General features: G+C 70.2%; 51 protein-coding genes and 1 pseudogene. 24 read left to right on the plus strand and 28 right to left on the minus strand.

Going from position 1 to position 57,267, the window contains the following annotated elements:
* Positions 1 to 185 precede the first annotated feature (185 nt).
* The 5 genes from FHU35_RS11685 to FHU35_RS11705 are packed head-to-tail and all read left to right on the plus strand — an operon-like array spanning position 186 to position 7,563.
* The gene (locus FHU35_RS11685; RefSeq protein WP_145738523.1) at positions 186 to 1,652 is read left to right on the plus strand and encodes a pyridoxal phosphate-dependent decarboxylase family protein; all 1,467 of its coding nucleotides are present in this window, start codon (positions 186 to 188) and stop codon (positions 1,650 to 1,652) included.
* Positions 1,649 to 3,352, plus strand: a complete 1,704-nt coding sequence (locus FHU35_RS11690; protein WP_145738524.1) for an IucA/IucC family protein — start codon at positions 1,649 to 1,651, stop codon at positions 3,350 to 3,352. The genes FHU35_RS11685 and FHU35_RS11690 overlap by 4 nt, the downstream gene beginning before the upstream one ends.
* Positions 3,349 to 4,644, plus strand: coding sequence for a lysine N(6)-hydroxylase/L-ornithine N(5)-oxygenase family protein (locus tag FHU35_RS11695; RefSeq protein WP_145738525.1), 1,296 nt, complete (start codon positions 3,349 to 3,351; stop codon positions 4,642 to 4,644). Before FHU35_RS11690 ends, FHU35_RS11695 begins: the two co-directional genes overlap by 4 nt.
* The gene (locus tag FHU35_RS11700; RefSeq protein WP_145738526.1) at positions 4,644 to 5,801 is read left to right on the plus strand and encodes a hypothetical protein; all 1,158 of its coding nucleotides are present in this window, start codon (positions 4,644 to 4,646) and stop codon (positions 5,799 to 5,801) included. The genes FHU35_RS11695 and FHU35_RS11700 overlap by 1 nt, the downstream gene beginning before the upstream one ends.
* Positions 5,779 to 7,563: an IucA/IucC family protein gene (locus FHU35_RS11705; RefSeq protein ID WP_145738527.1), complete on the plus strand. Its 1,785-nt coding sequence runs from the start codon at positions 5,779 to 5,781 to the stop codon at positions 7,561 to 7,563. Before FHU35_RS11700 ends, FHU35_RS11705 begins: the two co-directional genes overlap by 23 nt.
* 46 nt (positions 7,564 to 7,609) lie before the next feature.
* Here FHU35_RS11705 and FHU35_RS11710 read toward each other — a convergent pair whose 3' ends face one another.
* From FHU35_RS11710 to FHU35_RS11725, 4 genes are all read right to left on the minus strand, one after another.
* Positions 7,610 to 8,287 carry a 4'-phosphopantetheinyl transferase family protein gene (locus FHU35_RS11710; RefSeq protein WP_145738528.1) on the minus strand — a complete coding sequence of 226 codons (678 nt, stop codon included), beginning with the start codon at positions 8,285 to 8,287 and terminating at the stop codon, positions 7,610 to 7,612.
* The gene (locus tag FHU35_RS11715) at positions 8,284 to 9,120 is read right to left on the minus strand and encodes a metallophosphoesterase family protein (protein WP_145738529.1); all 837 of its coding nucleotides are present in this window, start codon (positions 9,118 to 9,120) and stop codon (positions 8,284 to 8,286) included. Before FHU35_RS11715 ends, FHU35_RS11710 begins: the two co-directional genes overlap by 4 nt.
* A gap of 125 nt (positions 9,121 to 9,245) precedes the next feature.
* A complete protein-coding gene (ilvD, locus tag FHU35_RS11720) occupies positions 9,246 to 10,919 on the minus strand; it encodes a dihydroxy-acid dehydratase (RefSeq protein WP_145738530.1) in 1,674 nt (557 codons plus the stop codon).
* Between the two features lie 186 nt (positions 10,920 to 11,105).
* Entirely contained in the window at positions 11,106 to 11,966 is an 861-nt protein-coding gene (locus FHU35_RS11725; RefSeq protein ID WP_222429347.1) for a TetR/AcrR family transcriptional regulator, read from the minus strand.
* Between the two features lie 258 nt (positions 11,967 to 12,224).
* On the opposite strand from FHU35_RS11725, the gene FHU35_RS11730 reads away from it, so the two are divergent.
* Positions 12,225 to 13,892 (plus strand): BCCT family transporter, encoded by a 1,668-nt coding sequence (locus FHU35_RS11730; protein WP_281290233.1) that lies wholly within the window; start codon positions 12,225 to 12,227, stop codon positions 13,890 to 13,892.
* Between the two features lie 85 nt (positions 13,893 to 13,977).
* On the opposite strand, the gene FHU35_RS11735 is transcribed toward FHU35_RS11730, so the two are convergent.
* On the minus strand, positions 13,978 to 14,316 hold the full coding sequence (locus tag FHU35_RS11735; RefSeq protein WP_145738531.1) for a plasmid stabilization protein: 339 nt from the start codon (positions 14,314 to 14,316) through the stop codon (positions 13,978 to 13,980).
* Between the two features lie 124 nt (positions 14,317 to 14,440).
* Entirely contained in the window at positions 14,441 to 15,043 is a 603-nt protein-coding gene (locus FHU35_RS11740) for a TetR/AcrR family transcriptional regulator (protein ID WP_186459388.1), read from the minus strand.
* A gap of 52 nt (positions 15,044 to 15,095) precedes the next feature.
* Here FHU35_RS11740 and FHU35_RS11745 point away from each other — a divergent pair, with 52 nt between their 5' ends.
* On the plus strand, positions 15,096 to 16,340 hold the full coding sequence (locus FHU35_RS11745) for a cytochrome P450 (protein WP_145738533.1): 1,245 nt from the start codon (positions 15,096 to 15,098) through the stop codon (positions 16,338 to 16,340).
* Positions 16,341 to 16,522: 182 nt separating this feature from the next.
* Here FHU35_RS11745 and FHU35_RS11750 read toward each other — a convergent pair whose 3' ends face one another.
* On the minus strand, positions 16,523 to 17,449 hold the full coding sequence (locus FHU35_RS11750; RefSeq protein WP_145738534.1) for an NmrA family NAD(P)-binding protein: 927 nt from the start codon (positions 17,447 to 17,449) through the stop codon (positions 16,523 to 16,525).
* Between the two features lie 100 nt (positions 17,450 to 17,549).
* Between FHU35_RS11750 and FHU35_RS11755 the strand changes: the two genes are divergently transcribed.
* From FHU35_RS11755 to FHU35_RS11765, 3 genes are all read left to right on the plus strand, one after another.
* On the plus strand, positions 17,550 to 18,113 hold the full coding sequence (locus FHU35_RS11755; protein ID WP_145738535.1) for a TetR/AcrR family transcriptional regulator: 564 nt from the start codon (positions 17,550 to 17,552) through the stop codon (positions 18,111 to 18,113).
* Positions 18,114 to 18,227: 114 nt separating this feature from the next.
* On the plus strand, positions 18,228 to 18,407 hold the full coding sequence (locus tag FHU35_RS11760; RefSeq protein WP_145738536.1) for a hypothetical protein: 180 nt from the start codon (positions 18,228 to 18,230) through the stop codon (positions 18,405 to 18,407).
* A gap of 206 nt (positions 18,408 to 18,613) precedes the next feature.
* Positions 18,614 to 20,584, plus strand: a complete 1,971-nt coding sequence (locus tag FHU35_RS11765) for an ATP-binding cassette domain-containing protein (RefSeq protein WP_145738537.1) — start codon at positions 18,614 to 18,616, stop codon at positions 20,582 to 20,584.
* Positions 20,585 to 20,606: 22 nt separating this feature from the next.
* Here FHU35_RS11765 and FHU35_RS11770 read toward each other — a convergent pair whose 3' ends face one another.
* From FHU35_RS11770 to FHU35_RS11785, 4 genes are all read right to left on the minus strand, one after another.
* Positions 20,607 to 20,852, minus strand: coding sequence for a DUF4175 domain-containing protein (locus tag FHU35_RS11770; RefSeq protein WP_145738538.1), 246 nt, complete (start codon positions 20,850 to 20,852; stop codon positions 20,607 to 20,609).
* Positions 20,853 to 20,909: 57 nt separating this feature from the next.
* Positions 20,910 to 22,361, minus strand: a complete 1,452-nt coding sequence (gene proP / locus FHU35_RS11775) for a glycine betaine/L-proline transporter ProP (RefSeq protein ID WP_145738539.1) — start codon at positions 22,359 to 22,361, stop codon at positions 20,910 to 20,912.
* Between the two features lie 108 nt (positions 22,362 to 22,469).
* The gene (locus FHU35_RS11780; RefSeq protein WP_145738540.1) at positions 22,470 to 22,703 is read right to left on the minus strand and encodes a hypothetical protein; all 234 of its coding nucleotides are present in this window, start codon (positions 22,701 to 22,703) and stop codon (positions 22,470 to 22,472) included.
* 7 nt (positions 22,704 to 22,710) lie between these two features.
* Positions 22,711 to 24,177, minus strand: a complete 1,467-nt coding sequence (locus FHU35_RS11785) for an amidase (protein WP_145738541.1) — start codon at positions 24,175 to 24,177, stop codon at positions 22,711 to 22,713.
* 94 nt (positions 24,178 to 24,271) lie between these two features.
* On the opposite strand from FHU35_RS11785, the gene FHU35_RS11790 reads away from it, so the two are divergent.
* The 3 genes from FHU35_RS11790 to FHU35_RS11800 are packed head-to-tail and all read left to right on the plus strand — an operon-like array spanning position 24,272 to position 27,720.
* Positions 24,272 to 25,945, plus strand: coding sequence for an ATP-binding cassette domain-containing protein (locus tag FHU35_RS11790; protein ID WP_145738542.1), 1,674 nt, complete (start codon positions 24,272 to 24,274; stop codon positions 25,943 to 25,945).
* A 3-nt stretch (positions 25,946 to 25,948) separates the two neighbouring features.
* Entirely contained in the window at positions 25,949 to 26,614 is a 666-nt protein-coding gene (locus FHU35_RS11795) for a TetR/AcrR family transcriptional regulator (protein WP_145738543.1), read from the plus strand.
* Positions 26,551 to 27,720: an MFS transporter gene (locus FHU35_RS11800; RefSeq protein WP_145738544.1), complete on the plus strand. Its 1,170-nt coding sequence runs from the start codon at positions 26,551 to 26,553 to the stop codon at positions 27,718 to 27,720. Before FHU35_RS11795 ends, FHU35_RS11800 begins: the two co-directional genes overlap by 64 nt.
* 91 nt (positions 27,721 to 27,811) lie before the next feature.
* On the opposite strand, the gene FHU35_RS11805 is transcribed toward FHU35_RS11800, so the two are convergent.
* The 6 genes from FHU35_RS11805 to FHU35_RS11830 form a co-directional block, all read right to left on the minus strand.
* Positions 27,812 to 28,597, minus strand: coding sequence for an IclR family transcriptional regulator (locus tag FHU35_RS11805; protein ID WP_186459389.1), 786 nt, complete (start codon positions 28,595 to 28,597; stop codon positions 27,812 to 27,814).
* 226 nt (positions 28,598 to 28,823) lie between these two features.
* On the minus strand, positions 28,824 to 30,098 hold the full coding sequence (locus tag FHU35_RS11810; RefSeq protein WP_145738546.1) for a benzoate/H(+) symporter BenE family transporter: 1,275 nt from the start codon (positions 30,096 to 30,098) through the stop codon (positions 28,824 to 28,826).
* Positions 30,099 to 30,184: 86 nt separating this feature from the next.
* Positions 30,185 to 30,466 carry a muconolactone Delta-isomerase gene (gene catC / locus FHU35_RS11815; protein WP_145738547.1) on the minus strand — a complete coding sequence of 94 codons (282 nt, stop codon included), beginning with the start codon at positions 30,464 to 30,466 and terminating at the stop codon, positions 30,185 to 30,187.
* Between the two features lie 32 nt (positions 30,467 to 30,498).
* Positions 30,499 to 31,350 carry a catechol 1,2-dioxygenase gene (gene catA / locus FHU35_RS11820; RefSeq protein ID WP_145738548.1) on the minus strand — a complete coding sequence of 284 codons (852 nt, stop codon included), beginning with the start codon at positions 31,348 to 31,350 and terminating at the stop codon, positions 30,499 to 30,501.
* Positions 31,351 to 31,382: 32 nt separating this feature from the next.
* Positions 31,383 to 32,486 (minus strand): mandelate racemase/muconate lactonizing enzyme family protein, encoded by a 1,104-nt coding sequence (locus FHU35_RS11825; protein ID WP_145738549.1) that lies wholly within the window; start codon positions 32,484 to 32,486, stop codon positions 31,383 to 31,385.
* Positions 32,483 to 33,391 (minus strand): LysR substrate-binding domain-containing protein, encoded by a 909-nt coding sequence (locus FHU35_RS11830; RefSeq protein WP_145738550.1) that lies wholly within the window; start codon positions 33,389 to 33,391, stop codon positions 32,483 to 32,485. The genes FHU35_RS11825 and FHU35_RS11830 overlap by 4 nt, the downstream gene beginning before the upstream one ends.
* Before the next feature lie 241 nt (positions 33,392 to 33,632).
* Between FHU35_RS11830 and benA the strand changes: the two genes are divergently transcribed.
* The 5 genes from benA (at position 33,633) to FHU35_RS11855 (ending at position 41,647) form a co-directional block, all read left to right on the plus strand.
* On the plus strand, positions 33,633 to 35,027 hold the full coding sequence (benA, locus tag FHU35_RS11835; protein WP_145738551.1) for a benzoate 1,2-dioxygenase large subunit: 1,395 nt from the start codon (positions 33,633 to 33,635) through the stop codon (positions 35,025 to 35,027).
* An 11-nt stretch (positions 35,028 to 35,038) separates the two neighbouring features.
* A complete protein-coding gene (gene benB / locus FHU35_RS11840) occupies positions 35,039 to 35,581 on the plus strand; it encodes a benzoate 1,2-dioxygenase small subunit (RefSeq protein WP_145738552.1) in 543 nt (180 codons plus the stop codon).
* 11 nt (positions 35,582 to 35,592) lie between these two features.
* Positions 35,593 to 38,268 (plus strand): benzoate 1,2-dioxygenase electron transfer component BenC, encoded by a 2,676-nt coding sequence (gene benC / locus FHU35_RS11845; RefSeq protein ID WP_145738553.1) that lies wholly within the window; start codon positions 35,593 to 35,595, stop codon positions 38,266 to 38,268.
* 116 nt (positions 38,269 to 38,384) lie between these two features.
* On the plus strand, positions 38,385 to 41,120 hold the full coding sequence (locus FHU35_RS11850) for a helix-turn-helix transcriptional regulator (RefSeq protein ID WP_145738554.1): 2,736 nt from the start codon (positions 38,385 to 38,387) through the stop codon (positions 41,118 to 41,120).
* Positions 41,121 to 41,311: 191 nt separating this feature from the next.
* A complete protein-coding gene (locus FHU35_RS11855) occupies positions 41,312 to 41,647 on the plus strand; it encodes a hypothetical protein (RefSeq protein ID WP_145738555.1) in 336 nt (111 codons plus the stop codon).
* Between the two features lie 77 nt (positions 41,648 to 41,724).
* Here the strand turns inward: FHU35_RS11855 and FHU35_RS11860 are convergent, their stop codons facing one another.
* The 7 genes from FHU35_RS11860 to FHU35_RS11890 form a co-directional block, all read right to left on the minus strand.
* A complete protein-coding gene (locus tag FHU35_RS11860) occupies positions 41,725 to 42,153 on the minus strand; it encodes an OsmC family protein (RefSeq protein WP_145738556.1) in 429 nt (142 codons plus the stop codon).
* A gap of 280 nt (positions 42,154 to 42,433) precedes the next feature.
* On the minus strand, positions 42,434 to 42,949 hold the full coding sequence (locus FHU35_RS11865) for an isochorismatase family protein (RefSeq protein ID WP_145738557.1): 516 nt from the start codon (positions 42,947 to 42,949) through the stop codon (positions 42,434 to 42,436).
* Between the two features lie 54 nt (positions 42,950 to 43,003).
* A complete protein-coding gene (locus FHU35_RS11870) occupies positions 43,004 to 43,849 on the minus strand; it encodes a cytochrome c biogenesis CcdA family protein (RefSeq protein ID WP_145738559.1) in 846 nt (281 codons plus the stop codon).
* A complete protein-coding gene (locus FHU35_RS11875; RefSeq protein ID WP_246110252.1) occupies positions 43,846 to 44,547 on the minus strand; it encodes a DsbA family protein in 702 nt (233 codons plus the stop codon). Before FHU35_RS11875 ends, FHU35_RS11870 begins: the two co-directional genes overlap by 4 nt.
* A 104-nt stretch (positions 44,548 to 44,651) precedes the next feature.
* Complete coding sequence (locus FHU35_RS11880; protein WP_145738561.1) at positions 44,652 to 45,605, minus strand: M56 family metallopeptidase; 954 nt, start codon at positions 45,603 to 45,605, stop codon at positions 44,652 to 44,654.
* Positions 45,602 to 45,964, minus strand: coding sequence for a BlaI/MecI/CopY family transcriptional regulator (locus FHU35_RS11885; protein WP_145739936.1), 363 nt, complete (start codon positions 45,962 to 45,964; stop codon positions 45,602 to 45,604). The genes FHU35_RS11880 and FHU35_RS11885 overlap by 4 nt, the downstream gene beginning before the upstream one ends.
* A 268-nt stretch (positions 45,965 to 46,232) precedes the next feature.
* Complete coding sequence (locus FHU35_RS11890; RefSeq protein ID WP_246110253.1) at positions 46,233 to 47,426, minus strand: DUF418 domain-containing protein; 1,194 nt, start codon at positions 47,424 to 47,426, stop codon at positions 46,233 to 46,235.
* A 259-nt stretch (positions 47,427 to 47,685) separates the two neighbouring features.
* Between FHU35_RS11890 and FHU35_RS11895 the strand changes: the two genes are divergently transcribed.
* Entirely contained in the window at positions 47,686 to 48,513 is an 828-nt protein-coding gene (locus FHU35_RS11895) for an MOSC domain-containing protein (protein WP_145738564.1), read from the plus strand.
* Between the two features lie 31 nt (positions 48,514 to 48,544).
* On the opposite strand, the gene FHU35_RS11900 is transcribed toward FHU35_RS11895, so the two are convergent.
* Positions 48,545 to 48,754, minus strand: coding sequence for a hypothetical protein (locus FHU35_RS11900; RefSeq protein WP_145738566.1), 210 nt, complete (start codon positions 48,752 to 48,754; stop codon positions 48,545 to 48,547).
* Between the two features lie 389 nt (positions 48,755 to 49,143).
* A complete protein-coding gene (locus FHU35_RS30170) occupies positions 49,144 to 49,272 on the minus strand; it encodes a hypothetical protein (RefSeq protein ID WP_281290234.1) in 129 nt (42 codons plus the stop codon).
* A gap of 263 nt (positions 49,273 to 49,535) precedes the next feature.
* On the opposite strand from FHU35_RS30170, the gene FHU35_RS11905 reads away from it, so the two are divergent.
* The 4 genes and pseudogenes from FHU35_RS11905 to FHU35_RS11920 all read left to right on the plus strand — a co-directional run bounded on the left by FHU35_RS11905 (position 49,536) and on the right by FHU35_RS11920 (position 54,559).
* A complete protein-coding gene (locus FHU35_RS11905; RefSeq protein ID WP_145738569.1) occupies positions 49,536 to 50,192 on the plus strand; it encodes a LysE family translocator in 657 nt (218 codons plus the stop codon).
* Positions 50,193 to 50,369: 177 nt separating this feature from the next.
* Positions 50,370 to 50,507 (plus strand): annotated as a pseudogene (locus FHU35_RS29610) (OsmC family protein); the annotation flags it as partial.
* A 741-nt stretch (positions 50,508 to 51,248) separates the two neighbouring features.
* Entirely contained in the window at positions 51,249 to 52,490 is a 1,242-nt protein-coding gene (locus tag FHU35_RS11915; protein ID WP_145738572.1) for an ATP-grasp domain-containing protein, read from the plus strand.
* A 41-nt stretch (positions 52,491 to 52,531) separates the two neighbouring features.
* The gene (locus tag FHU35_RS11920; RefSeq protein ID WP_145738574.1) at positions 52,532 to 54,559 is read left to right on the plus strand and encodes a hypothetical protein; all 2,028 of its coding nucleotides are present in this window, start codon (positions 52,532 to 52,534) and stop codon (positions 54,557 to 54,559) included.
* A gap of 12 nt (positions 54,560 to 54,571) precedes the next feature.
* On the opposite strand, the gene FHU35_RS11925 is transcribed toward FHU35_RS11920, so the two are convergent.
* Both FHU35_RS11925 and FHU35_RS11930 read right to left on the minus strand, forming a co-directional pair.
* Complete coding sequence (locus FHU35_RS11925) at positions 54,572 to 54,991, minus strand: STAS domain-containing protein (RefSeq protein WP_145738577.1); 420 nt, start codon at positions 54,989 to 54,991, stop codon at positions 54,572 to 54,574.
* Between the two features lie 244 nt (positions 54,992 to 55,235).
* Positions 55,236 to 56,438 (minus strand): PP2C family protein-serine/threonine phosphatase, encoded by a 1,203-nt coding sequence (locus FHU35_RS11930; RefSeq protein ID WP_145738579.1) that lies wholly within the window; start codon positions 56,436 to 56,438, stop codon positions 55,236 to 55,238.
* A 126-nt stretch (positions 56,439 to 56,564) separates the two neighbouring features.
* Between FHU35_RS11930 and FHU35_RS11935 the strand changes: the two genes are divergently transcribed.
* On the plus strand, positions 56,565 to 57,032 hold the full coding sequence (locus FHU35_RS11935; protein WP_246110313.1) for a MarR family transcriptional regulator: 468 nt from the start codon (positions 56,565 to 56,567) through the stop codon (positions 57,030 to 57,032).
* Positions 57,033 to 57,267: the final 235 nt, after the last annotated feature.

Consider the following 57,267-nt stretch of genomic DNA (forward strand, 5'->3'; position numbering starts at 1 on the left):
AGAAAGGCTAGGCAAACCTAACCAACTGCCCGGGTGGCTTCGCGGCTCAGCCCCCGTCCGGGCGTATCCGTGCGGTCGTCGACAGGCGGAACGGCACGCGGTGTACGGCATCCGCGTGGGTTGCTGCCGTGTTGATCGCTGCCGTCTTCCTGTTCGGCGCGGCTCGACAACGAGGTGAAGAGGACTTGACAACCAGTATCCAGCTCGCGGGTGGGATCGGCGGACCGGAGAACCTCCGTCCGCTCCTCGCTGCGGCGCTCGACGCCCTGGGGAAGGGGACGGTCGACCGAGGCGGCCCGCTACCGACTGGTGGAGCCGACGCGGTGGGGGCCCTGTTCGCCGATGACGTGCTCCCGGTGGAGGGGCGGGGTGCGGAGTCGGCGTTGGACGGCTTGACCAAGGCCTTCACCGCAGGTGCGGCCGACCCGGCCCATCCGGCGTGCGTCGCGCACCTGCACACGCCGCCGCTCGCGCTCGCGGTGGCCGCGGACCTCGTCGCCGGGGTGCTGAACTCGTCGTTGGACTCCTGGGACCAGGCTCCGTCCGGCACGCACGTGGAATCCCAGGTCGTCCGAGCGCTCGCGGGTCTCGTCGGCTACGACCCCGAGGTCGCTTCGGGAGCGGTGACCTCAGGTGGCACGGAGTCCAACCTGACGGCCCTGCTGCTGGCGCGCGACCACGCGCTGTCCCGCGCGGTCGGTGCGCACGCGGTGGCCTCGGGGATTCCTGCGGAGGTGTCCGGGCGTCTGCGGATCCTGTGCTCGGAGACGACGCACTTCTCGGTCGCGCGAAGCGCGGGAGTGCTGGGACTGGGGGAGGAGTCGGTGATCCAGGTACCGCTGGATCGCGACCACCGGATGGATCCCGGTGCGCTCCGGTCGATCCTGGCCGATCTGCGCGCAGGCGGGGACATCCCGATCGCTGTGGTGGCCACGGCCGGCACGACCGACCTCGGGGTGATCGACCCGCTGCCGGAGGTCGCGGAGGTGGCCGCCGAGCACGACACCTGGCTGCACGTCGACGCGGCCTACGGTGGCGGGGCGCTGTTCTCCGACCGGCTGGCCTCGTTGCTCACCGGTGTTGACAGCGCCGATTCGGTGGCCCTCGACCTGCACAAGCTGGGGTGGCAGCCGGTCGCCGCCGGGGTGCTGCTGGCGCGTCAGGCCGCCGCGTTCGATCCGATCGAGCGGCGGGTGGCCTACCTCAACACCGCCGACGACGAGGACGCCGGTTTCCAGAGCCTGCTCGGGCGTTCGCTGCGCACGACGCGCCGCCCGGACGCGTTCAAGATCGCCGTGACCTTCCAGGCACTCGGCCGCCGCGGTCTGGGCGAGCTGGTCGACAGGTGCCACGAGCAGGCCCGAAGCGCCGCAGCGACGGTCCAGGAGCATCCCCGGCTCGAGCTGTACCGGGAACCGGTGCTGACCACGGTCATCTTCCGCTACCGGCCGGAACGCGGTGATCCGGACGCGATCAACGCCGAGCTGCGACGCGCCTTGCTCCGCACGGGCCGGGCCGTGGTGGGCCGCACCGAGCTGGACGGCGCGGTGTGGCTGAAGCTCACGCTGCTCAACCCCAACACGACTGAAACCGACATCAATGCTCTGCTGGCGGAAGTGCTCGCCGCTGCCACGGACGAGGAGGCCCGATGACCGCCGCTACCGGTAGCGACGTCGCGTTCAACGCCGATCGGATCGCCGAGTCCGCCGCGAGGAACGCGTTGCTGCGGTGCTGGGTCCGCGAAACCGGAGCCCACGTCCCGGAAACGGGCAAGCTCGACCTGCCGCTGAACGTGGCGAACACCGCGATCTTCGCCGATGTCCAGTACCGCTCTCCGACCGGTCACCACCGCTTCGGCGAGGTGCGCTTCGACGGCGGCGGCCCGGTCAACGCCGTCGCGCTGGCAGCGCTGATGGCAGCCGAGGCCGCCGCCGGGCACGCGCCCGATCCCGCCGCGGTCATCGACCTGGTCGGACGGGTCGCCGACTCGCAGCACCGCACCGCGACGCACCTGCGCGAACGACGTGCGGCGAGCGCGGATCCGGTCGGCACGTCCCCGTTCCTCGCCGCCGAACAAGCGCTGGTCCTCGGTCATCCGCTGCATCCGACGCCGAAGAGCCGCATCGGCTGGACCGACCGCGAAGCCGCCGCGTACTCCCCGGAGCTGCGCGGGAGCTTCCAGCTGCACTGGTTCGCGGCGGACCGCTCGGTGATCGCCGGAGAGGGCGGTGCGGAGGCGCTGCTCGCCGACTTCGCCCCGGAGGTCCCGGACGGGACGGTGGCCGTGCCGGTGCACCCGTGGCAGGCGCGCGAGGTGCGTGAGCGACCCGGAGTGCGGGACCTGTTCGCCGCGGGCCTGGTGCAGGACCTCGGCACCTCGGGTGCGCCCTGGTACCCCACCGCGTCGATCCGGACCCTGTACCGCCCCGACGCGCCGGTGATGCTCAAGTTCTCGCTGGCGCTGCCGATCACCAACTCCAAGCGGGAGAACCTGCGCAAGGAGCTCCTCCGCGGCGCGGAGATCGACCGTCTGCTCGACGCCGGTCTCGCGGGTGAGATCTCGGCCGCGCACCCGAACTTCTCGGTCGTGCGCGATCCCGCCTGGCTCACCGTGGAGCTGCCCGACGATCCCCAACGGGAGAACGGGCTGGAGCTGGTGCTGCGGGACAACCCGTTCGACCCCGAGCAGCGCGTCGCGTGCGTTGCCGGCCTGCTCGCCGAACGCCCCGACGCAGGTCGATCGGCCCTGGAAGCGGTCATCGAGGAGCTGTCTGAGCGCAGCGGCGAGCCCGTGGAGAAGGTCGCCGAGCAGTGGTGCGCACGCTACTTCGACGAGCTGATCGCGCCGGTGCTGTGGTTGTACCGGGAGCACGGACTCGGTCTGGAGGCGCACCAGCAGAACACCCTGGTGAGCCTGGACGCCGAGGGATGGCCGTGCGGCGGCTGGTACCGGGACAACCAGGGCTACTACCTCTCCGAGTCCCGCATCGCCGGTCTGGAGCAGTTCCTGCCGGGAGTGGGGGTGGCCGGCGACAACCGCGTCGACGACGCCGTCATCGACGAACGGCTGGGCTACTACATCGGCATCAACAACCTGCTCGGTCTGGTCGGTGCCTTCGGATCGCAGGGACTCGCCGACGAGCGGCGGTTGCTCGGTCTGCTGGCCGACCGCCTGCGCCGGTTCTCCGATCTCCCGCTGGCCAGGACGCTGGTCGAGGAGAAGACCTTGCGCTGCAAGGCGAACCTGCTCACCCGGCTCGACGGGCTCGACGAGCTGGTCGGTCCGCTGGAGACCCAATCCGTCTACGTCGACCTCGACAACCCGTTCGTGGAAGGGGATTCCACCGCATGAGCCACGTGCACGACCTGGTCGGCGTGGGAATCGGCCCGTTCAACCTCTCGCTGGCAGCGCTCGCCGAACCGGTGGACGACCTCTCGGTCGCGTTCCTGGAGTCCAAGCCCGAGTTCTCCTGGCACCACGGCCTGCTCATCGAGGGAACCACCCTGCAGGTGCCGTTCCTCGCCGACCTGGTCACGCTGATCGACCCCACGAGCCGGTGGTCGTTCCTGTCGTACCTGGCCGCGCAGGAACGACTCTTCCCGTTCTACTTCGCCGAGAACTTCCACATCTCACGCCGCGAGTACGACCACTACTGCCGGTGGGTTGCCGACTCGTTGCCCTCCTGCCGCTTCGGGCGCCGCGTGACCGCGGTGCGCTGGGACGCCGGGGACGAGCTGTTCCACGTCGAATCCGAGGACGTCCGCACGGCGGAACGAGAAACGCTCATCGCCCGCAACGTGGTGCTCGGCGTGGGCACCGAACCGACCGTGCCGGAACCGATGCGCGGGTTGCTGGGCGAGGACGTCTTCCACGCCTCGGAGTACCTGGACCGGCAGGAGTCGCTGCGCGGTGCCGAGGACGTCACGGTGATCGGTTCCGGGCAATCCGGTGCCGAGGTGGCGCTGGACCTGATGCGGGCCCAGGAGAGTGCGGGCTGGCGGGTTCGCTGGCTCACCCGGTCTCAGGCCTTCGCGCCCATGGAGTACTCCAAGCTCGGCCTGGAGCACTTCACACCGGACTACACCCGGTACTTCCGGAGCCTGCCGCAGGAGACCCGGGACCGGGTCGTGCCCGCGCAGTGGCAGCTCTACAAGGCGAGCAGCGCGGCGACCCTCGCGGCGATCCACGAGGTGCTCTACGAACGCAGCGTCGGGCAGCAAGAAGTGGCCGTCGATCTCATGCCGAACGTGGCCGTGACCGGGGCCCAGCGGGCCGGTGACGGTGTCGAGCTGGCGTGCCGTCACACCGAGCAGGAACGCGACTTCACCGTCCGGACCGATCGGGTGGTGCTGGCCACCGGGTACTCGGCGAACCAGCCGCCTTGCCTGGAACCGCTGTCGGACGTGGTCGACTGGGATGCGCGCGGCCGGTACCAGGTCGGTGATGACTACGGCGTGGCGCTGGACCCGTCGGTCACCGGCGGCCTGTACGTGCAGAACGCGGAGATGCACAGTCACGGCGTGGGCGCGCCGGACCTGGGGCTGGGCGCTCACCGCGCGGCGGTGATCGTCAACGCGGTGTCCGGGCGGGACCAGTACTCGCTGCCGAAGCGCAGTGCCTTCACCACCTTCGGCGTGGCCTGATGCGCGCACGTCCGGTCCTGCTCATGGCAGCGGGCCTGCACATGGTCACCGAGACCGCGCTCGCTCCGTTCTACCCCGCGCTGTTCCGGGCGGCGTTCGGCGTCCACGACCTCGCCGCCACCGGGTACTTCATCACGTTCAGCCGGATCGCTGCGATCGCCGCCGTTCCGCTGTGGGGGATGGCGACCCGCCGCTGGCGCATCGAGCAGCTGGTCCTCGTCGGGCAGTCCGTCGCCGTGGTGCTGACGGCGTGCTTGGCGCTGGCGCCCAGCTACGCGGTCTTCACCGCCACGGGTGTCGCGCTGGTCGCGGTCAAGGCGGTCGTGCTGCTGGCCTACCCGAAAACAGCCGGGACCCACCCGGGCGGACTGCTGCCTGGGGTGCGGCAGTACGTCGCCGTCCTGCAGGTCTCGGTGGTCGCCGCGTCCGGGCTCGGGACGCTGATCGTCAGCTCGCCCGACCCGAGGCAGGCGTTGCCGCTGCTCGCGGTCGTCGAGGCCGGGTTGCTGGTGGTCTGCGTGATGGCCTTGCGCACCTCCGAGGCCGGGCCGGTGGATTCGCCGGTGTCCACGGCTCCCTCGATGCCGCGCAGCGCGCTGGCACCGCTCGCGGTGCTGGTGCTCGGGTTCGCCCTCGCGGGCGCCGTGGTCCGTCCGTACTTCACCGAGTACACCACCGGAGCCGGGTACTCCGAGCTGGTCGGCGCGCTGCTGTTCGTGGCCGCGCACGTGGCCGCGCTGGCGTCGGTGCTCAGGCTGCGCGCGGTGCCTCCCGGACCGGTGGTCCCGTTCGCCCTCGCCGCTGCCGGTCTGGCCGCGCAGGCGGCCTTCACCGATCCGGTGCTGCTCGCGCTGGGGCGGGTGGTGTTCGGCGTCGGCCTGGGGCTCGGGCAGGTCGCCTTGGACTTCCGGGTCCTCACCGCCGCCCAGGGCTCGGGTGCCGCGTACGGGCTGGTGGCCGCCGCCCAGCACGCCGGCCTGCTGTCGGCACCGCTGATCGCGATGGCAGGCGCCACGAGCGATCTGGCCCTACCGCTGGTCATCGGCGCGGGGCTGTTCGCCGTGCTCGCGCTCGTCACGGCCCCGGTGCTCAACACCGCAAGTACTCCACGTCCTCGCTCTACGGAGGTTACCGATGTCTCTGTCCGTGCCACCTGAACTCACCGCCGAGAACTGGCAGCGCGTCGACCGCGAAGTGCTCGCCAAATCGCTGGCCGAGCTGTCCTACGAGCTGATGCTGGAACCGGTCGAAGTCGGCCAGGGCCTGTACCGCCTCCAGCTCCCGAACGAGGTCTCCTACACCTTCGCCGCCCGGCGCGGAGCGTTCGGGCACTGGACGGTGGACGCGAACTCGATCGTGCGCGGTGAAGCGGGCGAGGAGCGGCCCGCGCACGACACCCTGCAGTTCCTGCTGGACGCGCACTCGACGCTCGGGATCAGCGGCGACACCGCCGGTCACCTCGCCCGCGAGCTGACCGCGACGCTCGCCGCGGACGCCAAGCTGCTGGGCTCGGACGCGGCCACCGCAGGCGAACTCGCCGAGCTGTCCTACATCGAACTCGAAGGACACCAGACCGGGCACCCGTGGATCGTGCCGAACAAGGGCCGGATCGGGTTCTCGGCGGCCGACGCCGCCCGCTACGCCCCGGAAGCCCGGCAAGACCTGCGCCTGCCCTGGATCGCCGTGCACGCCAACCTCGCCCAGTACCGCGGCGTCGAGGCGCTGCCCAACGAGAGGCTGATCGAGCACGAGCTCGACGAGCCGACTCGGCAGCGCTTCACCCAGGAGTTGGCGCAACGTGGGCTCGATCCGGACGCCTACGTGTGGATGCCCGTGCACCCGTGGCAGTGGGACGAAGTCGTGCTGCCGGTCTTCACCCCGGACATCGCCGCCGAGCGCATCGTGCCGCTCGGCGACGGGCCGGACCTCTACCGGGCGCAGCAGTCGATCCGCACCTTCGCCAACCTCGAATCCTCGCAGCGGCACCACGTCAAGCTCCCGCTGTCGATCCTCAACACGCTGGTCTGGCGGGGTCTGCCCACGGAGCGGACGGTCGCCGCTCCGGCGCTGACCTCGTGGGTGCTCGACCTGGCGGCCAACGACTCCTACCTGACCGACGAGGCGCGCGTGGTGCTGCTCGGCGAAGTCGCCTCGGTCACGGTCAAGCACCCCGTCCTGGAGGAGATCTCCGAGGTCCCGTACCAGTACCGGGAACTGCTGGGCGCGATCTGGCGGGAGCCGATCAGCAACAAGCTCGACGAGGGCGAGCGCGCCCGAACCCTGGCCTCGTTGCTGCACGTGGATCGCGAGGGACGCGCGTTCATCAGCGAACTGGTGAAGCGGTCCGGTGTGGACGCGGAGAGCTGGCTGCGCGAGCTCTTCGGCGCCTTGCTCCCGCCGCTGCTGCACTTCCTGTACCAGTACGGGCTCGTGTTCTCCCCGCACGGTGAGAACGCGATCGTGGTGTTCGACGGGAACGACGTGCCGACACGACTGGCGGTGAAGGACTTCGTCGACGACGTCAACGTCGCCTCGGCTCCGCTCCCGGAGCTGGAGAACATGCCGCAGGAGGTTTCCGACATCCTGCTGCGCGAAGAACCCCAGTTCCTGTGCCAGTTCATCCAGAGCGGCCTGTTCGTCGGGCACTTCCGCTACCTCGCCCCGCTGGTCGAGGAGCACCTGTCGATCCCGGAGAGCCGCTTCTGGACGCTGGTTCGGGAGCAGGTCCTGGACTACCAGAAGGCCAACCCGGAGCTGGAGGAGCGCTTCACGCTGTTCGACCTGCTGACGCCGGAGATCGAGCGGCTGTGCCTGAACCGGAACAGGCTGCTGCTCGACGCCTACCGGGATCGTCCGGAGCGACCGCACGCCGCCGTGCACGGAACGATCCCGAACCCCCTGCACGACCCGGAATCCTGATCCGGAGCCGTGGGTGTCCTCGGCGAGGACACCCACGGCTCGACGCTCAGCGCGTCCTGGTGGACCGCGGATCGGCACCGCGGACGATGGCGGTGATGACGAGTCCGCCGTCGGCCAGCCATCTCCCGGTGAACGAGGTCAGCGGTGCGCCGTCGATCTCCGGTCCTCGCTGGAGCAGTCGTGCGCGGAACGTGCCGTCCGGCGAGAGGGTGAGCTCGGCATCCTCGAAGTCGAGCCACCTCCGGGTCAGCGGGAACCACGCCTTGTAGACGGATTCCTTGGCGCTGAACAGAACGCGGTCCCAGTGCACCGCCGGGTCCGCGGTGGACAGGGTGGTGAGCATGGCTCGTTCAGCGGGAAGCGAGATCGCGTCGAGGACGCCGTCAGGCAGCTGGTCGTGCGGTTCGGCGTCGATGCCCGCGGTGCGCACCGAGTCGTCCCGTCCGACCACGGCGGCTCGGTAGCCCGCGCAGTGGGTCATGCTGCCGACCACGCCCGGTGGCCACCCGGGGGCACCGCGCTCGCCGGGCAGCAGCGGGACCGCGGGCACCCCGATCCCGGCCAGCGCGTTGCGGGCGCAGTGCCGCACGGTCGTGAACTCGCGGCGGCGCTTGTCGACGGACCGGGCGATCTCCCGTTCCTCCTCCTCGAACAGCCACGCCTGCGGTGGGTCGGTGAACGCCTCGTCCCACGCCACTCCGCCCGGCAGCACGCGCTCGATCACGCCGTCTCCGGGAACACCGGTCGCAGCAGCTCGGAGGGCAGGCCCCGGCGCTTCCACTCCCGCGGGTAGCCGATGGAGACCTCCTCGAACCGGACGCCGTCGTACCAGGTGGTGCGGGGGATGTGCAGGTGGCCGTAGATGACGGTCCGGGCGCGGTACCGCTGGTGCCAGTCGGCCGTGCGCACCGTTCCGCACCACTGCGCGAACTGCGGGTACCAGAGCACGTCGGTCGGTTCGCGGACCAGCGGGTAGTGGTTGACCAGCACCGTCGGCAGGTCGGGATCGCACGCGGCGAGGCGTTTCTCGCTGTAGTCCAGCCGAGCCCGGCACCACTCGTCGCGGGTCGGGTAGGGGTCGGGGTGGAGCAGGAACTCGTCTGTGCACACGACACCGGATTCGTGCGCGACCGCGAGCGCTTCGTCCTTGGTCGACGTGCCTGCCGGGCGGAACGTGTAGTCGTAGAGCACGAACAGCGGCGCGATGGTGACCGGGCCACCACGGCCGGTCCACACGGGGAACTCGTCCTCGGGCGTGACCACGCCGATCTCACGGCACCGGCGCACCAGTTCGAGGTAGCGCTCCTGGCCTCGGAGCTGCAGCGGATCCTGCTTCGGCGTCCACAGCTCGTGGTTGCCCGGCACCCAGATGACCTTCTCGAACCGCCCGGCCAGCATCGTCAGCGCCCAGCTGATGTCCTCGGACATCTCACCGACGTCCCCCGCGACCACCAGCCAGTCGTGCGGCGAGCGCGGGTGCAGGTTCCGGACGATGTCCTGGTTCTCCTCAGCAGCGACGTGGAGGTCGCTGATGGCGAGCAGTTCACCTGAGCTCATGATCAAGCGATGGTAGTCCCGCAACTCCGGTGGACCACGGATTTGCCGGCACAACTGGGGCAATGACTAGGGCGTGGAGCACACCCGTGCGCACAGCTGCGGGGAAGTCCTCCGTGGACGAAGGATCAGGAGCAGACGGCTCCGCTCCTCGCGGAGCCGACCAGCTTCGAGTACTTCGCCAGAACGCCCGTGCGGCGCTCCGGGGTGGGCGGGGTCCACGCGTCGCGGCGGGAGTCCAGCTCCTCCTGCGGGACGTCGAGGTCGAGGGTCTTGGTGGTCATGTTGAGCACGATCGGATCGCCGTCCTGCACGAGCGCGATGGTGCCGCCCTCGGTCGCTTCCGGAGCGACGTGCCCGATGCACAAGCCGGTCGTCGCCCCCGAGAACCGCCCGTCGGTGACCAGCAGGACCTCCTTGCCGAGCCCGGCTCCCTTGATCATCCCGGTCACGGCCAGCATCTCCCGCATCCCGGGGCCACCGCGCGGGCCTTCGTAGCGGATCACCACGACGTCACCGGCCACGACGGTCCCGTTGGAGACGGCGTCGAGAGCGCCTTGCTCGCCGTCGAAGACCCGTGCGCGCCCGCGGAATTCGGCCGCGTCGAACCCCGCGGACTTGACCACGGCTCCGTCCGGGGCCAGCGAGCCGCGCAGGACGGTGATGCCGCCCGTCGGGTGGATGGGATCGCTCAGCGCGTGGATCACGGTCCCGTCGAGGTCCGGCGGGTCGATCTCGGCGAGGTTCTCCGCGACGGTGCTCCCGGTGCAGGTGAGGGCGTCGCCGTGCAGGAGTCCGGCGTCGAGCAGCGCCTTCATCACCACGGGCACGCCGCCGACCTGGTCGACGGTGCTCATCACGTGCGCTCCGAAGGGCTTGACGTCGGCCAGGTGCGGGACGCGTTCGCCGATGCGGTTGAAGTCGTCGAGCTCCAGCGGAACGCCCGCCTCGGTGGCGATCGCGAGCAGGTGCAGCACGGCGTTGGTCGACCCGCCGAAGGCCAGGACGACGGCGATCGCGTTCTCGAACGCCTCCCGAGTCAGGATCTGCCGGGCGGTGATGCCCTTCTCCAGCAGCCCGAGGACGGCTTCGCCGGAGGCGCGGGCGATGCCGTCGCGCCGGCGGTCGACGGCGGGCGGGCTCGCCGAGCCCGGCAGAGCCATGCCCAGCGCTTCGGCCGCGCTGGCCATCGTGTTCGCCGTGTACATGCCTGCGCACGCGCCCTCACCCGGGCAGATGGCGCGCTCGATCTCGGTGAGCTCCTCGCGGCTGATCAGGCCGCGCGCGCAGGCCCCGACGGCCTCGAACGCGTCGGCGATGTTGACCTCCCGGCCCTCGACGTGGCCGGGCAGGATCGTCCCCGCGTAGACGAAGGTCGCGGCGAGGTCGAGTCGGGCGGCGGCCATCAGCATGCCGGGCAGGGACTTGTCGCAGCCGGCGAGCAGGACGGTGCCGTCGAGCCGCTCGGCCTCGACGACGGTCTCCACCGAATCGGCGATGACCTCGCGGCTGACCAGCGAGTAGTGCATGCCGACGTGGCCCATGGAGATGCCGTCGGAGACCGAGATCGTGCCGAACTCCATGGGGAAACCGCCCGCGTGGTGGACGCCCTCCTTCGCCGCCTGCGCCAGGCGCTGCAACGACAGGTTGCAGGGGGTGATCTCGTTCCAGCTCGATGCGATTCCGATCTGCGGCTTGACCAGGTCGTCGTCGCGCATCCCGACGGCGCGGAGCATGCCGCGCGCGGCCGTGCGTTCGATGCCGTCGGTGACCTGGCGGGAGCGAAGCTCGCGATCGGACATGATGACTCCTCGGCGCGGTGGGGAACGGGACGGCACCCACGATCGCACCCGCCGCTCGCGCCGGCACGCCCCCTCGCCGAGGGCGGCCTGCTTCGGTCCGTGGCCCGCATCAGGAGCGGTGCGCGGAGACCGCGGAGGCGCTCAGCTGCCCGCTACCCGCCACGCACAGCACTTGCTCAGCGGTTCTCAGCGGCGGACGATCTCTCGTTCGACGTAGTCGTGGAGCACCTGCTGCATGCGCTCCACGGAACGGCCGGGCCGCTCGGTGAGGACCTGGATGCCGAGTCCGTCGATCAGCGCGGTCAGCGGCACGGTGAGGTCCTCGGGGTCGGCGTCGGTGACGAACACGCCCTGCTGCTGACCTTCCCGGATGGTGCGGGCGATCGTGTCGTGCCAGCGGGTGTAGGAATCCGAGTGCAGCACGCCCATTTTCGGGTTGCGCGCGCTCTCGTTCCACACCTGCAACCAGATCGACCACTCCAGGCGGAGCAGACCCGGCTTGGGCAGCTGCAGATCGACGAGCCGCAGCAGTCGTTCGTGGGCGTCTTCGATGCTGTGCAGCTCCGCGACCTGCCGGTCGAAGGCCTGTCGCACCGAGTGCCGCAGGGCCTCGGTGAGGAGGTCGTCCCGGCCGGGGAAGTGGTAGTGGATGGTCGCCGCGCTGATCCCGCACGCCTTCGCGACGTCGGCGATCCGAACCGCGTGGTACCCGTGCTCGGCGATGAGGTGCCAGGCGGCGTCGAGGATCTGCTGATGACGCCCGGCCTCCCGCGCATCGGTGGTGCGCGCCAGCACAGCTGAGCGCTGCGGAGCCGCGGCAACGGTCTCGACCTCATCGCTGCCGTTGATCAGCCAGTTCACCGTGACGTTGCCGACCTCGGCCACGCGGGTGAGCTCGGCCGGGGTGAAGCGTCTGGTGCCGGCCAGCGACTTGGACAGCTTGGTGGCGTCCAGTCCCATCTGCTCGGCGAACGCACGCTGGCTGCCCGGGTGCTCCCGCAGTACGAGCCGCACGCGGTCGCGCAGTGCCGAGTCCGCTTCCTCCACGAATCGGAAGGGTAGCAGTCGTTGCGACAATCGCAACGACTGGGTGTATCGCAACGCTGGATGCGGACTGGCCGGGCGCTGAGTGCGCAAAAATATGATGTCTGCGCTGCGGTGATGAAATTGAGGTCTTGACGGATCCCCGGGAAGTGCTCAGTGTGTACGACATTGCGAAACTGATGCATCAGTCGAATCGCAACGCATTCGCTCGCCGAGCGCCCGCTGCCCGACGTCGACCGCGCACCGGTCTCGCGGCTCCTGGTGCGGGCCCCGCGCGGCAAGACACGGCCGGCAGATGCCGGCCACGACATTGGTGGAGGTGCTTCCGTCATCCTCGCGACAGACGGAAAAGTCCGGATCGACAGACGGATCTTCTGGTTCTCGGCGCTGCTGGTGGCCGCCATCTGCGTACCGGTGATGATCGCGCCGGAACGCGGTCAGCAGGCCCTGGACAGCGTGCTCGGCCTGCTCACCGGCAAGTTCGGGTGGCTCTACCTCTGGTTCGCCGCCGGGGTCGCCGGCTTCCTGGCGTGGCTGGCGTTCAGCCGCTACGGCCGGGTGAAGTTCGGCGACCGCGATGACGAACCGGAGTTCTCCACGCGCAGCTGGCTCGCGATGATCTTCACCTCGGGCATCGGTGGCGGGATCATCTACTGGGGCGTCATCGAGTGGTCCTACTACTACGTGGAACCCCCGATGGGCCTGCAGCCCCGCAGCACCGAGGCGGCCGACTGGGCCGCCACGTACCCGCTGTTCCACTGGGGATTCACCGCGTGGGGCCTGTTCTGCCTGCCGGCGCTGGCGCTGGCCTACGTCTACCACGTGCGCAAGCAGCGCACGCTGCGGCTCAGCGACGCCTGTCGCGGTGTGATCGGAGACCGGGCCGACGGCTGGCTCGGCCGGCTCATCGACGTGCTGTTCATCTTCGGCCTGATCGGTGCCGCGGGAACCTCGCTGGGGCTCGAGGTCCCGCTGGTGTCCGAGGGCATCGCCGCGATGACCCCGCTGGAAAAGGGCACGCCGCTGGACATCGGCATCGTGGTGATCTGGACCGGGCTGTTCGGCGTGAGCGTGTTCCTGGGGATGCAGAAGGGGCTCAAGCGGCTGGCCGACATCAACGTGTGGCTGGCGCTCGGACTCGGGCTGTTCATCCTCGTGCTGGGTCCGACGGTGTTCCTGATCGACACGTTCACCCAGAGCACCGGGATCCTGCTGCAGAACTTCGTGGAGATGAGCTTCTACACCGATCCGGTGGGCGGCTCGCGCTTCGAGGAGACCTGGACCATCTTCTACTGGGGCTGGTGGATCGCCTACGCGCCGTTCGTCGGGCTGTTCACGGCCAAGATCTCCAAGGGGCGCACGGTGCGCGGCATGATCGGCGCGATGTGCCTGGCCGGCAGCGCCGGTTGCTGGCTGGCGTTCATGCTGCTGGGCAACACATCGCTGTACTTCGAGATCAACGACGTCGTGCCGGTGGCCGACATCGTGCAGGAGCAGGGTGACACCGCCGGCATCATCGCCACCTTGGCGCACCTCCCGCTGGGATCGTTCGCGGTGGTGGCCTTCCTGCTGCTGATGGTGGTCTTCCTGGCCACGACGCTCGACTCCTCGGCCTACACGATGGCCGCGGTGGCGTCCAAGGATCTGCCGCAGGACGTGGAACCCGCGCGGTGGCACCGGGTCTTCTGGGCGATCGTGCTGGCGGTCGTGTCGGTCGTGCTGATGTACACCGGCGGTCTTGAAGCCCTGCAGACGTTGTCCATCATCACCGCGTTCCCGCTGATCTTCGTGCTGGTGATCGTCGCGATCTCGCTGACCAGATGGCTGCGTGAGGACTTCGGCGACGCCGGTGCGAAGCGGCCGCTGGTGGCCGCGACAGCCGACTCGGGCGACGAACCCGAGAAGGAGCGCGTCGGCGCATCGGACTGACGGCCGGTGCTCCACGCGGATCGGGGCCGGCAGGCGCAACGGCCCCGATCCGCGACGCTCGCGGACCCGAACCGGCTGATCGCTCCTAGCGCTTCCTGCGCAGCGCGTCCTCGAGCTCGCTCTTGGACATCGTGGAGCGTCCGGGGACGTGCGCTCGGCGGGCGTCGTCGTAGAGCTGCTGCTTGGTGCGTCCGCCAGGGCCTTCGCGGTTCCCGGAGCGGAGACCACCGCGGCGTTCGGGCGAGATGTCCTGCACCGAGGTCTTGCTGCGCTGCCGGGCCTGCCCTCGCTGAGCTCGGTCCTTGTTCACCGTGCGCGCCGCGATCTCCTCGGCCCGGCTCTCGCTGGAGCCGCGCTGCCGGGTCTGCTCCTTGATGTGCTCGTACTGCCGTTCCTGCTTCTGGTTCCACGCTCGTTGCGGCACTGCGCTCCGCTCCTTCCCCGCCTCGTGCGGGACTCGACGAGTTGTCCTCGTCCCCGGGGCCTACCCGGTTCCCGGCGCGAGAACACCTCCACCTCTGACAGGAGCGGTCGCCTGCGGAGCGCTGCTAGCGCAGTGCCGGGGCGAGCCAGCGTTGCAGGTAGGAGCGCAGCGCGGTGCCGGAGCGCGCCGGCTCGCCCGGGTCCAGGACCAGCGACTGCAGCGTCCGCAGCAGGTGCTCGACGAGTTCCCGCTGCCTCGCCTCGTCCCAGCCCAAGGCCTGCCAGTCGATCCCGAACCCCGTGATCAGGTTCCGGCCGATGTCGATCGAGGACGTCGAGGTCAGGTTGGCGACGGTGCCGCTCATCCGGCCGGGCGCGAGCAGCCGGTTCAACGCCGGATCGTCGCGCAGGTGCTCGAAGACGTAGGCGACGACCTCGACCGCCGCATCCCCGGCGTCCCCGCCGGTCGCGGCCAGGTGCGTCCGGACGTGCTCGACGAGATCCGCGGTGAGGTCGGCGATGGCCTGGTTCGCGGCGGCGTTGAGCAGTCCTTCGGTGGTGGGGAAGTAGCGGTACACGGTCTGCCGGGTGATGCCGACGCGCTCGGCGATCTCGGCCGTGCTGGTGCTGCCGGCGTCGGTCAGGCGCTCCCGGGTCGCCGCCAGGATCCTGGCGCGCGCCTCCGAGGCATCCGCTGGGGGACTGCCTGCCCATCCGTGCGCTCGCATGGTTTCAGTATCCCATTCCATACACTTTTCATGATGTGTATGGTCCCGGGTCATGGTCACTCCGTTGCCCGCAGGCTTCGACTTCACCGACCCCGACCTCAACCTCGACGGCGTTCCGCACGAGCAGTTCGCCGCCCTGCGCAGTGCCGCTCCGATCTGCTGGGTCGAGCAGGTTCCCGAGGCCCGCGCGGGCATGTCCCAGGAATCCGGGAACGGGTACTGGGCCCTGACCAAGCACGCCGACGTCGCGGCTGTTTCCAGGAACACCAAGCTGTTCAGCAGCCACGAGAACGGGGTGATCATCCGCAACCCGGAAACGGCCACCCGCGAATCGGTCGAGCCGAGCAAGGTCGTGATCATCAACCAGGACCCGCCCGAGCACACCCAGCTCCGGAAGATCATCAGTCGCGGTTTCACCCCGCGCGCCATCGGCGCGCTGGAAGAGGCGTTGGGGGAACGCGCCCGGCGCATCGTCGGCGAGGCCGTCGAGACCGGTGGTGGCAACTTCGTCGACCAGATCGCCTCGCAGTTCCCGCTCGAGGTGATCGGCGACATGCTCGGCATCCCGGCCGAGGACCGCCGGAAGATCTTCGACTGGACCAACCAGATGACCGGTTCCGATGACCCGGACCTGGCGCGGGCCGACCACGATCCCGAAGCCGCCGCCGCCGAAGTCCTGATGTACTCGATGGTCCTGGCCGCCGACCGCCGCGAGAACCCGCGCGAGGACATCGTCACCAAGCTCGTCAAGGCCGACGTCGACGGCCGCGGTCTCACCGACGACGAATTCGGCTTCTTCGTCATCGCTCTGGCGGTGGCGGGCAACGAGACCACGCGCAACGCCACGTCCCACGGGATGAACGCCTTCTTCGACAACCCCGAGCAGTGGCGGCTGTGGAAGGACGAGCGGCCGGGCACGATGATGGACGAGGTCGTCCGCTGGGCCACGCCGGTCACCTCGTTCCAGCGCACGGCCCTCGAGGACACCGAGCTGAGCGGGGTCGAGATCAAGAAGGGGCAGCGCGTTGGGTTGTTCTACGCCAGCGCGAACTACGACGACGACGTGTTCACCGATCCGCTCACCTTCGACATCAGCCGAGACCCCAACCCGCACCTCGGCTTCGGCGGGCACGGCGCCCACTACTGCATCGGTGCGAACCTCGCTCGCATGGAGATCCGCCAGATCTTCGACGCCGTCGCCGACCTGGCCCCCGACATCAGCCGCGCGGGAGAGGTCGCCCGACTTCGGTCCGGGTGGCTCAACGGGATCAAGGAACTCCCCGTCAGCTACGCGTAGCCGACTCCCGCCGGATTACCTGCCCGGTCGCCTCCGTTCGGAGTACGCCGCGAGGGCAGAACCATTGGGGCGCTACAGGTTCTGCTCGTAGTCCAGTCGATCCCGGGCGGAGGAGGCGTGCGCCCGCCGCCGCGCGCACGGCGCGCGGCGGTTCCCCGGGTGTCGTTGAGATCGCCTTGACGTCACCGCAGTGCGGGGCTCATGTGCTCGGCCGCCCACGTTGCGAAGCCGGTCACCGGAACTCCGAGAGCGCGGGCGAACTCCGGGCGTCCCGGCTGGCCCGCCACGTTCAGCCACGCGTGCGATGCGCCCATCGGGGGCATTCCGGCGGCGACGGCTTGCGCTTCGGTCATGTCCGGCGCGGACAGCGGCGTGCCCAGGACCCGGGAGAGCGTCTCGGCGATCTCGGTCATCGACAGGTGGTCGCCGGCCAGCTCCAGCTCGACCCGGTCGAACTGCTCGGGCGCCGCGATCGCGGCGGCGGCTGCGGTGCCGATGTCGTCCACCGCTACCAGGGAGAGCCGCGTCCCGGGGTTCAGGACGCTCACCAGGCCGCCTTCGACGCCGCGCGGGAACAGGAATGCCGTGGAGGGGAGGAAGTTCTCCATGAAGGTGCCGGGCTTGAGGAGGGTCCAGCGCCGGAGTCCCGCTGTGCGGACGCGGTCCTGGATCGCGGTCTTGGCCGACAGGGTGGCGTGCATGGCAGACCAGCGGCTCTCGTCCCAGCCGGGGATCTCGGTGTGCTGGCCGGCGCCGGTGACCGACGTGTGCACGAACTGCGGCACGCCGGCGGCTTCGGCGGCCTCGATCAGGTTGACGCCCTGGGTGACCTCGCCGTCGAAGTCGAAGCCCGCTGCGGTCATCTCCGGCATCTGCACCGAGAAGACGGCGCGGACGCCCTCGGCGGCCCGGAGCAGGGAATCGCGGTCGCGAAGATCGCCCGTGACGAGCTCGGCCCCGAGCGCTTCGAGGGTCTCGGCGCGCGGTGTGGCCGGGTCGCGCACGAGAGCGCGGACGGGAACACCGGCAGCGCGCAGGGCGCGGGCGGTCGCGCCGCCTTGCTTGCCGGTGGCGCCGGTGACCAGAACGGGGGCGGTGTCGGTCGGCATGGTGGTCCTCCAGCTCGTCGTCACAAACGGCGGGGACCGCCGTTTGTGCTTCCGGTACGATACGGCGGACCCCGCCACTTAGCAAGCACGGGAGCAGCCCATGCCTGATCAGCGGCGCGCCGACGCTCGGCGCAACTACGCGCGCATCCTCGCGGTGGCGGAGGAGGAGGTCGCTGCTCGCGGGGCCGACGCGTCCCTGGAGCAGATCGCGCGCACCGCGGGAGTGGGCTCGGGGACCGTGCGCCGGCACTTCCCGAGCCGTCGGGCCGTCTTGGAGGCGGTCTCCCGCAAGCGGGTGGAGGCCCTGCGCGTCCGCGCCCACGAGCTCGCGGACGAGGGCGACAGCCGGGAGGCGCTGCTGGGATGGCTCAGCGAGGTCGTCGACTACTGCGTCTCCGCCAGGGGTTTGGCGGTCGCGCTGGCCTACGACGACGGATCCGATCCCACGCAGGACAACGCCTGCTCGGCGGTGCTGGAAGACGCGGCGGGCCCGCTGGTGCACCGCGCCGCCCAGGACCGCGCCGTGGCGCCGGGCACCACCGTCGGGGACCTCATCGCGCTCGCCGTCGGCATCGCGCTCGCCACCGAGCACCGCCCTGACCCCACCTCGGCGGCGCAGCGGCTGTTCCGCCTGGTCGTCGCGGGTCTGAGCCCGCAGGGCTGAGCCGCGCGGCGGTCGCGGTACGTCCACATCGGACTTCCCCGAGGTGGTCGGTTTCCGCGCGCCCCGACGCGGGTAGGGCGAGGGATGAGGCCCTCGTGACGGGAAGGAGCCGACATGATGGAGCGAGGCTCGGACAAGCACGGACCGAAGAAGGACGACGAGCTGGAGAAGGAGATGGAGGCGCACCTCCGGAGCGGTCAGAGCCAGCGCGCCGACGAGGCGCTCGACGCCGAACCGCCGGCGGACGACGACCCGGTGACCAACATCCGTCCGGACCCGTCGGCGGAGCGCTGAGTCGCCCTCCCGGAAGAGGACCGCGGCGCCGAACCCCGTCGGCGTTGCGGCTTCCGGGTGATGCGCGGGGAGGCCGATGGCGTGAAACCGGCTCCTGAAGAACCATTTCCGCGTGATTCCCGGTCCGTGGCCGCTGCCGTGCGGCAGCCTTGAGGTCGTCGGCGGGGAACTGGGGTCCCCGCAGTGGTGGCGACGACGGGGGTCACATGCCGCGGGACACGAGCGCAACGCAGGAGCGCGCCACGGCGCCCGGCCCGCTGATCGGGGTGGAAGACCTGGAACCGCCCGTGTGGGCGGACGTGGACCAGAAGGTCGCGGGCGCGGGGTTGTGGCAGACCGTGCGCGAACTGCCGACTGCGGCCAGGGTGGTGATTGGCCTGGCCTTCGAAGCCGCGCCGGGTCGCACCTCGCTGGCGGGCGTCGTCCAGCTGGCTTCGGGCTGCGCATCGGCGTTCGGCCTGTTCGCCACGGCCGGAGTCCTGACGCAGCTGCTCACGACCGGCCCCACACCCGAGCGCGTGGTGGCCTCGCTGCCGGCGATCGCCGTGGTGGTAGCGGCCTTCGCGCTGCGCGGCCTGCTGCAGACCGCGGTCTCGGCGGTCGAGGGCGTGCTGATGCCGCTCGTGCGCCGGGCCGCTCAGGACCGGCTCAACGCGGCCGTCGCCGAGGTGGAACTGCTGGCGTGGGAAGACCCCGACTTCCAGGAACTGGCCCGCCAGGGCGGGTACCAGGGCGTGCAAGCCGTGGAATCCAGCATCCGCAGCATCACCCAGATCTCGTCGGCTCTCGTGTCGCTCACCGCGGCGCTGGTCACGGCCGCGGTGCTGAACCCGTGGCTGCTCCCCGTTCTCCTGCTGCCGACCGCCGCCGAGGCGTGGGCGTCCATGCGCGCCGCGAAGCAAGGATACCTGAGCTTCCTGAGCCTGGTCGCGCGGCGGCTTCGGTTGCACGTGGCCGAGAACCTGCTCGTCGCCAGGGACGTGAGCACCGAGCGGACAGCGCTGAACCTGCAGGAGCCGTTGCTGGTGGAGCACCGCCGCATCGCCGATCAGGTCACCGCCGAAGCGATCCGCTCCGAGCACCGCCAGACCCGGACGCGGCTGATCGGCCGCACGCTGGCCGGGATCGGCACGGGACTGGCGTACTGCGTGCTCGGTCTGCTGCTCTACACCGCTGCGATGCCGCTGGCCATCGCGGGCGCGGCGGTCATCGCGATGCGCGCCGCCGCGAGTGCGCTGTCGATCACGATGGTGTCGGTCAACCGGCTCTACGAGCACTCGTTCTACTTGCGCTTCTACCAGCAGCTCCTCGCCGAGGCGGGCAGGCGGAGCCGGCCGGCCGCGGGACTGCCGGCCCCGCGCGATCCGGGCACGATCCGGCTGGAGAACGTGTCGTTCCGCTACCCGGGTTCCGACGCACCGTCGCTGCGCGGCATCGACCTGACGTTCCACCGAGGTGAGGTCGTCGCCCTCGTCGGGGAGAACGGGTCCGGCAAGACCACGCTGGGCAAGGTGCTCACCGGCCTGTACCCGCCGACCGAGGGGCGGGTGCTGTGGGACGAGGTGGACCTGGCCGCGGTAGAACCTCGGGGCGTGGCCGAGCAGATCGCGCTGATCGATCAGAGTCCGGCCCGGTGGCCGATGACGGCTGCCACCAACGTCCGCATCGGCGACCTGGGGGCCGAAGAACCGTTCGACGGCAGGTGGGACGCAGCGCTGGGCGAGTCCGGGGCAGGCGACGTCCTCGCCGGGCTTCCCCACGGGCACGACACCGTGCTGTCGCGCCAGTTCCGGAGGGGGCACGAGCTCTCCGGCGGCGGGTGGCAGCGCATCGGCGTCGCTCGCGGCATCTACCGCGGTGGAGCGTCGGTGCTGGTGGCGGACGAGCCGACCGCCGCTCTCGACGCGAAGGCGGAGGCGCGCGTGTTCGCCGGTCTCCAGCACGCGACCCGGGACGCGCGGGGCAGTGGGAAGCACCGGACCACGATCCTGGTCACCCACCGGCTGGCCAACGTCCGCCACGCCCACCGCATCGTGGTCATGAGCGCGGGGGAGGTGGCGGAGTCCGGGACCCACGAGGAGCTGATGGACGCACGCGGCCTGTACCGGGAACTGTTCACCATCCAAGCGAGCGCCTACGCCGAGGACGGTCGGTGCGGCCGATGCGGGAACGAGTGACGGAGCTTTCCGCCGGAAGAGGTCAGCCGGGACCGTCGCGGCGCGCACGTCGCGCGATCCAGCAGAAGTCCGCCGCCGCGATCACCGCGAGGATCACCAGAACCCACGCGACCCACGCCGGCTCCGGCAGCCACAGGAACAGCAGCACGGCCACGACCGCGCAGAAGACCGCGCCGATCCCGGCCAGCCACAACCACAGGGTCAGCGCGCTCGGCACCTGACCGCCCGGCAGCGCTCGTTCGTCATCGGTGCCTTCGCGTTCTCCCATGCCTCCCGGTCACCTCCTGGGACCGCCTCACCTCACCGGCGGGCCGATGTCGCATCGTCAGCCGTCCGGGTCGTCGGCGGTGTCGTGGCGCTGTTCGCGGGCGGTCTTGCGCGCTTCCGCGGGGCTGGCGGCCGTCGGGGCGGAGCCCGGGAGCGCCCGGCGAGCGGACTCGCGGGTGAACAGCACCGCGACGAGCCCGACGGCGCCGGCGAACACCAGCAGGAACGCCGGGGCGATCGTGTTGCCGGTGGTGCCGATCAGCGCCTCGGAGATCAGCGGGGTGGTGCCGCCGAACAGGGCCACGGCGATGTTGAATCCGATCGACACCCCACCGTATCGGACGGGTGTGCGGAACAGAGCCGGGATCGTCGAGGGCAGGGTCCCGCTGAAGCAGACCAGGATCAGACCCAGCAGGAGGACGCCCACGAACACCGACCACCAGTGCCCGAGGCTCATGAGCAGGAAGATCGGCACCGCGAGCACGATGAGCGCGGCGCTTCCCGCCGTGACGATCGGCAGGCGCCCCCACTGGTCCGAACGCCATCCCAGCCGCACGACCAGGCCGATCACCATCACGAGCACGGCCAGCACCAGCACGAGCGACTGCGGGTGGCTGAAGCCGAGAACGACGGTCAGGTAGGTCGGCATGTAGGCGGTGAGCATGTAGTTGGTGACGTTGAAGACCAGCACCAGGCCGATGCAGACCAGCAGCGGCCGCCAGCTGTCCACGAAGATCTCGCGGAAGGTGTTGCGCGGGTTCTCCTCGGAGTCGTCGACGTCATCGGACTGGCCCGTCTGCTGGAAGGCCGGCGTCTCCTCCAGCCGGAACCGGAGGTAGAGCCCGATCAGCCCGAGCGGTCCGCCGAGCAGGAACGGGATCCGCCAACCCCAGCTCAGCAGGGCGTCCTCGGGGAGCGTGATCGTCAAGATGGTCACGACCGCCGCGCCCAGCGAATACCCGACGAGTGTGCCGAATTCCAGCCAGCTGCCCATGAAACCCCGCCTGCGGTCGGGGGAGAACTCGGCCACGAACGTCGTGGCACCGCCGTACTCCCCACCGGTCGAGAAGCCCTGCACTAGCCGGGCGACGAGCAGCAGGATGGGCGCACCGATGCCGATGCTGGCGTAGCTGGGGATCAGACCGATCGCGAACGTTCCGGCGGCCATGGTCACCATCGTGATGGCGAGGACCTTGCGGCGTCCGATGCGGTCGCCGAGCGGTCCGAAGAAGAAGCCGCCCAGCGGCCGCACCAGGAACGCCACCGCGAAGGTGGCGAAGGTGGAAAGCAGCTGAGCGGTCGGGCTGCTCGACGGGAAGAAGACCTGGCTGATCACGACGGTGATGTAGCTGAAGACGCCGAAGTCGAACCATTCCATCGTGTTCCCGATGGCCGCGGCCGCGACCGCTCTGCGGACCTTCGGCTCCTCGACGATCGTCACGTCTTCGGGTGTGGGTCGGTTCCGCCTGCGCCGGTGAGGCCATCGTCCCCGGTTCGTCGCGGCAGCCATGCCCACCCCTCAGCCGTCGGTGTTCACGCCCGGGTTTCGCACCCGCGCGATCGCCCGGGTGCGAAACCCGGGCGCCTGCAGCACTTCCTTCACGAACTCGTCACGACGTCAGGTGTTCGGCAACGACTGGTGGAGCACCGCGACGAGGTCGTAGCTCTTGTCGTGGACCCTGGACGGTTCGGCTGCCGGCCTCCTGTTCCGGTGGTCGTCGGTCCGCCCCTTCGGGTCGGCACCTGCGCGGTCGTCCAAACCTCGTCGCGACAGGATCAGCCGTTCGACGGATCCGGTTCGCGCGCCACCCCAGGAGGTGGGATCCTCGGCGCCCCGCCCCCGTGCGTCCACAAGGGACTCATCTGGTGCGCGATCCGATCGGGACCTGGAATCCGCCGATCCGCTGCTCGATCAGTTCGGCGAGGCGCAGCGGCGTGCGGTCCTCGAACATCGGGCCGATGATCTGCACTCCCACCGGCAGGCCGTCGGAGCTCCGTCCCGCTGGTACGGCCGTGGCGGGCAGACCGGGCATCGTGGCCAGGCCCGCCCAGACCAGCTGGTCGAAGTAGGGGTGCCCGACGCCGTCGATGGCGATCTGGCGTTCCAGCGGCTCGGGGGTGTGGTCGTGCGGGAACGCGGGAGTCGGCGAGGTCGGGCACACCACGGCGTCGAACTCGGCGAAGAGCTCACGCCATCCCCTGCGGTGGAGCTCGCGAGAGGTGTTGGCCTCCAGCCAGTCGCGGTGGCTCAACACCATCCCCCGCAGTCGTGCCGCGTCGAGACTCGTGTCGTCCGCGCCCAGTTCGGCTGCCCGGGTTCGCAGTTCCTCCAGCGATCCGACGGGAAAGCGCACGACGGAGCCCGAGGCCAGCAACGTCGTGTAGAGCGTCGCGGCTTCGGCCAGATCGGGCAGCAGCGGACTGCGCCGCTCGACGCGGGCCCCGCTCTCGACGAGCGCCCCGGCCACCCGTTCCACGCCCTCCTTCACGGCCGCCGCGGTCGGGATGAGCGGATGCTGGTCGAGGACCAGGACCCGGAAGTCGCTGAGCTCCTGGTGACGTGCGGGCGGCAGGGTCAACGAGTGCGCCACGCCGAACGTCAGCGGATCTGGCCCGGCCATGACGTCGAGCAGGAGGGAGAGGTCGCGGGCGGTGCGGGCCATCGGTCCCACGACGGCGAGGTCGAGGTCGACCGGAAGGGCGGGCGTGGTGGGCGCGACCATCCCGCGGTTGGCCGCCAGCCCGAGGGTGGGCTTGTGCGCGTAGACGCCGCAGAAGTGCGCGGGCGTGCGCAGCGAACCACCGATGTCGGAACCGATCGACAAGGTCCCGAACCCGGCTGCCAGGGCCGCCGCCGACCCTCCGGAGGACCCGCCCGGCGTCCTGCTGCGATCCCACGGGTTGTGGGTGGTCCCGTAGATCTCGTTGTAGCTCTGCAGGTCCTGCAGCCCCAAGGGCACGTTGGTCTTGCCGAGCACCACCGCGCCGGCGTCGCGGAGCCGCGAGACCTGCACCGCGTCCTGCTCCGGTACGAAGTCGCGGTGCTCGGGCATGCCCCAGGTGGTGGGCAGCCCGGCGATGTCGTAGGACTCCTTGACCGTCACCGGGATGCCGAGCAGCGGCCGGTCCTCGCCTCGTGCGCGCGCCCGATCGGCTTCGAGGGCGGTAGCCCGCGCGCGGTCGAAGTCCGGTTGGCAGATCGCGTTGATCGTTTCGTCGAGACGCTCGATGTGCGTGATCGCCTCGTCGGTCACCTCCATCGATGTCACGTCACCGCCGCGCAAGGCGGTCCGGAGTTCTTCGGCCGTCGCGTAGTTCCAGTCCATGCTTCGGAACGTAGCGACCCCTGCGAAGAGCCATAAAATTCCTTTGCGCACAACGCCATCGGCCTATTTATCACACCTGTGATAGTTTTCCGGAGTGGCACGGTTGGATGTGGGTTCGGTGGCCTACGCGCTCGCGGACGGTCGTCCGCTGCTGCGTGATGTCTCGTTCAGCGTCGGCGGGGGAGAGCGGGTCGCGCTGATCGGCGCGAACGGCACCGGGAAGACCACGTTGCTGCGGACCGTCATCGGTGAGCTCGTGCCGGAGTCCGGGGCGGTGACCCGCGAAGGCAGCCTGGGAGTGATGCGCCAGTTCATCTCCGGCAGCACGGTGCGGGAGTTGCTGCTGTCGGTCGCGCCTCCCCGGATCCGGAGCGCGGCGGCCGCGCTCGCGCAGGCCGAAGCCGTGATGGAAGACCGCGGGACCGCGGAATCGCAGATGGCCTTCGCCTCGGCGGTCGCCGCGTGGGGCGACGCGGGCGGTTACGACGCCGAGGTCTTGTGGGACACCTGCTCGGTCGCGGCTCTCGGCGTGCCGTTCGACCTGTGCCGGGACCGCCCGCTGTCCGCTCTTTCCGGTGGCGAGCAGAAACGTCTCGCGCTGGAGGCGCTGCTGCGCGGCCCGGACGATCTGCTGCTGCTGGACGAGCCGGACAACTCGCTCGACGTCCCGGGCAAGCGGTGGCTGGAGCAGCAGCTCCGGTCGACCACCAAAGGCGTGCTCTACGTCAGCCACGACCGAGAACTGCTGGCACGCACCGCCACGTCGATCGTCACGCTGGAACTCGGTGCCGCGGGCAACACCTCCTGGGAGCACGCGGGCAGTTTCGAGACCTACCGCGAAGCGCGGGAGCAGCGCTTCGAGCGGCTGGACGAGGCGCGCCGACGGTGGGACGAGGAGCACGCGAAGCTCCGCTCGCTCGTGCTGATGTACAAGCAGAAGGCCGCCTACAACTCCGACATGGCCTCCCGCTACCGGGCCGCGCAGACCCGGCTGGCCCGGTTCGAGGAGGCCGGGCCCCCGGAAGAGCAGCCCCGGGAGCAACAGCTCGACATGCGGTTGCGCGGTGGGCGCACCGGAAAGCGCGTGCTCACCTGCCGGTCGCTGGAACTGACCGGTTTGATGGGCGCTTTCGACTTCGAGGGCTGGTACGGCGACCGGATCGCCGTGCTCGGATCCAACGGGTCGGGTAAGTCGAACCTGCTGCGGCTGCTCGCCGCCGGCGGCAGCGATCCTGCGCCGGAGCAGGAACCGGCTGGGGACGCGGTGATCGAGCCCGTCGCGCACACGGGTGCCGCTCGGTTGGGAGCGCGGGTGCGACCGGGCGCGTTCGTCCAGAACCGGGGTCGCCCGGACCTCGTCGGCCGCACGCTGCTGGAGATCTTGCACCGGGGCGATGAGCGCCGCGCGGGCATGCCGCGTGAAGACGCGTCCCGAGTGCTCGCCCGCTACGAGCTCGCCAGATCGGCCGAGCAGCGCTTCGAATCGCTCTCCGGTGGGCAGCAGGCCAGGTTCCAGATCCTGCTGCTCGAGCTCGGTGGGGCGACGATGCTGCTGCTGGACGAACCCACCGACAACCTCGACCTCGTCTCGGCGGAAGCGCTCCAGCGGGCGCTGCGGGAGTACCGGGGAACGGTGCTGGCGGTCACGCACGATCGGTGGTTCGTCCGGGACTTCGAGCGGTTCCTCGTGTTCGGCGCCGACGGCGACGTGCGTGAGACCAACGAGCCCGTCTGGGACGAGAAGCGCGTCAACAGGCGGAGGAGCTGAGCCGTGCCTGCCCGGATCGATCCGCAGAAGCGCCGGCAGCAGGTGGTCGAGGCGGCGTTCCGGCTCGTCGTGGCCGACGGGTGGCAGAACGTGTCGCTGCGGAAGGTGGCCGACGAATCGGGTCTGAACATCGGTTCGGTGCGTCACTACTTCGACGGGCACGAGGACCTGCTCGCCGCTGCGGCGGAAGAAGCGGGTTCTCGGATGGGTCGTCGTCTCTCCGAGCATCCGGTCGATCAGCTGCGCGGACTGCGGGGCGATGCCGCGGTCAACGCGCTGCAAGCGATGGTCGAGGCTGTCCTGCCCGTTGACGACGCGCGCCGCGAAGAGGCCATCATGGTCGTCGAACTCATCACGGCGTCGCGTACTGTTCCGGTGTTCCGGGCGATGGCCGAGCGCATGGGGGACGACCTGGCTGCGGTCCTGCGGGAGGCGCTGGACGCGCTCGGAGTGCCCGACGCCGATCTCTCGGCAGCGCAGGTCGCCGCGTTGATCGGGGGTCTGACCACCGACGCCGTGACGCCGCACGGGCGTGTCAGCGTCGACCGGATCAGGGCTGTCCTGCGGGCGCAGCTGGAGATGGTGCTGGGACAGGGGAGATCACGTTGCCGGGATGGTTGTTCGGGCTGCTCGCAGCCGCGTTCGTGCTCTACACCGACGACTACGTGATCGCGGGCATCCTCCCCGAACTGGCGGGGGAGCTCGGTGTCACCGAAGGTCAGGCCGGGCAGCTGGTGACCGCGTTCTCCGCGACCGTCGCGGTCGCGGCGCCGCTCGCCGCTGTGGCCCTGGCGCGGGTGCCTCGGCGGCGGTTGTTGGCGGTAGCGCTGCTGACGTTCATCGCGGCGAACGCCGCCGCTGCGATGACCCCGTCGTTCGCGGTCCTGGTGGTGCTGCGAGTGCTCGCCGCGCTCTCGGCGGCCGCCTGCACACCGGTGCTGTTCGCGTTCGCGGCGCGGCACGCCCCGGAGGAGAAGGTCGGCAGCTACCTCGCCGTCGTCTCGCTGGGTGTCACCGGCGCGATCGCCGCAGGGGTGCCCGCGGGCACCTGGATCGGCGGAACCTTCGGCTGGCGAGGGACCTTCGCGGCGATGGCGATCGCCGGAGCGCTCGTGGTCGTGCTCCTGCTCACGACCTTGCCCCGACCCGAGGGCGCCGAGGAAGCGCCTGCGCTGGGCGAGCAGCTGCGCGCTCTGCGACGGCTCCCGATCGTGCTGGGGCTGCTGGCCAACTGCGTGCTCATGACCGGATCCATGATGATGCTGACCTACCTCGCCCCGTACCTCGCGGAGACGACGACGGCCGGGGTGGACGAGCGCGCGGTCGCCTTCGGCCTCGCCGGGATCGCCGGCATGGCGGGGATCTGGCTGGGCGGGGTCGCCACCGACCGCTGGGGTGCCGATCGCGCCCTGCTCTTCGGCGTCACGATGATCGTCGCGGCGATGGTCGCGCTGTGGGCGCTCTGGGCGAGCCGGCCGGCGTCGCTGCCGATCGTGCTCGCCGTGGCCGCGGTGTGGGGCGGCATGGCGTTCTGGAACTCACCGGCGATCCAAGCCCGGCTGCACCGGCTCGCGGGACCGGTCTCGGGGCAGGCGCTGGCGCTCAACACCTCCGGCACCTACCTCGGGGTGTCCCTCGGAGCCGCGGGCGGCGGCGTCATCCTCACCGGTGCCGGGCCCGGAGTCCTGCCGCTCAGCGCGGCGGCTTTCGCGATCGCCGCGCTGGTGCTGCTCGCCCTGGCGGGCCGCGCCACCCGCGTCGTCGTTCCCGGCTGAGGGCGGTCACTCCGACTGCGGGTCGCGTCCGAGCGCCAGCGAGACCGACGCCCGCGACCGCGCGTCGGGTGGGGTGGGGTGATCGGCTCCGCTACTTCGGTGCGGTGTACGGGCCGAGCCCGGGGGCGATGATGCCGGCCGTGCGCGTCAGCTCGGCGGCGATGTCTCCGAGGCGGTCCTCGGTGACCCGGATCGACGGGCCCTGGACGGCGATCGCCGCCACCGCGGTCTCGCCCCGCAGAACCGGGACGGCGATCGCGCGGACGCCGGGGTTGCGCTCCTCGTCGTTGATGGCCCAGCCGCGTTGCCGCACCAGTTCCAGCTCGGCCTTGAGCTTCTTGGCCTGAGTGATCGAACGGTCGGTGACGCGCGGGAGGCTGCCGAGGCTCTCGACCTGGTCGTCGATCTCGCCGACGCAGGCGAGCAGGCACTTCCCCATGGCCGACACGTGCAGCGGCACGGTGGTCCCGGCGGGCTGGTCGAAGCGCAGCGGCTGCGGTGAGGGTACGTGCAGCGCGACGTGGACGTCGTTTCCCGCACGGATGCCCAGGTTGATGGATTCGCCTGTGGTGGCGGACAACTCGCGCAGCGCGGGCAGCGCGCGATCGTACCCGAGGCGTTGTGCGGCCTTCTCGCCGAGCGCTACCAGCGCCGGGCCGAGCTGGTAGCGCTCGGTGATCGGGTCCTGGGCGAGGAGTCCGCGGTCGGCCAGGGTTTTCGCCATCCGGTGCGCGGTGCTGATGGTGAGTGCCGTCTGGCGTGCCAGTTCGGTGATGCCGAGCGGTTCTCCGCTCTCCTCGAGGGCGCGCATCACCCTCAACGCGCGCTCGACGGCCTGTGCTCCGGTCCTCGCCGGAGGAGAAGTCTCCTCGCTCACGGTGGGAATCCTGGCACACGTGCCCTCACGAGGCATCGGTGCGCTGCCCGACGCCGTGACGGCGCGCACTCGGGATCCCACGATGTGAAATTCCACCCCACGTCGTTCAAGCGGCGGATCTGACCGGCCTGCGACATCGCCGCAGCTCAACGCGTGATCGCCCAGCAGGCTCGGCGGCATCCCGCTCGTGCTGGACCTGGCGTAGCTCGTGCTCGGCTGAGGGCGGTCACTCCGACTGCGGGTCGGGTTCGGCGAAATCGGTGCGTTCGAGCGTCAGGGAGACCACGACGCCCGCGATCAGGCCCCAGAAGGCCGCGTTGATGTTGAGCGGGTGCACTCCGGAGACCGTCACGAGGAACGCGATGAGCGCGCCGAAGCTGAAGCGCGACCGGAACGCGGTGACGAAGGCGCCCTGCAACGCGCGCAACATCGCCAGGCCGCCGAGCACGGCGATGAACGCCGGAGGCGTCGCCAGCATGAAGCGCACCAGGGCCGGTGCGAACAGCCCCACCACGATCGCCCCGAGCCCGCACACGATGCCCGCGGTGTACTGGCGGGAGCGCTCGCAGGAAGCCACCAGCAGCGCGTTCGTCGGCCCGGCCAGGCAGGTCGTGACCGCACCCACCGCGGCCATCGGCAACGACCAGAGCCCGCACAGGATCGCTGCGACGTTGGTCGGCGGCTCGTGGCCGGCCTGCTCCAGCACCGCGACGCCCTGACCGTTCTGGACCACCAGGACGGTGATCGCCAGGGGCACGACGAGCTCCACGATCGCCCGCCACGAGAACACCGGTGCCTGGAGCAGCGGCTGCGCGAGCCACGCGCCCTCCTCCAGCTGGAAGCGGCCGGACGCGGCGACGGTGAGCGCACCGGCGAGCAGCGCGCCGAGGATGGGCGGCATCAGCCGACCGGCCCTCGGGAAGGCGGTCAGCGCGACGAAGACGATGACCATCGGGACGGCGAGGCCGACGTCCGCGCCCGTGGCGCTGACGAGATCGAGCCCGAAGTGCAGGAACACGCCCGCGACCATCGCCATCACGATGGGCATGGGCAGGGCGGACATGATCCTGCGGACCCAGCCGGTCAGTCCGATCGCGAGGATGAGCAGCGCGGTGACGACGAACGCGCCGAGCACTTCGGGCCACGTCAGGTGGTTCAGCGAGGAGCCGACCACGACGGTTCCCGGGATCGTCCAGAAGAAGCACAGCGGTTGCCGGTACACCCAGGACGCGAGGGCGGTGAGCACGCCGTTGAGGAAGAACACCCCGAACACCCACGACGCCAGCTGGGCCGAGCCGAGTCCGCCCTGGGTGCCCGCGGAGAGGATCACGGCGATGGGGCCGGTGGCGGAGAACACCAGCCCGACGATCCCGCCCGCTGCCGACGATCCGCTGAGGTCCCGCAGCACCCGGTGCGGCCGGGTGGCGGGGGAGCCGGGGCGTTCGAACCGCCCTCGTCCGGTCGTCCTCTCGGTGTCGGCCTCGTCCAGCGTGCTGGTCAAGATCCCCCCTCAGACAGGAAGATGCCGGGTGCCCACGATCGGCACCCGGCATCCGGCGATCGAAAAACGGTGTGTGGAGCGGCGGCTCAGTCCGCGATCTTGGACGGGTGCACCGCCAGCGGGGAGACCTCGATGTCCATGTACGGGAACAGCGGCAGGCCGGACAGCAGCGCGTGCAGCTCGTCGTGGTCGGCGACGTCGAGCACCGAGAAGTTCGCGTACTCGCCCGCGATCCGCCAGATGTGCGGCCACTTGCCCTCACGTTGCAGCTTCTGGCTGTAGGCCTTCTCGCGAGCGAGGAGGTCCGCTCGTTCCTCCGGATCCATGTCCGGCGGCAGGTTCACGTCCATGCGGATGTGGTAAAGCACGAGAGTGTCTCCTGTGGACTGTTGGGGGTTCTTCAGGTCGCGGCCGGGTCCAGGACGAATCCGTAGTCGATGGCCTCGCCACCGTCGACCCGCTTGGGGTCGAGCATCAGCTCGGGCTTGACCGCGGAGGCGATGTCGTCGTCGTTGTGCGCGTCACCCGGGAAGTACAGCTGGGCGGTCAGCTGCTCGTGGCCCGGAGCGGAGACCTTGACGTGCAGGTGCGCCGGGCGCCAGGCGTGCCAACCGGCCGCGGCGATGAGCTTGCCGCAGGCCCCGTCGGTCGGGATCTGGTACGGCGCAGGACGAACCGTGCGGATCTCGAAGTTGCCGTCGGCATCGGCGGTGAACGACGCGCGCAGGTTCCACTCCGGGATGCCCGGTGCGAACTGCGAGTAGTAGCCGTCGGCGTCGGCGTGCCACAGCTCCACCTTCGCCCCGGCCAGCGCCGATCCGTCGGTGGAGGTGACGCGGCCCTTCCAGGTCAGCGGAGTCCCGGGCTCGTCGTCCCGGATCGGCACCGACCCGCTCGCGCCCTGCTCGGGGGCGTCCGGGACGTAGTAGGGGCCTTCGATGGTGCCCTTGTTGCCCTCGCGGTGTTCGGTGGCGACGTCCTCCACGACGTGCTCCACCCAGACGTCGAGGAACAGCGGCCACTCGCCGTCTTCGCCGACGCTGATCAGCCACGCCTTGAGGGCGTTGAACTCGTCGTAGGTCACCTTGTGCTCGCGGATGGTGGAGTGCACGGCGTCGAGCACCGAGCGGGCGAGCAGGCTGACCCGCTCCGGCGGTGTGTCCGACACGCCGGAGGGCTTGTCGCTCTTGAACCGCTCGGTCGCGCTGGCTCCGGAAGCGGCGGCGGTGGCCGAGTCGTGTGCGGTGGTCATGGAATCCTCCTTGATTCGTGGTGGGCGGTGGATCAGCGATCCGAGCGGTAGTGCCGGAGCTTGTCGGGATCGATCTCGGCACCGAGGCCGGAGCCGGGGCGGACGGTGAGTTCACCGTCGCTGATGCGCAGCGGCTCGGCCAGCAGGTCGTCGCTCATGGCGAGGAAGTTGGACAGCTCGCCGGCGCGGTGCGAGGTCAGCCGGTAGGCGGCGCCGAAGGCCACGCTGCACAGCGAACCGAGCTGGCCGTCGATCTGGTTGCCCATCACGACCTCCAAGCCCAGACCTTCGGCGAGGTGCTGGGTGCGCTGGGAACCGGTGAACCCGGTGCGCGCGGTCTTGATGCTCAGCGCGGTGGCCGACCCGCCGAGGATCTCGCGGGTGACGTCGGCCGGGGTGACGGCGGATTCGTCGGCGATGAAGGGCACGTCGAGCTGCTGCACCAGCCACCGGCGTCCCAGCACGTCGTCGGCCGGGCACAGCTCCTCGGCGAAGAGCAGGTCGAGGTCGGACATCTCCTTCATCGCGCGCGCCGACTCGGCGGCCGTCCAACCGCGGTTGCCGTCGACGTAGAGCTCGGCGCCGCTGCCCAGGTTCTCGCGCAACGCGCGCACCACGGCGGTGTCCAGGGAGACCGGGCGTCGCCCGACCTTGACCTTGAACGTCGTGATCCCGTGGGTGTCGCGCATCATCTCGGCCTCGGCGACCATCGCGGCCGGTTCGTCGAAGCCGAGCATGTGGGAGACCTGCATCCGGTCGGTGTACCCGCCGAGCAGCTCGGTCACCGAGACGTCGAGGCTGCGGCCCAGCGCGTCCCACATGGCCATGTCGATCGCCGACTTCGCCGTCGGGTTGCCCACGGTGCGGTTGAGCCGCTCGTGGGCGACCTCCCGCTCCACCAGGCTCAGGCCGATGAGCTGCGGCGCGAAGATCGATTCGATCACCGCGATGATCCCCGCCTGGGTCTCGCCGTAGGTGAACGGCCGCGGCGGCGCTTCGGCCACCCCGACGATCCCGTCATCGGTGCGCACCCGGACCAGCACGTGCTCGGCGGTGTGCACCTCGCCGGAGGCGAAGCGCAGGGGCTTGCTGTAGGGGATGGCGAATGGGATCGCCTCGACCTGGGTGATCTTCATCGATGGACCTCTGCTGTTGGTCTGGCCGACGGGAAGACGCCCTCGAGAGCGGCGAGGGCGCTTGCGACGACGGGTGATTCGGTGCCGCGGAGCCACGCCAGGGCGAGCTCGACCGTCGCCGCGCCCGCCAGGTCGCGGAACACGACGCCGGCGAGCGGGAGCGAACGGGCCGAGGCCGGCACCACGCCGACCCCCAGGCCTCCGGCGACCAGCGCGAGCAGCGCGGCGGTGCCGGGTGCCTCGTGCTCCAGTGCGGGGGTGAACCCGGCCTCGCGGCAGCTGCCGATGACCGCCTCCTGCACGACCGAGTTGCGCGGGCTGTAGGCCACCAGCGGCTCGGTGCGCAGGTCGGTCATCGACACGATGGGCTCGACGGCCAGCCGGTGGTCGGCCGGGACCGCCAGGATCAGCGGTTCCACCTCGATGACCCGGAAGTCGATGTCCTCACCGGTCACCGGCGGGCGCAGCACCCCGACGCCGAGGTCGCCGGTGCGCAGCTGCTCGCACTGGTCGGCGGTGAGCAGGTCGGCGCGGACCTCCAGCTCCACGTTCGGCACCCGCTGGGCGAGCGCTCGGGCCAGGTGCGGCAGGTGCGAGAAGGCGGCCGTGCCGGTGAACCCGACCCGGAGGAGACCGAGCTTGCCGTCCCCGATGCGCTGCACGCCGCGCACCCCGTCGTTCAGCGTCCCCAGGACCCGATGCGCCTCGGCCAGGAAGAACTCACCCGCCGGAGTGATGCGGACCTGCCTCGTCGTGCGCGCCAGCAGGGTCACCCCCAGCTCCTTCTCGAGCTGGCGGATCGTCTGCGACAGCGCCGGCTGCGCGACGCGCAGCTGCTCGGCCGCCCGAGCGAAGTGGAGCGTCTCGGCGACGGTGACGAAGTAGCGCAGGTGCCTGAGCTCCATGGCTCGCCCTCCTCCCAGTCCCTGTCGCCGATTTCTTCACGATAGGAAGCGAAGTGATCGAGAACAAAGACCTGATTCCGGTCGATTGATAAGTCAGCCTTATGAATCGCACCCTAGGTCAGAGCTAGGCACTTGTCCGGTGTGACCGGCGACACGAGCTGTCATCGTTCTCTGCCAAGCCACGGCGGCACAACGCCGCCGAAGGCCCGATCAGAGCCGATCCGCGCCGCTGGAGGACCCCATGAGCGAGATGCTGGAGCACGTGTCCGCGGTCGTCGCCGACGCCGTCGTCGAGGACCCCGAGGCCGGCGTGTACCGCGCCAACCGGCGGATCTTCACCGACGAGGAGATCTTCGAACTCGAGATGAAGCACATCTTCGAGGGCAACTGGATCTACCTCGCCCACGAGAGCCAGCTGCCGAACACCGGTGACTACTTCACCACCTACATCGGCCGGCAGCCGGTGATGATCACTCGCGACAAGGACGGCGAGCTGCACTGCCTGATCAACGCCTGCGCTCACCGCGGCGCGATGATCTGCCGCCGCAAGACGGACAACCGCACCACCCTGACCTGCCCGTTCCACGGCTGGACGTTCCGCAACGACGGCAAGCTGCTCAAGGTCAAGGACCCCGACGGCGCCGGCTACCCGGACAGCTTCGACACCGACGGGTCGCACGACCTGACCAAGGTCGCCCGGTTCGACTCCTACCGCGGGTTCCTGTTCGGCAGCCTCAACCCGGACGTGAAACCGCTGGCGGAGCACCTCGGCGACACCACGAAGGTCATCGACATGCTCGTCGACCAGTCGCCCGACGGGCTCGAAGTGCTGCACGGCGCGTCGTCCTACACCTACGACGGCAACTGGAAGGTGCAGGCGGAGAACGGTGCCGACGGTTACCACGTGACCGCCACGCACTGGAACTACGCGGCCACCACCTCGCGCCGCAACACCGGCGAGTCGAAGAACAGCACCAAGACCCTCGACGCGGGCAGCTGGGGCAAGTCCGGTGGCGGGTACTGGTCCTACCCGAACGGGCACCTGTGCCTGTGGACCTGGGCCGGCAACCCGCAGGACCGGCCGCTGTGGCCGCGCATGGAGGAGCTGAAGGACGAGTTCGGCGAGGCCAAGGGCGAGTTCATGGTCCGCGGATCCCGCAACCTGTGCCTGTACCCGAACGTGTACCTGATGGACCAGTTCTCCACCCAGATCAGGCACTTCCGGCCCATCGCGCCGGACGAGACCGAGGTCACCATCTACTGCATCGCCCCCAAGGGGGAGAGCGCGGAGTCCCGGGCGTGGCGGATCCGCCAGTACGAGGACTTCTTCAACGCCTCCGGCATGGCCACCCCCGACGACCTGGAGGAGTTCCGCTCCTGCCAGCTCACCTTCCGCGCGACGGCCGCGCCGTGGAACGACATGAGCCGCGGTGCTGAGCACTGGCTGACCGGACCCGACGAGGTCGCCGAAGCGCTCGACATGCAGGGCGTCATCTCCGCGGGCCAGAAGAACGAGGACGAGGGGCTCTACCCCGTCCAGCACGGCTACTGGCGGGAGGTCATGCGGGCCGCCATCGAGTCCGAACGAGGCGGCACCTCCGACGACTCCGCCGTGTCCCCGTCCACCACCGCGTGAGGAGCTTCCCGATGACCATCGCCGCCACCACCGAGAACGGTTCCGCCGACGCGAGGACCGGCAAGCCGATCACGCAGCAGGACATCGAGCAGTTCCTCTACCGGGAGGCTCGCTACCTCGACGACCGCGAGTTCGAGAAGTGGTTGGAGTGCTACGCCGACGACGTCGTCTACTGGATGCCCTCCTGGGGCGACGACGACCTGCTGTCCGCGGACCCGCAGACCTCGATCTCGTTGATCTACTACCCCAACAAGGGCGGGCTGGAGGACCGCGTCTTCCGCATCCGCACCGAGCGCTCCAGCGCGACGTCGATCCCGGAACCGCGCACCAGCCACAACATCAGCAACGTCGAGCTGATCGAACGCCGTGGTGACCTCGTCGACGTCCGTTTCAACTGGCACACCATGTACTTCCGGTACAAGACCGTGGACGCGTACTACGGGACGTCGTTCTACACCATCGACTTCTCCGGACCGGCGCCGCTGATCCGTCGGAAGACCGTGGTGCTCAAGAACGACTACATCCACCACGTCGTCGACGTCTACCACATCTGAGCGAGGCCGTCATGACCCACCAAGTCGCACTGTCCTTCGAGGACGGTGTCACCCGGTTCATCACGTGCGACCCCGACCAGACCGTGGCCGACGCGTCCTACCGGCAGCGCATCAACATCCCGCTGGACTGCCGCGACGGAGCCTGCGGCACGTGCAAGGCGCTCTGCGAGTCCGGCGACTACGACGGCGGCACCTACATCGACGACGCGCTGACCGCCGACGAGGCCGAGCGCGGTTACGTGCTGCCGTGCAGCATGACCCCGAAGACGGACCTGGTGCTGCAGATCGCCAGCACCTCGGAAGTCGCCAAGACCAGCGCGGCGAGCTACTCGGCGACGATCGCTGATCTGCAACGGCTTTCGCCCACCACCGTGGCGCTCACCCTGGAAACCCCCGAGCGCGACCACCTGGCGTTCCTGCCCGGCCAGTACGTCAACATCGCGGTGCCGGGCACCGAGGAGTCGCGGTCCTACTCCTTCAGCAGCGCGCCCGCCGACAAGAGGCTGACCTTCCTGATCAAGCTCTCTCCCGGTGGCGTGATGTCGGACTACCTGACGGAGCGGGCGAATCCCGGTGACGAGCTGACCTTCACCGGGCCGCACGGCAGCTTCTTCCTCCGGGAGGCGGAACGACCCGTGCTGCTGCTCGCCGGTGGCACCGGGCTGGCGCCGGTCCTGTCGATCCTGCGGACCATGCGCGCCGCGGGATCGACTCGGCCCGCGCACCTCGTCTACGGCGTCACGACCGACGACGACCTCGTGGAGTTCGAGGCGCTGCGCGAACTCGACGAGGAGCTGGAGAACTTCACCTGGGACTACTGCGTCGCGGACCCGGGCAGCCAGGCGCCTCACAAGGGCTACGTCACCACGCTCATCGGCGACGAGCACCTCCACGACGGCGATGTCGCGGTCTACCTCTGCGGCCCGCCGCCGATGGTCGAAGCCGTGCGCAAGCACTTCGGCGACGACGGGTTCCAGCCGACCGGGTTCTACTACGAGAAGTTCGCGCTCGCGGCGCCCAGCGGCGCGCAGCCCGCTGACGAAGCCCCGGCAGCACCGGAGGTCGTCCCGGAGCCGGAGCCCACCGAGCCCGAACCGGCGGAACCGGAACCCGTGGCCGCCGAACTCGGTTCCGAGACCGGAGCCGGGGCGAGCCGGGCGGTGGCCGGGCAGACCGTCTTCCCCGCGACGACGGCCGCGCCCCTGCGCGCCGGTTCGCCTCGTGCGGAGGAGGAGGAGAGCGCCACCGCGCGCGCGATCGCCGGCCAGACGATCTGGCCCGGTGGGGGCGGGACCCACGTCCTCGACCCCGGTGAACCGATGATCGGCGATGCCGGGGCCCGGTCGATCGCGGGCCAGGAGGTCCTGCCGGCCCGGGATGACATCGCGGCGCTGACCGAGCCCGAACCCGCGCCGTCGCCGGGGTGCTACGAGATCGGCGAGGAACACCCCTCGGTGCACGAGTCGGACGCCGTTTTCGAGGCCCGGAGAGCCCTGGAGCTGGGCGCCGTCGACATCACCCTCGGCCGGCTCACCTCCCAGCAGCTCGCCGGGTACCGGTTGCTGGCGGAGTCGACCGTGCCCTACGTGGACGGCGACCGGTTCGTCGACGCCGCGGCCTACACGGAGTCCAACGCCGCGTTCCACGAGTACCTGTTCACCCTCACCGGCAACGAGCACCTCCTGAAGGCCTACCGCGCGCTCGGCATCAAGGGCCACATGGAGACGACCCTGCGCAACGCGACGTGGTGCCATCCGCGCTGCACGCAGGACCACCTCGACATCGTCAGCGCCTTCGAAGCGGGCGACCGCGTCACCGCCCGGCGTCTGATCGCCGAGCACTCCGATCGCTCGAAGACCACGACGCGGCGGGCGATGTCGGAGGCGGACGCCGCGAAGCGGCCGCGCTTCGTCACCCCGGGCCGGTTCGCGGGCAAGGTCGTCGTGGTCACCGGTGCGGCCCAGGGGATCGGTGAGCACGTGGCCCGCAGGATCGCGGCCGAAGGCGGCTCGCTCGTGCTGGCCGACCGCTCGGACATCATCGAAGGCTTGGCCGGGGAACTGCCCGGCGAAGCGATTCCGGTGCTGGCCGATCTGGAGACCGCCGTGGGCGCCCAATCGGTGGTGGACGCGGCGCTGGCCCGGTTCGGGCGCATCGACGTGCTGATCAACAACGTCGGCGGGGCGATCTGGTTCAAGCCGTTCACCGAGTTCACGCCGGACCAGATCGAGGCCGAGATCCGCCGCTCGCTGATGACGACCCTGTACTCGTGCCACGCCGCCCTGCCGGCGATGGCGGAACGGGGGAGCGGCGTGATCGTCAACGTCTCCTCGGCGGCCACGCGCGGGATCCACCGGATCCCGTACTCGGCGGCCAAGGGCGGCATCAACGCGATCACGGCCTCGCTGGCGTTCGAGTGCGCCGATTCGGGCGTGCGGGTGGTCGCCGCCGCGCCGGGCGGTACCGACGCGCCGCCGAGGCGGATCTCCCGGGGTGGCGAGCCCTTGGAAACCGACGAGCAGCGCGCCTGGTTCCAGGCCCACATCGACCAGACCGTGGGCACGTCGCTGATGAAGCGCTACGGCACGCTGGACGAGCAGGCCGCGGCGATCACGTTCCTGGCGTCCGAGGAAGCCTCCTACATCACCGGGACGGTGCTGCCGGTCGCCGGCGGCGACCTCGGTTGATGGGCTCCCACGGGTCTCGTCGGCGTCCCGGTGCGGCGCTCCGCCCCCGCACGACGCGGGGAGCGGACCGCCGTGCTCACGCCGCACCTGATTCGTCGCTGCTCGAGCCATGCGTCATGGTGGACGAGCAGGTAGCGGCTACCGCGCTCCTGGTCGGCAACGATCGTGAGGTGGACGTGACGAGAGCGGCGGGTTCGCTGATCGGGCGAGCGGAGCTGGTGGCGGGTCTGGAGCAGAGCCTCCGGGCGGGGTCCGGCTGCTTCGTCCTGCTCGCCGGTCCCGCCGGGATCGGCAAGTCCGCGGTCGCCCACCACCTCCTGAGGCGCGGTGAAGGGCCGCGCCATCGGCTCACCGCAGCGCCCTGGGAGGCCGATCGCCCGTACGCCCTGCTCTCCCAAGGTTTTCCGGGACTGGCGACCTCCCATCCCCTGGACACCGCCACGGGCTTGGCCGGACGACTGGACCTGGACACCCTGCTGGTCATCGACGATGCGCACTTCGCCGACCTGGAATCGCTGCAGACCCTGGCCTCGACCCTGCGCCATCACCCCGAGAAGCGGCTCCGGGTGCTGGCGACGGCCACCACCGGCGAGCTCCGAGCGGACCCGGCGGTGCTCGACCTGCTGCCGCGGATCGCGACCGACAGGCCCCGGATCCCGCGGCTGGACGCCCAGCAGATCAGCGAGCTGGCGGCGTCCTACGGAGTCGCGCTGCACCCGTCGATGGCGGGGAGGTTGCTGCGCCACACCGCCGGCCGCCCGAAACCGGCGGTGGAACTGCTCTCCGAGCTGCCCCGGGCCATCTGGTCCCAGTTCGACCCGACGCTCCCGGCTCCGGCTGCCGTCGACACCCGTGTTCGGCGGGCGCTCGCGGAGTGCTCACCGCTGGTCCGGCGGTTCGCCGAGGCGACGGCCGTCCTCGGCACCGACACGCCGGTGCGGGACGTGATGATCCTGGCCGAACTCGACGCGGACCCGCTGGCGATGCTGGACGCGGCAGCCGAGGCGGGACTCGTGGAACCGGCCCCGCGCGGGCTCACCCAGGTCAGCCCGCCCGATCAGCTGGTGCGTGCGGCCGTGCTGAGCGGTCTCGGCCCCGCGAGACGCGCCGATCTGCAGCGCCGCGCGTCGGAGCTCGTCGACGATCCGGTCCGGTCGCTGCGCCTGCTGGTCGCGGCCAGTCCCGTTCCCGACGCGGCGGTCGCCGAGCGGCTGGACGCCCTGGCCCGCGAACGCGCCGCCGGGGGCGCGTGGGGCACGGCGGCCACACTGCTGCGCGACGCCAGCCGGCTCACCGACGACCCGCAGCAACGGCAGTCCCGGATCACCCGTGCCGTCGACGCCCTGATCGGCGCGGGTGACGTCTTCCGCGCGGCAGCGCTGGTCCCGGAGGTGGAGAGCCTGCGCGAAACACCGCTCCGCGACGCCGTTCTCGGCTACCTCGCGGTCGTGCGCGGTCGTTCGGCGGAAGCCGGCACGCGGCTCGGCCGCGCCTGGGACATCGTGAGCGCGGAACGTGAACCCGAGACGGCGGCGATCGTGTGCCAGCGCTACGTCCTGGACGCCCTCGCCCGCTACGACGGGGGCGACCTCGTGCGGTGGGCAGATCGCGCGATCGAGCTGGGCGATGCCGCGACGCCGCCGGCCGTGGAAGCCGCGGCGATCCGCGGGCTGGGGCTGGCGGGGATCGGACGAGCGAAGCAGGCGCGCCGCGACTACGAGCAGTTGACCGGCAGGCTGGGGCACGGGGCTCAGGCGCAGCGCGCGATGTTGGCGCGCGGCTGGCTCAACCTGATCACCGACCGGATCGACGACGCCCGCATCGACCTCGAGAGCTCAGTCCCCACCAGCTACCTCGGCGGTTCGGCCCGGATCTCGCTGTGGGCGCGCGCGTGGCTGGCGCGCACGCAGTTCCTCACCGGGGAGTGCGACGCCGCCTTCGCGACCGTTCGCGAGGCCTTGGAGCTGCAGGAGAGCACCGGCATCCTGCTGACCGGTCCGCTGCTGCTGTGGACCGCGGCGGGAGTGCACGCGCTGCGCGGCGAGTGGTCCGCCGCCGAGGACGTGCTGGTGCGCTGCGACACGGGCGCGAGCGACTACCAGATCATGCGGGTTCCGAGCCTGCTCGCGCGCGCCCACGTCGCCGAGGCGCGCGCCGATTCGGCCGGGGTCGTGCGGGCGCTCTACCCGCTCACCCGGTCCACCCAGCCCTCCAGCGTCGACGAGCCCGGGCACTGGCCCTGGCACGACATGTACGCCACCGCGCTGGTGCTGCTCGGGCGCCTCGACGAAGCGGACGACTTCCTCGTGCCGCACGAGAAGCTCGCGCTCAAGCGCGACCACCGCACGGCGAGGGCCCGGCTCTGCGCCGCCCGCGGTCGCCTGCACGGTGTGCGCGGCGACGTCACCGCCGCGACCGCGTCCTTCGAGGAGGCGCTGGAGCTGATCAGCGCGCTACCCGTCCGCTACGACCAGGCCCGCATGAACTTCAGCTACGGCCAGACCTTGCGGAGGCTCGGGCGTCGCGCCCGCGCCGACGTCGCGCTCACCACCGCCCGCGACGGGTTCGCCGCGATGGGAGCGACCACCTACGTGGAACGGTGCGACCGCGAGCTGAAAGCGGGTGGCGTGCACGCCACCCGCTCGGACTCGACGCTGACCCCGCAGGAGGACGCGGTGACGCGGCTGGTCGCGCGAGGTCTGTCCAACAAGGAGGTCGCGGCGGAGCTGTACCTGTCGAGCAAGACCGTGCAGTACCACCTCACCCGGATCTACGCGAAGCTCGGCATCCGCTCGCGCACCGAGCTCACCGCCCGGCACATCGCGGCTCTCGAAGCGGAAACCGAGGACTGAGCAACTTCGAAAGGGTCTCGCTGACAGGGTGTTTCGCGGGGCAGGTGGTCCGTCTTGGCCGAGCGCGGTTCCCCGGCGACGGGGGCGCCCCTGCGATGCGTGGTACGAATGGCGATGACCGAGGTGCTCGCGTGCGCGCAGCTTCGCGAGCCCGGTTCGCAGCAGTCCTTCGAACGAGAGGAACGAGCGCGATGAGCGACCAGACACCGGAACCCGATGTCGAGCAGCTGACGATCTGGCGCAACGTGCTGGATGCCCTGGGACAGCTCAACGCGGCCTGGGAGAACGCCGTGGATTCCTCGGCTCAGGACGACGGTGGAGCGGGAGCGCTTCCGAGCTTCCCCGACGAGTTGGTGGTCTCCCTCGCGAACGCGGGTGAGAAGGGCGCCCGCGCCCTGACCGGTATCGCCCGTGCCCTCGACGAGCGCTCGGAGCACGACTTCTCGGAGGTCGTCGAGTCCCAGGAGGACGTGGAAGGCCGTTGGGAGAGCTCGCGCGACCGGGTCAGCGGGCCGAACGCGAGCTGAGGCGCGCTAGGACGCGCGGAGAACTGATCGCGGCTGCCTTCGCCCGGTTCGCCGGACGAAGGCAGCCGCGTGTGGTGTCAGGAGGCCAGCGAAGCCGAGAGTGAGATCGTCGTGCCCGTCAGCGCCTGGCTCACCGGGCAGTTCGCCTTGGCGTCCTCGGCGGCCTTGACGAAGGCGTTCTCGTCGACTCCAGGCACCTCGCCTCGCACCGTCAGGTGGATGCCGGTGATCCCGTCGCCGGGCTTGAAGGACACCTCCGCGTGCGTTTCGAGCTTGGTGGGCGGGGTGCCCGCCTGGCTGAGGCCGTTCGAGAGCGCCATGGAGAAGCAGCTGGAGTGCGCGGCGGCGATCAGCTCCTCGGGGCTGGTCTTGCCGTTGGGCTCCTCCGCGCGGGACGGCCAGGAGACCGGGTACTGCCCGACTCCGGAGGAGTCCAGAGCTACCTCGCCGGTGCCCTCCAGCAGCGTGCCCTGCCAGACGGTGTGCGCGGTGCGCGTAGTGGCCATGCCGGTTCCTTCCTCGTCGAACGCTGAGGCACTGCGCTCGCCGCAGCGCCACCCAGCATCCGACCACACCTGACCGCCTCACGCCCAACACGTGGCGCGGGGGAACGCGAATTCGTCTCCGATGCCGTGGTCAGACCCGTCGTGCGGGGAGTCGGCTCGCGACCGCGCGAGCGTGCCGCATCGTGGTGGTCCTCGCGGCCGGCCACCGGGCGCAAGATCAGTCCACAGTGGAGTCAGTGGGCGCGCGGTGCCGCCGGGCAGCTGTGAGCTCGGGCCGGCGTCACTTGATCAGCCGGAGGACGTCGCGGAACGCGGGGTTGTCGCTGTCGTGGAGCCACTCGAACATGACCATCTCCGCGGTGACCACGTCGACCCCGTGCGCCCGCATCCGGTCCAGAGCGCGTTCGCGGTCGGGCTCCGAGCGGCTGCCCACGGCGTCGGCCACGACAGCGACCTCCCGTCCGCTCGCGCGCAGGGCGAGCGCTGTCTGCAGGACGCAGACGTGGGCCTCGCACCCGGCGATGATCACGGTCCCGTCGCCGGGGTCGATCTCAGCGCCGAAGCTCGTCTTGAGCTCCGCCGGGCGGGGGAGCAGGTTCGCGATGTCGGCGACAGTTGCTCCCAGACCCGCCGGGTTCTGCTCGGTCGCGCGGACGTCGACGCCGAGGAGCCCGGCGGCGCGGATCAGCCGCGTGGTCTTGTCCAGCACGGCGTCCGCAGAGGCGATCGCCGGCATCAGGCGCTCTTGGAGGTCGACGACGAGCAGCACCGAGTCGTCGGCACGCAGCAACGGCATGAGAATTCCCTGGTGGAGGCTGGTGGGGCGAGTCTACGCGGCCGTCCAGGGCGGTCAGCCCTTCTCGCCCCCGGAGGTCGTGTCGTCGCGGCTGCGCAGGATCTTCCACAGGACCGCGGCGAGGGCGATGAGCGTGAGGGCGAGCAGCACGGAGGTGTTGGAGACGCCGGCGATGATCTGCTGGAGCCACGCCTGAACCGCGAACTGGGTGTCCACATCGGTCAGACCGCCGAGGTTCGCGGTGCCCTCGGTGAGGACGAACATCAGGCCGATGACCACAAAGACGAGTCCGGAAATGATGTTGGTGGCGTGCAGGCGAAGCGGGCCGATCGCGACCTCGCGCCCGCGCAACCACGCCCGCTGCCCGAGCCGGAACCGCTCCCAGAGCAACGCCAGCAGGAACAGCGGGAACGCCATGCCGAGGGCGAAGACGGCGAGCAGGATCGCGCCGTAGACCGCTTGGCCCCCGGCGGCCGAGACCGTGAGCACGCTGCCCAGCAGCGGTCCGGCGCAGAACCCGGCCAGGCCGTAGACGGCGCCGAGCGCGTAGACCGAGAGCCCCGAGGCGATGCGGATCCGGCCGGTCAGCTGCTGGGCGGCGCTGAATCCGAAGCCCTTGCCCGAGATCTGCAGGATCCCCAGGCCGATCAGGACCAGTCCGCTGACCAGGGTCAGGGTCGTGCGGTGCTGGGTCAGCAGCGCCCCGAAGAACCCCGCGGCGGCGCCGAGCGGAACCAGCGTGGTGGCCAGCCCGAGGTAGAAGACGGCGGTTCTGGCGACCAGCTTGCCGACACCGTCGAAGGCGTAGGCGAAGAAGGACGGCAGCAGCATCGCCGAGCACGGGCTGATCAAGGTGAGCAGCCCGCCGAGGAACGCTCCCAGCAGCCCGATCTCGCTCATCCCGCTTCGGCCTTCGCCTGGTCGATGATGGCCGCGAACTGCTCCAGCGGCTGGGCTCCGAGGATCGGCTCACCGTTGACCACGAAGGTCGGGGTGCTCGACACGCCGATCTGCGAGCCCTCGGTGGCGTCGGCCTGAATGGCGGAGAACGTGGCGGGGTCGTTCATGTCGGCTTCGAACTTCGCGATGTCGGTGATCCCGACCCGCCCGGCGTAGTCGACCAGCTTGTCGTGGGGGAGGGCCGGGTGGCCCTTCTCCGGGGCGTCCGCGTAGATCGCGCCGGTGTACTCCCAGAACTTGCCCTGGGCGGCTGCGGCGCGGCCTGCCTTCGCGGCTTCCAGCGACTCCTCACCGAAGATCGGGAAGTCCCGCCACTCCAGGCGCAGAACGCCCGCGTCGACGTAGCGCTTGATGAGCTCGGGTTCGATGTCCCGGGAGAACTTGGCGCAGAACGGGCAGCGGAGCTCCGCGTAGTTGATCATGACGACCGGTGCGTCCGGCCTGCCCAGCGCCAGCGGGTCGTCGGGGGCCCGGCGCGCCAGCTTGGCCAGGGGCTTCTCCTGCGGGGCCTGAGCTGTCGGCTGCTCGTCCGACCCGCCCTGCGTGGCCAGCATCTTGCCCAGCAGGACCGCGGCCACGAGGGCGAGCGCCCCCGCGATTCCGTACAGCAGTTTCCTTTTCGTGCTCGTGCCGCCCACCGGTCTCCACTCTCCTTCGCTCGGGCGCCACGACCCTACCTACGACGAGCTGTAGTAGGTGAGCCGGGACCGGTGAGGTGTGCCATGGACGACCTGCGGAGAGCTCACGGGTACGTGCCCGCAACGGCTGTTGCGGAGAAGCAGTAGAGGAGCACGAGACACGCCACGACACCCACGGCGAGGACCGCCGGGGAAGCGGACGCGATGGCGGCGGCCGCGCACCGCGCGCGCAGGCGACCGCCGGGGGCGGATGAGCCGAGCCAGTGCAGGCGCAGTCGCGTCGATTCACCCGACATCGCCAGCGACGTCGCGGGCACGGCGTCGGCGGTGACCGCGCGCAGGGCTGCGCGGACCGATCTCGGTCCGCACCGCTGGGACGCAGAGGCGTCGGCGGAGAGCTCGACCAGCACGCGCACCGCGGGCGTTGCGGCGCGGAACAGCGGAACGAACGGCAGCGCCTTGGCGAGCGCCGTCACGATCAGCACCAGCGCGTGGTGCCGCCCCGAGAGATGAGCGCGTTCGTGGGCCAGGACCGCCTCCCGGGCCTCGGCGTCGAGCCGTTGGACACCGGTGGTCGCCACGATCGCGCCGCGGCGGCCGCCGACGCTGTAGGCGACGGGCTGGTCCTGGTCCAGCCACAGCACCCGAGAGTCCGGGTCCTCGCGGGAGAGCAGTCGTACGGCGGTCAGGTGCCGTCGGCGCAGCGCGGCATCCTTGCGGACCTGGCTGACGGTGACGACCAGCACGCGCAGCACCGCGATCGTCACCAGCGCCGCGCCGGCGAGCCGGAACAGGTGCTCCCAAGCCGCCGCCTGGCCGTGCACGACGTTGACGCAGCTCTTGGCCATGCCGATGGTGCCGTCGACGGACGCGTTGTTCGGAATCAGCAGCAGCGTCGCTCCTGCGATCGCGGACGCCACCGCCACCAGCGGGGAGGTCACCCAACCGGCCAGCGCGATGCCGGGAGCGACCCGGGGGTGGAGCAGGAGGCGCAGGTAGAGAGGACCGAAGACCGCGATCGCGATCGCTCCCGCGAGCAACCCGATGGCGATCGTCATGGCTGTCCGCGTCCCTTCTCCAGCGCTCGCCGCAGCAGCTCCGACTCGCGCTCGGACACCGAGGCGGCGAAGTGCAGCAGGACCGATTCGGCATCGCCGGAGGAGTCGAGCACCTCGCGGAGCAGGTCCGCGCTCGCCTCTCCCCGCGAGCGTGCGGGCGAGTAGCGGTAGGCGCGCCCGGTCCGGGTGCGCTCCAGCCAGCCCTTGTCGTGCAACCGGTCGAGGACGGTCATGATCGTGGTGTAGGCGAACCGGCGCTCGGGCGGCAGCCGGTCGAGGACGTCGCGCACGCGCAGCGGTGCCTCCGACCGCCACAAGACGTCCATGACCTTGAGTTCCAACTCGCCGAGCCCGTGCATCGCACCTCCCACCCCGGCCATGCTAGGTGACGGAGTGGATCATCGACGCGGGTCCTCGTGCGGGTGACCACCACGTCCAGGTTCTCATCGACGACCGGTTCGGCGACGCCGCCGAGTCCGGTGTGCCCGTGGTGGCCTGAGGCCTTCGAGCCGGTTCCACGGGCGTGCGGTCGGCCGAACCACCGAGGCCTGCGCAGACCCGCGGCAACGACGGGACGAACCGCAGCGGCTCGCCGGTCGCTGCGGTTCGCGGTGATCGTGATGTTGCTCAGCGGGCGATCAGGCGCGCCGGTGCGGTGGAGGCGTGGTGCAGGATCCACTCCAGCGGTCCGCGGTGCAGCAGTGCGCGCCAGATCGTGGTGATCAGGACCGTCGCGGCCACCAGGACGAGCCACGGCAGGTAGGGGTCCGATTGCATGGTCTGGCCCAGCCGCTCGGCACCGAAGGCCTTCAGCGCCAGCAGGTGTCCGGCGTAGGCGGTCAGGGCGAGCGCTCCCACCGAGGAGATCGGCAGCAGTGCTCGGCGCAGTCGTTGTCCCCAGAGGCACGAGCCGATCACCGCGAGGGCGACTCCGGTGGAACCGATGATCTCGAACGGGGTTCCGCTGTGCGCGGAGGCGGTGAGCAGCCACACCGCCGACGTCGTGGGTGCGGTGCCCAGGCTGGTGGACATCAGGACGTCGAGGATCTCCGGCGGAAGTCCGGGCGGCAGCACCGCCAGTAGCGCCTCCTCGCCGCCGAGCGGGTTCATCGCGATCCACGAGCCGCCGTAGCCGAGCACTCCCAGTCCCGCGCCGAACGCGACGAGCCTGCCGCGCACCGCGAGCAGGTCGAGCCTGCCCACCGCCATACCGGCCAGCAGGAAGGGGAGCCAGGTCGCCACCGGGTACGCGCCGGTGAGCAGCAGGCTGTGGGTCAGCGTCCACAGCCCGTCCAGCGAACCGAAATCGCTGAACTGGGGCGCGTAGCCGAGCACGTTGGTGTCGATTCCCCGCCGCAGGACGAAGGACAGCAGGGGTCCGCCGATCGCCAGCACCGCGGCCAGCACCGCCAGCGCGCCTGCCCGCAGCCGCAGCAGCGGGACCGAGAGCAGGAAGAGAACGCCGTAGAAGGCCAGGATCACCATCGCGGGCACCTGGAGGGTGGTCAGCGCCAGGCCCAGTGCGAACAGCAAGACCGCACGCGCGGCGATCCGCACCCGGGACATCCGCATCCGAGGCCCGCGGTGAGGTTGTGAACCGCCGCTGAGCAGCGAGATCGACACGCCGGCCAGCACCGCGAACAGTGCGGCCGCGCGACCCGTGACGAGACTGGACAGCCAGGTGGTCGGAGGCACGGTGTGCGCCGCGAACATGCCGAACACGGCGAGTCCGCGGGCCACGTCCAGACCGACCAGCCTGGTCCGTTCCGGCTGCTGTGGAGGATCGTGTTCGTCGGCCATGACGAGAGTCGTGGAAGTCACGAGGAACACAGTCACATCCGAGATCGGCCTCCCGGATCAACCGTAGAGCCCCGCCGACTAGAACTTTGGGCCAGTGCCTCACTAGTACTCCTGGCCGACACCGCCGCAGCGGGCCGCGACTCTCGTGCGCACCGCTCGGAGGGGCACAGGCGGTGGAAGCTCGGTGCGATGGGGCACATTCGGGTCGAGTTCGCCCGAACTCCCGCTCGGACCCGACATCATTCGAAGCGGACCGTGACCGAACCTGGGGAGAGACCTGATGGCCGTGATCTCAGCACTGATCTCCTACCCGATCAAGGGCTGCGCGGGTGTGCACCTGGAGCGGGCGACCGTGGAACCGACAGGTCTGCCGCAGGATCGCGCCTTCATGGTCGTCGACGACCGCGGGGTGGCCCGCACCCAGCGACGCGACCCCCTGCTCGCGACGCTCCGGCCTGCGGTCAGCGAGGACGGCCGGAACCTCGTGGTCGGCGCGCCGGGTGCAGCGGACGTCCAGGTCGAGGTCGACCTGGACGCGGCGCGGCGGGACGTGGAGATGTTCGGAGTGGCGCACCCCGGAATCGACCAGGGTGAGGAGGTCGCGGCGTGGTTGTCCGAGGTCCTCGGCGCGCCGTCGCGGCTGGTGCGGGTGCCGCCGGAACGCCGTCGCGTCGCCGACGGCTGGGTTTCCGGGCTGTCGCACTACGCGGACAGCAGCGCGGTGCACCTCCTCTCGCAGGCTTCCCTCGGCGGGCTGAACGCGCGCCTGACCGGCCGAGGCGAGCCACCGGCTCCGGTGGAGCGGTTTCGCCCCAACGTCGTCGTCGACGGGTGGGCGGAGCCCCACCTCGAGGACCGGGTCCGCTGGTTGACCGCCGACCGCGCCACGCTCGCCTACGCGAAGCTCGCGATCCGCTGCGCGGTCCCGATGGTCGATCAGCGCACGGGTGCCAAGGACGGTCCGGAGCCGTTGCGGACGCTCGCGACGTATCGCCGCGCGGCGCGAGGTGGCCTGGCGTTCGGGATCAAGCTCTCCGTCGTCGAGCCCGGTGAACTCGCGGTGGGCGACGAGGCACGGGTTGATTCGTGGGGCGACTCGGAGCTCTGAAACACGGGCGGGGCTGACGCCGGAGCGAGGTTCAGGTGGTCACCGGCGCGCGCTGCGGCTCGGTGACGGGGGCGAGGCGTTGGTGTGCCGCGGCGAAGCACGCTCGGCAGAGGTCGCCCTTCGGGATGCTGGTCAGCCAGCCCGCTGGCGCGAGGCAGCCGGGTGCCGGGGTTTCCTGGCAGATTCCGTGATGCCCGGCCGCGCTGCAGAGGCACGCGCACACCGGTTGCAGTTTTCGCATCGTGTCTCGCCCTCGGGGTTCGCTGCTTCGTCGGACGTCCCGAGAAGCTATCCCCAGCAACGGCCACAAGTCAACGCTATGTGATTTACCGGTAGTACGAGGTGCACCAACTTATCCCTGATGAACGCCCATGTAACGCCGTCAAGTGAATGCCGGGTAGCCGATCACCGTGCCGTCTGCCGCCCGCGTCAGCGCAGCAGGAGCAACGGCACTTCGGCGGACCGAGCCCGAGCGGTGTTCCGTCCCGCCTCGGGGGTAGGGCTGGTGGCCCAGTTTTAGTCCAAACCGAGCCATGATCATGTCCGAAATGTCGGCTCAGTTAGGACTAAAACTGGGATTCGACCCGAAGAGGCGATCGACGCGGCGTTGACCGGGCCGCGGATTTGTGCCTAGTGCCGGTGCCCGGTGCCCGGTGCCGGTGCCGGTGCCGGGTGGTCGGTCGGGCGGGGAGAGCGCGGCAGCGAATCCGGCCCCTCGGGATTCATCTCGGCGTCATTCCGCCGTTCTGCTCCGGTCATCCTCTTCTCGTTCGGCGCCCTCGCGTGAATCGTGTTCGTTTCAACGAAATGCGCGTCCTGCAGGAATCAGGTGACTTGGGGCACTGGAGGATTCCTAGGATCGGGTGACGGCGATGCGCATCGCGTCCTGTCGTCTTCGCGGGGGATAGGCTCGGTCGCGGGTGGGACGAGGAGTACCTCACCGGGGAGATGTTTCGCGCGCTGAAGAGGGCTGGTTCGGCGGGCCCGCGCGTGGTTCCACGAGGTGAGCGAGTGGGGGAGATGTGCCTGAACAGTTCGTACCGTTTCTCGTCGTCGTGATCGTGCTGACCGTGGTTCCGGGGCCGGACACGGCGCTGGGGCTGCGCAACAGCCTCCGCGGTGGCAGCAGCGCGATGTGGTGGACCGGTCTGGGCGTGTGCAGCGGCATCTTCGTGCACGCCGCCGCCTCGGTCGCGGGTCTGTCGGCGATCCTCGCGGCCTCGGCTTCGGCCTACACCGCGATCAAGCTGGCCGGCGCCGCGTACCTGTTCTGGCTCGGCGTGAGCACCTTGTGGAAGGTCTGGCGGGATCGCCACCAGGTCTCCGATCCCGCGGCTGTCGCGGCGGCGGCGCCACCGGGCGTTCGCCTCGGTCGGCGCACCGCCTTCCGGCAGGGGTTCGTCAGCGACCTGCTCAACCCCAAGATCGCTCTGCTGTTCCTGACCCTGCTGCCGCAGTTCATCGGTTCCCACGAGCCCCGTGCACTCACCTCGTTCGTCCTGACCCTGGTGTTCGTGGGTGTCGCCCTGCTCTGGTGGCGCCTCACGTCGTGGCTGGCGGGTGCGTTGCGCGAGGCGCTCGCTCGTGACCGCGTGAGACGAACTCTGGAAGCGGCGACCGGTGCGGTGATGGTGCTCCTCGGAATTCGCGTCGCGTTCGAGAACGCGGCACGGAGCTGACCCTCCTCGTTCGCCCGGGTTCCCGCAGCTCGCGTCCACGTGCACGGGAAACACCCCGCGCGAGAGGTGAAGAGACGACATGACCGCCGCGGAATGGGACGGCCAACCGGCTCACACCGGCGATATCGCCTTCGAGTTCGGTATCGCGCAGTGGCGGTCCGCTGTGCGTCGTGCGCTGTGCGGGTGCGGGTCGACCTCAGCGGACCGGAAACCCCGGAGCGCTACGAAGAACTCCGCCGCCACGTCGACCAGCACTGCCCGGTTCTCGACCTGTTCCGCAACGAAACTCCGACCAGGACGGAACTCTCGGCGTGACAGCACCGCGCGGCAGGGTTCCCGCATCCCTGCCGCGCGGTACCGCCGAGCGGATGCGACCATCGCGCCCAGGTGAAAACCGTTGTGGGACTGGGGGTAGTCTCGGTGAACTGCTGGTGGCGCGGGCTGCGGCGGTAGGTGGTGGTCTCCGCTGATCCGGCTCGCCGCGCGAGACCGCGCCCGGCGACTTGAACGAGGCAGGAGCTCCTCCGGTGCGGGTCCGGTAAAGACGTTGCCCTGGGGCAATCAAAATTGAGCGTGAGGGATGTTACCCTTCAGAGGATCTTGACCGGCGCGTTCGCGCGGGGGCATGTTCGCATGTCTGCTTGGATCACCTGTCTGGAGGAGAGCCTGATGCGATTGCCAACACCGCGCGCGACCACGGCTCTGCGAGGTCGACCCATATCCTGATCGCCGCGCGCCGCTCACCGGAGTCGGCTGCACGAGCGCACTCCTCGCCCGCGACGTTCGAGCGGGGAGAGGTCGAAGACGAGTACCTGGGCCGGAGAGGTCCGCACGACGTGCCTCGATTCGATGCGCAGATCGTCGCGGAATCACGGAATTCGGGGCCGGTTGACCCGGCCACTTCTCAGCAAGGACGCCAGCGACGCATGCCCGCGGGAGCCGGGCCGATGCGTCGGTGGTCACCAGGTCCTGCCTTCAGCACACCGCGGAACAGACCGGGGCTCGGTCGTGTCCGCCACCCCAGAAATGGACTCGCCGAAAAGGGAGGAACGGCCCATGTCACAGCCAGAACCGGTCACCAAGAACGCGGATAAGGGATATGTAGCTCTCCTTGGCTGGAGCCTCAACGCTGTCGAGGCGCTCGACCGGTTCGATCGGCGGTACGTCGTCGTGGCGCCGGACTGGGCTGAGAAGTACTGCGTCGAGCACGACATCCCCTACGTGCCGTGGAACTTCGAGCGGCTCAACGACCGCTCGATGGAGATCGCCGAAACCCTGAAGGACAAGGGCGTCGACGTCGCCATCCCGCTGTTCGAGGAGACGGTGGAGTGGGCGGGGGCGATCAACTCCGTGCTGCTCGACAACCCGCGCCTGTTCGGCCAGGCGATGCTGCTGCGCGACAAGGCGCTGATGAAGCGCCGCGCGCAGCTCGGCGGCATCCGGGTCGGGATCTTCGAGGAGGCCCACGACCGGGACGACGTGATCCGCTTCCTCAAGCGCGTCAACCAGACGCTGCTCAAGCTCGACGGCGACCCGAACGACCCGATCCACCTCAAGGCGTTCGACAAGGCCGGCTGCCTGGGACACCGGGTCATCCGCACCCCGGACGAGATCGACGTGATCCCGGACGAGGAGTTCCCGGTCCTGATGGAGTCGCACCTCGACGGCTGGGAGTTCGCCGTCGAGGCGTGGATCCACAACGGCAAGATCAAGTTCCTGAACATCTCCGAGTACGTCAGCCTCGGCTACTCGGTGTTCGTCCCGGCGACCCCGGAACTGGAGCGGTACAGGCCGCAGATCACCGCCCAGATCGAGAAGCTGATCAAGACGTTCGACATCGAGTTCGGCTTCATCCACCCCGAGTACTTCGTCACCAGCGACGGGGAGATGTACTTCGGCGAGGTCGCCTACCGGCCGCCGGGCTTCAAGGTCTTCGAGCTCCTCGAACGCGCCTACGGCTTCAACGCCTACCAGGGTCTCGTGCTGGCCTTCGACCCCAAGACCACCGAGGAGGAGATCGACGCGTTCTTCCCGCGCGAGGTCGTCGACTCCCACGGGGTCGCGGGCTGCTTCGGCGTCTACCCCCGTCGCCGCGTCGTCAACGAACTGCAGATCCCGGAGCAGACCGAGGACGACGACTACTATGATTCGCACGACCTCTCGGCGCCGCTGGAGGAAACGGTCACGAAGAGGACCGCGTTCGGCACCCACTGGGGTCTGCTGTACTTCTTCGGTGAGGACCCCTACCGGATGCGCGAAGTGCTGAAGGAGCAGGAAGAGCTCGACTTCTACGTCTGACGACACCGTCGACGCAGGAGAGACCTACCAGAGGGAAGCCCTTGAAACCGACCGCGGACGCAACGGGCCAGGCCACGACGCTCGACAAGCGCGTGGCCTCGCTCGACGGCGCGATCCAGGCCATGGCCGAGACCCCCGATTTCGGCAAGCACGCGAAGTTGCGGCGGGTCCTGGAATCCTTGCGGCGTGTGCTGCTGCAGCCAGGTGGTGCCGCCGCCGTGCAGGTCCGGGCGCAGGCGCTGGAGGAAGCCGGCCTGTTCCTGGGCACGGACTGGGCCTCCCCGGAGATCCTCATCCCTTCGCTGGTGGGCCCCGGTCTGCGAAGCAGGGACGTGGACACGGTCGTGATGGAAGCGGTCAGCGAGCTGCGGATGCTCGCCGTGTCCCGTGGTGAGTTCGCGCACCCGACGATCTCCGCCGAGGACGCGGGCCAGTTCCTGTCCCAGGTCATGGCGATGAACCTGGAGCTGCTGTTCACCGCGCCCAGCGAGGCGGAGCGGATCAAGCAGGGCCGGATCGCGCACCTGATCAGGGACCTGTTCCGGCACCTCGCCGAGGTCGTCGGCTACGAAACGGTCCTGGACAAGCTGGTCGACGAGATCTGGCGGATCCTGCGTCAGCGGCCCATCCAGGTCGACCAGGTGCAGGCGCTGATCACCCGGATCGCCGTCTACCGGGGCGACCCGGAGATCGACCTGGGCGCGTCGTCCGGGCAGGGCATCGACCGGCTCATCAGCAGCCTGTTCGGGACCACCGAGGTGTGCCGCGACGACCCGGGCGTGGAGGTCTTCCGCTCCCGGCTGGAGGCGATGGACACCGGTGGTCTGCAGTACGAGGCCAGCGGCTTCGCCCGCGCGATGCACGACACCGGGCTGGTGTCGCCGTACCACGCCGAGCTGCTGCGCTTCGTGCTCAACGAGAGCGACTACCTGGTGGGGGAGGCGCTCGGGCTCTCCGACACGGGGCGGAACTGCCTGCTGCGCTTCAGCCACCTGGTGCACGAGCTGATCGAGACCGCGGTGCACCCGCAGACCGCGCAATGCGTGTACGGTCTGGCGCTGCTGCTCGACCGCGGCATCCTCTACGAGCCGCCGGTGGTGCCCGCGCTGTGGCGCCAGCTCGCGCTGGAGTTGTCCCCGGCCGCGCGGGAGCGCCTGACCCTGGCCTTCGGTGAGCAGCCGTCGGCCGAGGCGAGGCTCACCGCCGGGGTCCTGTCGATGCTGGGCCAGCCGCTCGGGGTCGGGCAGGGGGACAACCCGACCTGCCAATCGGCCAGGGCGCTGTCGATGTGGGCCTACAACGACCCCGACTACCTCCTGCAGATGGTGGTGTGGGCGGCCCGCGACGACGAGGTCATCATGCACTTCGAGGGCCAGCCGATCTCGTCGAAGGAGCTCGCGGCCGGTGTCGCCACCGCGATGCCGGTGGACCTCGACCCGGTCTCGCTGCTGGTCGTGCCGCACCTGGACCGGATCTACGCGGAGATGGGCCGCCGCTGCGCCGATCGGCCCGGGGACCCGCACCGATGGGTCAACCCGGAGTTCCACGGCTGGTGGGCTTCACGAGGCTTCCGGATCAACGTCGATGTGGCGACGGGCAACCTCATCGACCTCGACGAGTTCCTGCGGGAGTTCCACGCCAGCTACCACCCCTCCTACAACGGTGGCCGACCGCTGATCCACCCGCAGCCCGCGGGCGTGGCCGTGACCGACAGCGCGGCGCGCTACATCGGATGGCACGCGATCACGATCCTGCGGGTCGCGGCCGATCCGCAGGAGGTCACGCGCGTCTACTTCTTCAACCCGAACAACGACAGCGGCCAGGACTGGGGCGACGGCGTCGTGGTGTCCACCGCGGGCAACGGCGAGCGGTTCGGCGAGGCCTCGCTCCCGTTCGACCAGTTCGCGTCCCGGCTCTACATCTTCCACCTCGACCCGCTGGAGCGGATGGAGCCGGAGAGCGTGCCTGCCGAGGACGTCGAACGGATCATGGGCTTCATCGAGCGCAGCTGGGGAGCCGAGCGGCTGCCGGCGGGGAGCCTGCAGGCCTCGAAGGACCCGAAGAGCTGACCCCGCCGCGGCTCAGCGGGCGTCGGCGCGAAGCGCCTCGCTCATCGTGGTGTGGCACTCCAGCAGCACGTGAAGTCCGGAGGCGCGCAGCGCCTCCTGCACGGCCAGGTCGTCGGCGACGACGTGCAGAGCGCCGCCGCGGGCTTGGACGAGCATGTGCGCGTAGGTGAGCAGCTGCAGGTCCGGGACGTCGAGGAACCGCATCTTCGTGAGATCCACGACGACCGAGCGCGCCGTCGACGCCGGCTGCGGCCAGAGCATGGTTTCGAGCTGGGCGACCGTTTCCTGATCCACCGGAGCGGTCACGGCGACGACGATCGCGTCGGCGTTCGGGAACGACACCTGCACGCTGGGTGCAGGTGCCTTGACCACGGGATCGAGCGCGGGTGCCTCGTCGACGAGGGAGCCGGAAACCCGGGATTCGACGGTCATCCTGTCTTCCTTCCGCGCACCGGCGGAGTCCCGCTTGGCCCGCCGCCGCCACCTCGGTGCCTCGCGCACCACCGCACGCCGAGTGCTCGCCCTGATCGAGTTGAACCAGCCAATTCTACCGAGCGCTTGCCCGAGGGCAAGCGGTTTTGCTCCACCGGGTTCACGTTCCCGGTCTTCTCGCTCCCGGGGCAGCGGACCGCGGAGGACGCGTTGATTGTCGTGCGGCAACGAATCCGGTCCGCGCTCAGAGCACGATCCAGTCCCGTCGTCGAGCGACCGGGTGCGCACCGGCGTCGGGGCCGAGCCAGTCCACGCACACCGCCACCGCGTCGTCGTCCAGCTCGCTGTCCTGCAGGAAGGCCCTGAGGTCGCTGAGCAGGGAACGCACGGCCTCTGCCGGGGGCAGTCGGAGGCTGCTGCGCAGCGCCCGGCGCAGCGAGCTGGTGCTGTAGTCGCGGTCGGCGAGCACCGCGTTGTAGATCCCGTCGGTGAGCACGAACAGCCGCTCGCCCGGTTCGAGCTGGAGGCGCTGCACCTCGTACTCGGTGCCGTCGGCCATGCCCAGCGGCAGCTGTGCGTCGAGGTCGACCTGCTCGGCGGAGTCAGCGCGCACGCGCCACAGCCGGGGAGAGCCCGCATCGATGATGGTGAGCTCGCCGGAGGTCAGGTCCAGCTGCATCAGCAACGTCGAGACGTGCTGCGCACCCCCGTGCTGGGCCCAGATCGCCTGATCGGCGAGGGCCGCCTGGGTGACGAGGGTGGCCCCGCTGCGACGTGCGTTGCGCAGTGCGGTGATCCCCAGTGTCGTCAGCATGGCGGCGGTCGTGCTCTCGCCCATCCCGTTGGTGACCGCGACCGTGACCGAGTCGAGGTCCTGGGCCCAGTCGAAGTTGTCGCCCCGGACCGCGTAGGCGGGTTCGAGCTGACCGGCGAGCCGGTAGGAGGCGTGATCCACCGAACGCACCGGCAGCAGCTGCCACTGCATCTCGGCGGCGAGCGTCAGCCGCTGGGGCCGGCGAGCCCGCCGGTACCGGTCGGTGGTCACCTCCGCGAGGGTGATCGCGTGGGCCACGAGATCAGCTGCGGCGGCGAGTTCCTCGCGCGCGGTCTCGTCGGGTGGCTCCGGCAACCGCAGCCACAGGACCCCGAGCCGATCGCCCCGCACGGTCATCGGCAGGTGCAGCGCGATCTCGTCGTCGATCGGCTGCTGGAGGCACACCTGGTCGCAGAACGCGCGTCCTTCCAGCGTCGCCACCAGCGGGATGCCGGGGCCTTCGGGCTCGAGCACGGGCTCCAGGACCGCAAGACGCAGGTCGACCAGGTAGATCTCGAGCCCCGCGACCCCGAAGTGGTCCCCCAGCGCGATCACCAGGGTCTCCGGTAACTCGTGAGCCGGAACGTCGCGCAAGGTGCGATCGAGGGAATCCAGACGCGTGGGGATGGTCACCAATTTCTCCGGCTTCACCAGGGTCCGTGCTCACAGCTGCGGACGAGCATGGGTCGTGACATGACACAATACGCCCGGAGACGCACGTGCCCGGACCCGAGACTTCCGGCGAGGAGGGCCTTCTTGGTGCACAAACTCGATTCCCTGTCCTCCGAAGCCCTGGACGAGCTCGAAGCCGGGGTCGGCGTGCTCATGGTCGTCTGGGGACGCAGCGCCGAACGCATCAAGCCCCAGGTCTCGCCCTCGCAGCTGCGGGCGCTGGTGGTGGTGGACCGGCACGGCTCCATCAACCTGATGAGCCTCGCCGACGAGCTGGGCTCGATCCCGTCGGTGACCAGCAGGCTCTGCGACCGGCTTCAAGCCGCCGGCCTGCTCAGCCGCGTCGCCGGCGCCGACGACCGGCGCGAGGTGATGCTCCAGCTGTCCAAGGACGGTCGGCGGTTGCTGCGCCAGTTCCAGCGGGAGCGCAAGGCCGACCTCAAGCAGGTGCTGGACGCGATGACGCCGCGAACTCGCAACGCGCTGCTCACCGGCCTGAGCGCGTTCCACTCGGCGGCGACCGAGGTGGGTCTCCCCGACGAGGAATTCGCCTGATCGCAACCTGAGCCGATCGGGTGCCGCGAGGCGCGTGTTGATTGCCACAGGGCAACGAAAGAAGCACATCCCGCGGCGGAGAGGGCTGTTGACCAGCGCGGTCAGCTGAAGATCAACGCCTGCAAAGAGCCTGCTGTGCAACGGTTCCGTCGCGACGCGTGACAAGTGATGTCGGTGCGCACTACGGTGGCTCCCACTCTGGCGGCGCGCGCCCGACCGGCTATCTGAACTGGAG

It is taken from the genome of Saccharopolyspora dendranthemae (assembly GCF_007829955.1).
Classification (GTDB): domain Bacteria; phylum Actinomycetota; class Actinomycetes; order Mycobacteriales; family Pseudonocardiaceae; genus Saccharopolyspora; species Saccharopolyspora dendranthemae.

Coding starts and splice junctions, on each gene's coding strand:
- FHU35_RS11925 (WP_145738577.1), bottom strand. CDS start 54,991: ATGACCGTCGAATCCCGGGTTTCCGGCTCCCTCGTCGACGAGGCACCC.
- FHU35_RS11830 (WP_145738550.1), bottom strand. CDS start 33,391: ATGGAGCTCAGGCACCTGCGCTACTTCGTCACCGTCGCCGAGACGCTC.
- FHU35_RS11785 (WP_145738541.1), bottom strand. CDS start 24,177: ATGGACTGGAACTACGCGACGGCCGAAGAACTCCGGACCGCCTTGCGC.
- FHU35_RS11745 (WP_145738533.1), top strand. CDS start 15,096: ATGGTCACTCCGTTGCCCGCAGGCTTCGACTTCACCGACCCCGACCTC.
- FHU35_RS11900 (WP_145738566.1), bottom strand. CDS start 48,754: ATGCGAAAACTGCAACCGGTGTGCGCGTGCCTCTGCAGCGCGGCCGGG.
- FHU35_RS11750 (WP_145738534.1), bottom strand. CDS start 17,449: ATGCCGACCGACACCGCCCCCGTTCTGGTCACCGGCGCCACCGGCAAG.
- FHU35_RS11740 (WP_186459388.1), bottom strand. CDS start 15,043: ATGCGAGCGCACGGATGGGCAGGCAGTCCCCCAGCGGATGCCTCGGAG.
- FHU35_RS11880 (WP_145738561.1), bottom strand. CDS start 45,605: ATGACGATCGCCATCGGGTTGCTCGCGGGAGCGATCGCGATCGCGGTC.
- FHU35_RS11915 (WP_145738572.1), top strand. CDS start 51,249: ATGTCACAGCCAGAACCGGTCACCAAGAACGCGGATAAGGGATATGTA.
- catA (WP_145738548.1), bottom strand. CDS start 31,350: ATGACCACCGCACACGACTCGGCCACCGCCGCCGCTTCCGGAGCCAGC.
- FHU35_RS11825 (WP_145738549.1), bottom strand. CDS start 32,486: ATGAAGATCACCCAGGTCGAGGCGATCCCATTCGCCATCCCCTACAGC.
- FHU35_RS11860 (WP_145738556.1), bottom strand. CDS start 42,153: ATGGCCACTACGCGCACCGCGCACACCGTCTGGCAGGGCACGCTGCTG.
- FHU35_RS11765 (WP_145738537.1), top strand. CDS start 18,614: ATGCCGCGGGACACGAGCGCAACGCAGGAGCGCGCCACGGCGCCCGGC.
- benB (WP_145738552.1), top strand. CDS start 35,039: ATGACCATCGCCGCCACCACCGAGAACGGTTCCGCCGACGCGAGGACC.
- ilvD (WP_145738530.1), bottom strand. CDS start 10,919: ATGTCCGATCGCGAGCTTCGCTCCCGCCAGGTCACCGACGGCATCGAA.
- FHU35_RS11700 (WP_145738526.1), top strand. CDS start 4,644: ATGCGCGCACGTCCGGTCCTGCTCATGGCAGCGGGCCTGCACATGGTC.
- FHU35_RS11885 (WP_145739936.1), bottom strand. CDS start 45,964: ATGCACGGGCTCGGCGAGTTGGAACTCAAGGTCATGGACGTCTTGTGG.
- FHU35_RS11855 (WP_145738555.1), top strand. CDS start 41,312: ATGAGCGACCAGACACCGGAACCCGATGTCGAGCAGCTGACGATCTGG.
- benC (WP_145738553.1), top strand. CDS start 35,593: ATGACCCACCAAGTCGCACTGTCCTTCGAGGACGGTGTCACCCGGTTC.
- FHU35_RS11755 (WP_145738535.1), top strand. CDS start 17,550: ATGCCTGATCAGCGGCGCGCCGACGCTCGGCGCAACTACGCGCGCATC.
- benA (WP_145738551.1), top strand. CDS start 33,633: ATGAGCGAGATGCTGGAGCACGTGTCCGCGGTCGTCGCCGACGCCGTC.
- FHU35_RS11770 (WP_145738538.1), bottom strand. CDS start 20,852: ATGGGAGAACGCGAAGGCACCGATGACGAACGAGCGCTGCCGGGCGGT.
- FHU35_RS11865 (WP_145738557.1), bottom strand. CDS start 42,949: ATGCCGTTGCTGCGTGCCGACGACTCGGTGCTGCTCGTCGTCGACCTC.
- FHU35_RS11870 (WP_145738559.1), bottom strand. CDS start 43,849: ATGAGCGAGATCGGGCTGCTGGGAGCGTTCCTCGGCGGGCTGCTCACC.
- proP (WP_145738539.1), bottom strand. CDS start 22,361: ATGGCTGCCGCGACGAACCGGGGACGATGGCCTCACCGGCGCAGGCGG.
- FHU35_RS11715 (WP_145738529.1), bottom strand. CDS start 9,120: ATGAGCTCAGGTGAACTGCTCGCCATCAGCGACCTCCACGTCGCTGCT.
- FHU35_RS11690 (WP_145738524.1), top strand. CDS start 1,649: ATGACCGCCGCTACCGGTAGCGACGTCGCGTTCAACGCCGATCGGATC.
- FHU35_RS11895 (WP_145738564.1), top strand. CDS start 47,686: ATGGCCGTGATCTCAGCACTGATCTCCTACCCGATCAAGGGCTGCGCG.
- FHU35_RS11850 (WP_145738554.1), top strand. CDS start 38,385: ATGGTGGACGAGCAGGTAGCGGCTACCGCGCTCCTGGTCGGCAACGAT.
- FHU35_RS30170 (WP_281290234.1), bottom strand. CDS start 49,272: ATGACCGGAGCAGAACGGCGGAATGACGCCGAGATGAATCCCGAGGGG.
- FHU35_RS11705 (WP_145738527.1), top strand. CDS start 5,779: ATGTCTCTGTCCGTGCCACCTGAACTCACCGCCGAGAACTGGCAGCGC.
- FHU35_RS11695 (WP_145738525.1), top strand. CDS start 3,349: ATGAGCCACGTGCACGACCTGGTCGGCGTGGGAATCGGCCCGTTCAAC.
- FHU35_RS11760 (WP_145738536.1), top strand. CDS start 18,228: ATGATGGAGCGAGGCTCGGACAAGCACGGACCGAAGAAGGACGACGAG.